Source organism: Providencia sp. PROV175, assembly GCF_032707045.1.
GTDB classification, from domain to species: domain Bacteria; phylum Pseudomonadota; class Gammaproteobacteria; order Enterobacterales; family Enterobacteriaceae; genus Providencia; species Providencia hangzhouensis.
On sequence record NZ_CP120533.1, the window covers coordinates 2,133,363 to 2,191,033 of the forward strand.

At 39.1% G+C, this 57,671-nt stretch carries 49 protein-coding genes and 1 tRNA gene; 32 read left to right on the top strand and 18 right to left on the bottom strand.

What is annotated here, in order from left to right:
- Nucleotides 1-104: 104 nt before the first annotated feature.
- Nucleotides 105-2,444, bottom strand: a complete 2,340-nt coding sequence (locus P3L44_RS09380; protein WP_272661919.1) for a PqiB family protein — start codon at nt 2,442-2,444, stop codon at nt 105-107.
- On the bottom strand, nt 2,419-3,645 hold the full coding sequence (gene yebS / locus P3L44_RS09385; protein WP_272661920.1) for a membrane integrity lipid transport subunit YebS: 1,227 nt from the start codon (nt 3,643-3,645) through the stop codon (nt 2,419-2,421). Before yebS ends, P3L44_RS09380 begins: the two co-directional genes overlap by 26 nt.
- A 132-nt stretch (nt 3,646-3,777) precedes the next feature.
- Between yebS and P3L44_RS09390 the strand changes: the two genes are divergently transcribed.
- From P3L44_RS09390 to P3L44_RS09420, 7 genes are all read left to right on the top strand, one after another.
- Nucleotides 3,778-4,260, top strand: a complete 483-nt coding sequence (locus tag P3L44_RS09390; protein WP_140172227.1) for a GAF domain-containing protein — start codon at nt 3,778-3,780, stop codon at nt 4,258-4,260.
- Nucleotides 4,261-4,370: 110 nt separating this feature from the next.
- Nucleotides 4,371-5,060 (top strand): RNA chaperone ProQ, encoded by a 690-nt coding sequence (gene proQ, locus P3L44_RS09395; RefSeq protein ID WP_036957687.1) that lies wholly within the window; start codon nt 4,371-4,373, stop codon nt 5,058-5,060.
- 19 nt (nt 5,061-5,079) lie between these two features.
- Nucleotides 5,080-7,122, top strand: a complete 2,043-nt coding sequence (gene prc / locus P3L44_RS09400) for a carboxy terminal-processing peptidase (protein ID WP_140172226.1) — start codon at nt 5,080-5,082, stop codon at nt 7,120-7,122.
- A 286-nt stretch (nt 7,123-7,408) separates the two neighbouring features.
- The gene (locus tag P3L44_RS09405; protein ID WP_272661921.1) at nt 7,409-8,107 is read left to right on the top strand and encodes a cell envelope biogenesis protein TolA; all 699 of its coding nucleotides are present in this window, start codon (nt 7,409-7,411) and stop codon (nt 8,105-8,107) included.
- A gap of 417 nt (nt 8,108-8,524) precedes the next feature.
- Nucleotides 8,525-9,406, top strand: a complete 882-nt coding sequence (htpX, locus tag P3L44_RS09410) for a protease HtpX (protein WP_096863800.1) — start codon at nt 8,525-8,527, stop codon at nt 9,404-9,406.
- Nucleotides 9,407-9,751: 345 nt separating this feature from the next.
- Nucleotides 9,752-11,134: an alanine/glycine:cation symporter family protein gene (locus P3L44_RS09415; protein ID WP_272661922.1), complete on the top strand. Its 1,383-nt coding sequence runs from the start codon at nt 9,752-9,754 to the stop codon at nt 11,132-11,134.
- 200 nt (nt 11,135-11,334) lie between these two features.
- The gene (locus tag P3L44_RS09420) at nt 11,335-11,613 is read left to right on the top strand and encodes a hypothetical protein (RefSeq protein ID WP_272661923.1); all 279 of its coding nucleotides are present in this window, start codon (nt 11,335-11,337) and stop codon (nt 11,611-11,613) included.
- Between the two features lie 177 nt (nt 11,614-11,790).
- On the opposite strand, the gene P3L44_RS09425 is transcribed toward P3L44_RS09420, so the two are convergent.
- Nucleotides 11,791-12,012 carry a DUF2594 family protein gene (locus P3L44_RS09425; protein ID WP_004253922.1) on the bottom strand — a complete coding sequence of 74 codons (222 nt, stop codon included), beginning with the start codon at nt 12,010-12,012 and terminating at the stop codon, nt 11,791-11,793.
- Between the two features lie 371 nt (nt 12,013-12,383).
- Here P3L44_RS09425 and P3L44_RS09430 point away from each other — a divergent pair, with 371 nt between their 5' ends.
- The 4 genes from P3L44_RS09430 to P3L44_RS09445 all read left to right on the top strand — a co-directional run bounded on the left by P3L44_RS09430 (nt 12,384) and on the right by P3L44_RS09445 (nt 16,952).
- Nucleotides 12,384-13,583: a sugar transporter gene (locus P3L44_RS09430; RefSeq protein ID WP_140172224.1), complete on the top strand. Its 1,200-nt coding sequence runs from the start codon at nt 12,384-12,386 to the stop codon at nt 13,581-13,583.
- A 126-nt stretch (nt 13,584-13,709) separates the two neighbouring features.
- A complete protein-coding gene (locus tag P3L44_RS09435) occupies nt 13,710-14,042 on the top strand; it encodes a DMT family transporter (RefSeq protein ID WP_004254027.1) in 333 nt (110 codons plus the stop codon).
- A gap of 46 nt (nt 14,043-14,088) precedes the next feature.
- Nucleotides 14,089-14,388, top strand: a complete 300-nt coding sequence (locus tag P3L44_RS09440) for a DUF333 domain-containing protein (RefSeq protein ID WP_004254028.1) — start codon at nt 14,089-14,091, stop codon at nt 14,386-14,388.
- A 281-nt stretch (nt 14,389-14,669) separates the two neighbouring features.
- On the top strand, nt 14,670-16,952 hold the full coding sequence (locus P3L44_RS09445) for an FdhF/YdeP family oxidoreductase (protein ID WP_140172223.1): 2,283 nt from the start codon (nt 14,670-14,672) through the stop codon (nt 16,950-16,952).
- Between the two features lie 58 nt (nt 16,953-17,010).
- On the opposite strand, the gene dsbB is transcribed toward P3L44_RS09445, so the two are convergent.
- On the bottom strand, nt 17,011-17,526 hold the full coding sequence (dsbB, locus tag P3L44_RS09450) for a disulfide bond formation protein DsbB (RefSeq protein ID WP_004254030.1): 516 nt from the start codon (nt 17,524-17,526) through the stop codon (nt 17,011-17,013).
- Nucleotides 17,527-17,677: 151 nt separating this feature from the next.
- Nucleotides 17,678-19,228, bottom strand: a complete 1,551-nt coding sequence (gene nhaB, locus P3L44_RS09455; RefSeq protein ID WP_140172222.1) for a sodium/proton antiporter NhaB — start codon at nt 19,226-19,228, stop codon at nt 17,678-17,680.
- Between the two features lie 221 nt (nt 19,229-19,449).
- Between nhaB and fadR the strand changes: the two genes are divergently transcribed.
- From fadR to P3L44_RS09475, 4 genes are all read left to right on the top strand, one after another.
- Nucleotides 19,450-20,166 carry a fatty acid metabolism transcriptional regulator FadR gene (fadR, locus tag P3L44_RS09460; RefSeq protein WP_125893216.1) on the top strand — a complete coding sequence of 239 codons (717 nt, stop codon included), beginning with the start codon at nt 19,450-19,452 and terminating at the stop codon, nt 20,164-20,166.
- Nucleotides 20,167-20,627: 461 nt separating this feature from the next.
- On the top strand, nt 20,628-21,929 hold the full coding sequence (locus tag P3L44_RS09465; RefSeq protein ID WP_140172221.1) for a D-amino acid dehydrogenase: 1,302 nt from the start codon (nt 20,628-20,630) through the stop codon (nt 21,927-21,929).
- Nucleotides 21,930-21,990: 61 nt separating this feature from the next.
- Nucleotides 21,991-23,070: an alanine racemase gene (alr, locus tag P3L44_RS09470; protein WP_110591773.1), complete on the top strand. Its 1,080-nt coding sequence runs from the start codon at nt 21,991-21,993 to the stop codon at nt 23,068-23,070.
- 133 nt (nt 23,071-23,203) lie between these two features.
- Nucleotides 23,204-23,956 (top strand): MipA/OmpV family protein, encoded by a 753-nt coding sequence (locus P3L44_RS09475; RefSeq protein ID WP_004254041.1) that lies wholly within the window; start codon nt 23,204-23,206, stop codon nt 23,954-23,956.
- A 112-nt stretch (nt 23,957-24,068) separates the two neighbouring features.
- Here P3L44_RS09475 and P3L44_RS09480 read toward each other — a convergent pair whose 3' ends face one another.
- Together P3L44_RS09480 and gapA are read right to left on the bottom strand one after the other, a co-directional pair.
- Nucleotides 24,069-24,950 (bottom strand): D-hexose-6-phosphate mutarotase, encoded by an 882-nt coding sequence (locus tag P3L44_RS09480; protein ID WP_004254046.1) that lies wholly within the window; start codon nt 24,948-24,950, stop codon nt 24,069-24,071.
- A 230-nt stretch (nt 24,951-25,180) separates the two neighbouring features.
- Nucleotides 25,181-26,176, bottom strand: coding sequence for a glyceraldehyde-3-phosphate dehydrogenase (gapA, locus tag P3L44_RS09485; protein ID WP_004254049.1), 996 nt, complete (start codon nt 26,174-26,176; stop codon nt 25,181-25,183).
- Between the two features lie 355 nt (nt 26,177-26,531).
- Here gapA and msrB point away from each other — a divergent pair, with 355 nt between their 5' ends.
- Both msrB and P3L44_RS09495 read left to right on the top strand, forming a co-directional pair.
- On the top strand, nt 26,532-26,945 hold the full coding sequence (gene msrB / locus P3L44_RS09490; protein ID WP_140172219.1) for a peptide-methionine (R)-S-oxide reductase MsrB: 414 nt from the start codon (nt 26,532-26,534) through the stop codon (nt 26,943-26,945).
- A gap of 113 nt (nt 26,946-27,058) precedes the next feature.
- A complete protein-coding gene (locus P3L44_RS09495) occupies nt 27,059-27,364 on the top strand; it encodes a YeaC family protein (protein ID WP_004254056.1) in 306 nt (101 codons plus the stop codon).
- A 127-nt stretch (nt 27,365-27,491) separates the two neighbouring features.
- Here the strand turns inward: P3L44_RS09495 and pncA are convergent, their stop codons facing one another.
- From pncA to sppA, 3 genes are all read right to left on the bottom strand, one after another.
- A complete protein-coding gene (gene pncA / locus P3L44_RS09500) occupies nt 27,492-28,118 on the bottom strand; it encodes a bifunctional nicotinamidase/pyrazinamidase (RefSeq protein WP_272661924.1) in 627 nt (208 codons plus the stop codon).
- A gap of 22 nt (nt 28,119-28,140) precedes the next feature.
- Nucleotides 28,141-29,160 (bottom strand): asparaginase, encoded by a 1,020-nt coding sequence (ansA, locus tag P3L44_RS09505; protein WP_272661925.1) that lies wholly within the window; start codon nt 29,158-29,160, stop codon nt 28,141-28,143.
- Nucleotides 29,161-29,327: 167 nt separating this feature from the next.
- Nucleotides 29,328-31,184 (bottom strand): signal peptide peptidase SppA, encoded by a 1,857-nt coding sequence (gene sppA, locus P3L44_RS09510; protein ID WP_272661926.1) that lies wholly within the window; start codon nt 31,182-31,184, stop codon nt 29,328-29,330.
- A 471-nt stretch (nt 31,185-31,655) separates the two neighbouring features.
- Between sppA and P3L44_RS09515 the strand changes: the two genes are divergently transcribed.
- Genes P3L44_RS09515 through P3L44_RS09525 form a run of 3 tightly spaced genes read left to right on the top strand, consistent with a single transcriptional unit; the run spans nt 31,656 to nt 35,191 of the window.
- A complete protein-coding gene (locus P3L44_RS09515) occupies nt 31,656-32,207 on the top strand; it encodes an NAD(P)H nitroreductase (RefSeq protein ID WP_004254072.1) in 552 nt (183 codons plus the stop codon).
- A gap of 11 nt (nt 32,208-32,218) precedes the next feature.
- A complete protein-coding gene (gene selD, locus P3L44_RS09520) occupies nt 32,219-33,262 on the top strand; it encodes a selenide, water dikinase SelD (protein WP_004254077.1) in 1,044 nt (347 codons plus the stop codon).
- A 3-nt stretch (nt 33,263-33,265) separates the two neighbouring features.
- Nucleotides 33,266-35,191 carry a DNA topoisomerase III gene (locus tag P3L44_RS09525; protein WP_110591770.1) on the top strand — a complete coding sequence of 642 codons (1,926 nt, stop codon included), beginning with the start codon at nt 33,266-33,268 and terminating at the stop codon, nt 35,189-35,191.
- A 66-nt stretch (nt 35,192-35,257) separates the two neighbouring features.
- On the opposite strand, the gene xthA is transcribed toward P3L44_RS09525, so the two are convergent.
- Nucleotides 35,258-36,070, bottom strand: a complete 813-nt coding sequence (xthA, locus tag P3L44_RS09530; RefSeq protein WP_094960518.1) for an exodeoxyribonuclease III — start codon at nt 36,068-36,070, stop codon at nt 35,258-35,260.
- A 565-nt stretch (nt 36,071-36,635) separates the two neighbouring features.
- Here xthA and P3L44_RS09535 point away from each other — a divergent pair.
- The gene (locus P3L44_RS09535; protein WP_094960519.1) at nt 36,636-37,511 is read left to right on the top strand and encodes a LysR family transcriptional regulator; all 876 of its coding nucleotides are present in this window, start codon (nt 36,636-36,638) and stop codon (nt 37,509-37,511) included.
- Nucleotide 37,512: 1 nt separating this feature from the next.
- Here the strand turns inward: P3L44_RS09535 and P3L44_RS09540 are convergent.
- From P3L44_RS09540 to P3L44_RS09550, 3 genes are all read right to left on the bottom strand, one after another.
- Nucleotides 37,513-37,597 (bottom strand) — tRNA-Tyr (locus P3L44_RS09540).
- Nucleotides 37,598-37,759: 162 nt separating this feature from the next.
- Entirely contained in the window at nt 37,760-38,608 is an 849-nt protein-coding gene (purU, locus tag P3L44_RS09545; RefSeq protein WP_004254090.1) for a formyltetrahydrofolate deformylase, read from the bottom strand.
- A gap of 95 nt (nt 38,609-38,703) precedes the next feature.
- The gene (locus P3L44_RS09550; RefSeq protein WP_140172216.1) at nt 38,704-39,183 is read right to left on the bottom strand and encodes a YchJ family protein; all 480 of its coding nucleotides are present in this window, start codon (nt 39,181-39,183) and stop codon (nt 38,704-38,706) included.
- Nucleotides 39,184-39,308: 125 nt separating this feature from the next.
- Between P3L44_RS09550 and rssB the strand changes: the two genes are divergently transcribed.
- Together rssB and galU are read left to right on the top strand one after the other, a co-directional pair.
- Nucleotides 39,309-40,319, top strand: a complete 1,011-nt coding sequence (rssB, locus tag P3L44_RS09555) for a two-component system response regulator RssB (protein WP_140172215.1) — start codon at nt 39,309-39,311, stop codon at nt 40,317-40,319.
- Nucleotides 40,320-40,478: 159 nt separating this feature from the next.
- Entirely contained in the window at nt 40,479-41,399 is a 921-nt protein-coding gene (gene galU, locus P3L44_RS09560) for a UTP--glucose-1-phosphate uridylyltransferase GalU (protein ID WP_036957689.1), read from the top strand.
- Between the two features lie 466 nt (nt 41,400-41,865).
- Here the strand turns inward: galU and hns are convergent, their stop codons facing one another.
- Nucleotides 41,866-42,276, bottom strand: coding sequence for a histone-like nucleoid-structuring protein H-NS (gene hns, locus P3L44_RS09565; RefSeq protein ID WP_004254106.1), 411 nt, complete (start codon nt 42,274-42,276; stop codon nt 41,866-41,868).
- Between the two features lie 542 nt (nt 42,277-42,818).
- Between hns and P3L44_RS09570 the strand changes: the two genes are divergently transcribed.
- Nucleotides 42,819-43,448 carry a thymidine kinase gene (locus P3L44_RS09570; RefSeq protein ID WP_004254108.1) on the top strand — a complete coding sequence of 210 codons (630 nt, stop codon included), beginning with the start codon at nt 42,819-42,821 and terminating at the stop codon, nt 43,446-43,448.
- Nucleotides 43,449-43,644: 196 nt separating this feature from the next.
- Here the strand turns inward: P3L44_RS09570 and adhE are convergent, their stop codons facing one another.
- On the bottom strand, nt 43,645-46,350 hold the full coding sequence (adhE, locus tag P3L44_RS09575) for a bifunctional acetaldehyde-CoA/alcohol dehydrogenase (protein WP_272661927.1): 2,706 nt from the start codon (nt 46,348-46,350) through the stop codon (nt 43,645-43,647).
- 482 nt (nt 46,351-46,832) lie between these two features.
- On the opposite strand from adhE, the gene P3L44_RS09580 reads away from it, so the two are divergent.
- The 7 genes from P3L44_RS09580 to oppF all read left to right on the top strand — a co-directional run bounded on the left by P3L44_RS09580 (nt 46,833) and on the right by oppF (nt 55,269).
- Complete coding sequence (locus tag P3L44_RS09580) at nt 46,833-47,477, top strand: YchE family NAAT transporter (RefSeq protein ID WP_004254112.1); 645 nt, start codon at nt 46,833-46,835, stop codon at nt 47,475-47,477.
- A 531-nt stretch (nt 47,478-48,008) separates the two neighbouring features.
- Nucleotides 48,009-49,622, top strand: a complete 1,614-nt coding sequence (locus P3L44_RS09585; protein ID WP_197932659.1) for an ABC transporter substrate-binding protein — start codon at nt 48,009-48,011, stop codon at nt 49,620-49,622.
- 93 nt (nt 49,623-49,715) lie between these two features.
- On the top strand, nt 49,716-51,356 hold the full coding sequence (oppA, locus tag P3L44_RS09590; protein ID WP_036957693.1) for an oligopeptide ABC transporter substrate-binding protein OppA: 1,641 nt from the start codon (nt 49,716-49,718) through the stop codon (nt 51,354-51,356).
- A gap of 71 nt (nt 51,357-51,427) precedes the next feature.
- On the top strand, nt 51,428-52,348 hold the full coding sequence (gene oppB / locus P3L44_RS09595) for an oligopeptide ABC transporter permease OppB (RefSeq protein ID WP_094960523.1): 921 nt from the start codon (nt 51,428-51,430) through the stop codon (nt 52,346-52,348).
- Nucleotides 52,349-52,362: 14 nt separating this feature from the next.
- Nucleotides 52,363-53,271 carry an oligopeptide ABC transporter permease OppC gene (oppC, locus tag P3L44_RS09600; RefSeq protein ID WP_004254117.1) on the top strand — a complete coding sequence of 303 codons (909 nt, stop codon included), beginning with the start codon at nt 52,363-52,365 and terminating at the stop codon, nt 53,269-53,271.
- A 10-nt stretch (nt 53,272-53,281) separates the two neighbouring features.
- The gene (locus P3L44_RS09605; RefSeq protein WP_036957694.1) at nt 53,282-54,271 is read left to right on the top strand and encodes an ABC transporter ATP-binding protein; all 990 of its coding nucleotides are present in this window, start codon (nt 53,282-53,284) and stop codon (nt 54,269-54,271) included.
- Nucleotides 54,268-55,269, top strand: coding sequence for a murein tripeptide/oligopeptide ABC transporter ATP binding protein OppF (gene oppF, locus P3L44_RS09610; RefSeq protein ID WP_272661928.1), 1,002 nt, complete (start codon nt 54,268-54,270; stop codon nt 55,267-55,269). Before P3L44_RS09605 ends, oppF begins: the two co-directional genes overlap by 4 nt.
- A gap of 90 nt (nt 55,270-55,359) precedes the next feature.
- Here oppF and P3L44_RS09615 read toward each other — a convergent pair whose 3' ends face one another.
- The gene (locus P3L44_RS09615) at nt 55,360-55,692 is read right to left on the bottom strand and encodes an HI1450 family dsDNA-mimic protein (protein ID WP_004254123.1); all 333 of its coding nucleotides are present in this window, start codon (nt 55,690-55,692) and stop codon (nt 55,360-55,362) included.
- Between the two features lie 22 nt (nt 55,693-55,714).
- On the bottom strand, nt 55,715-57,175 hold the full coding sequence (cls, locus tag P3L44_RS09620) for a cardiolipin synthase (RefSeq protein ID WP_094960524.1): 1,461 nt from the start codon (nt 57,173-57,175) through the stop codon (nt 55,715-55,717).
- Nucleotides 57,176-57,462: 287 nt separating this feature from the next.
- On the opposite strand from cls, the gene P3L44_RS09625 reads away from it, so the two are divergent.
- A complete protein-coding gene (locus P3L44_RS09625) occupies nt 57,463-57,636 on the top strand; it encodes a YciY family protein (RefSeq protein ID WP_004254127.1) in 174 nt (57 codons plus the stop codon).
- The last annotated feature ends 35 nt before the right edge of the window (nt 57,637-57,671 follow it).

The following is a 57,671-nucleotide window of genomic DNA, read 5'->3' on the forward strand; positions in this document are numbered from 1 at the left end:
AATGAAATTAAGCATAGTATAAATGGAATTAATTTCCAAAATAATTTTTATGACGTATGAAGGGTGAGGGTGCTATATGTGGTTAATATGCACCCTAATAGTGGTTATTTTTTAGGAATAGAAGTTCCCCAGTCCATGTAATCTTTAGGGGGTTCCAACTTCAGGATGAAATGCTGTTCAGGCTTGGCTTTTGGGGCTAAAGGCACTGATGGCGGGGTTGCGAAGGAAATGCCACCGCGTACAAATTGTTTGAAAGTCCCACTCTTGGCGACACCACCAGTTAAACCAAATGAGAAATTAAAACCGGAAGATTGCCAAAATTCTGTATTATTGCGAATGAGATATTGGTATTCCTTGCCAATGCGTGTGGCAACATATACGCGATCGGAAAGCTCTCCCAAATATAGACCTGTAACAACACCGACTTCTAGGCCTCTGAATAAAATAGGCGTGCCAACTTGAACGGAGCCGACATCACTCGCATCAAGGTAAATAGTTAAACCGTCTAGATAACGCGAGTCTGTAATATTTGCAGCTTGTAATTCAAATTGATAACGGCTTTTATTATTACGTCCTGGCTCAGCACTAATGTAGGGTTGTAATATGCTATCTAAATTATTTAAACCCGCAGGGGATAATTCAGGTGTTACAACTGCGAAACGGCTTCCTAACCGGGTAAAAGCACTGACATATTCAGGGTATAGAATGGCTTTTGCTTGTACTTCACGTTTATCAGATGACAATTTTAATGATTCAATTTGGCCAATATTGATGCCCAAATAACGGATAGGCATGCCTTCTGAGAGTTTTGATGCATCAAATGTTGTTAATGTTATGATGCTTCCTATCGCTTTAGCTGAGGTTTCATTTGGATAAAGTGTGTGTTGGCGAGCGGTATTGGCAACACCTCCATCCAGGTTATCAAAGCTAATAGCACCGCTAATGGCTCGGCTCAGCGGTGCCGCTTGAACGGTTAAACCATTACCATTTAGTTGAACTTTTGCACCGCCTTCAGCCCAAAATACACTGTTTTCAGTGAGTAAATGAAGATATTCATTTGAGATATTTACATTGATCGCAAACCCAGCCTTGGTCGGTTTAATGGCAATTATTTTACCGACTGCAAATTGGCGATAAAGAACAACAGAGCCTGCCTGAATGTCTGGTAATGTTGTGGTATTTAGGGTGATAGTTGTGGGTGGTAAAGCCCCTAAAATACCCGCTTTTGCATTATCATCACTACGATATAAAGGAAAATTTTCGGGGAGTTTTTCTTGGCTTTGTCCTGCTATCAGATGAATACCACCATCTAGCCACTCTTGGGGAGTAGCTCCTTGGAATTGTAATCCATTAAGACCTAATTGGATATCCACTCGGCTATTAGCAACAAACTTGCTGTCTTCTCGAACAAGATGTTGGAACTCATCATATATCAGGATATTAAAATTTACTTTCTCAGTTGCCAAGTGACGCTGTAACACCTCACCAATTTGAATGCCCTTATAAACAATAGGTTGACCTTTATCGACGCCATAAGTGTCATGTGACCAAAGTGTTAGCAATAGGGGCTCTTTACCATCTTGTTCTGCGGTTTGGGCTATTTTTTTACTGTCTTGTAGGACAAATTTTTGCCCTTCTTCTGCTTGAGGACTGCTTTGTGGTGAGTCAAAAGCAATGGCGCCATTTATCACAGCAGAAAGGCTTTCCATTTTTACACTTGCTCCAGATTTAAGGTCGAAGCTACCTTGTAACCCAGATACATTCCAAAACTGGCTCTCTTTACGGACCAAGTGAACATAAGGTTTTTTGACAACGGCAGAAATGGAAACCCCTTGGTTATCAGGCAAAATGGTGTAGTCTGAAATATAACCAACAGGGACTTTCCGGTAATAAATAGGCGAGTTTTCATTCAGTGAGCCTAAATCTGGAGCAGTCAGGTGAATAAGTAATTCACCTTTATCGATGTCTAGTTGCGGTGGTGTGTCTTGTGCAACAAAAGAGAACTGTTCTGTTCCTGTGCTTGGTAACATACCAATGTAATTTCCACCAACTAAAGCATCAAGACCAGAAACACCCGCTAACGATGCTTTGGGGGTCACTAACCAAAATTTAGTCCCTGAATTTAAGGCTGTCCGCATATCTTTATTCACACTAGCAGTGACAATGATGGTTTTCATATTTTTGCTGATAGCAACGGATTGTACTAAACCTACTTCAACCCCTTGATACCGGATAGGCGTTCTATTGGCGACGACTCCAGGTGCGGATGTAAACTCAATAGTGATATCCGTTCCTCGTTCAGCCCAATGTTGAAACAAAAGCCAGCCTGCAATGAAAATAGCGACTAGAGGCAATAGCCAGAAAGGCGAAATTTGCCTGCGTTTGCGTAGTATGGCTTCTGATATTTCTTCAGAGGGTTCATTTTGTAGGTTTTGATTTTCCATAAGAATCCCAAATTAAACGGCTATCTAACCACTCAACAGCCAAAATTGTTAAAATAACGGCTGAACCAAAATACAGTGCGGCTGGCCCCATAGTAAAAGACATGAGTTGATCACGGTTAACGAGTGTCATCATCAAGGCGATGACAAATAAATCTAGCATTGACCAACGACCAATCCACGAAACAAACCTAAGTAATTTCATACGTAAAATAGGGTCAGTATTGCTTTTTAAATGGATAGAAAACAGTAGCAATATCATAATAATAATCTTAATAAATGGAACCAGTATACTGGCGATGAAGACAATAACTGCGATTGGCCAGTTACCTGAATCAATTAAAGAGACAACCCCAGAATAAATGGTGTCTTCTACGCGCTGTCCATTGAGATAAAAAATAGAGATTGGCATTAAATTAGCAGGAAACAATAACACCATGGCAGCAATTAGTGCGGCCCAAGTTTTTTGTAAGCTATAAGGTTCCCGATAATGAAGAGGGCGATGACATCGTTTGCATTTCCCATTCCAATTTGCGGGCCCAGTGTAATGGCAAGCCGTGCAAGTTAGCGAGTTATCTTGTACTTTTTTATTATTGATGGGATAAAATTTTTGCCATAACTCATCTAGGTTTATGTGGATGAGAATTAATAAACTGAGAATAGACATAGTAATAAAAGCCACTAAGCCATGCCCAATGAATACACTTGCGTAATCTTGCATTTTAATGGCGGCAATACCCAATGCTATTAGGTAAACATCTAACATAACCCACTCTTTGATGTGGCTTAACACTAAAAGAAAAGGCCGGAGATTCAAATTGATATGCTGACCAATAGATAACAATAAAATTAAAATTGGTAATAATAAGGGGGCTGCAATAGCACAAAAAGCCACTATACTGGCAGTAAATGGATCCCCTTGTTGATTAATTAAGCGTATACCTTCGATGACATTTGCATTAATTTGGCTTCCTAATAAATGAATAGAAATAAGGGGTTGCCAAAAAGCAATGGGAGCAAGCATCAGTAATGTGATAGCCAGTATTGATAAACGGTTGAGTGACCAAGAACGTCCATCATTAAGTTGACTAAAACAGCGAGGGCAAACAACGACTTGTCGTACGTTGGCTCGAGGGGTTAGTAGCTTCTGATTGCAATGATTACAACGTTGAAAAAGCAAATCAGTGTGGTTAATGTAGTTCATATTGACTCATTTTAGGTGGTTACCTAGATGTAATCTAGTGTAAAAAAATTTACCTCAAAGTGACAAATTGGTAACCTTAGGGCTACGCTTACAAACATTCGATTAATTGCTTGATTATTACAAGAAATAATTATGGATAAAAAGAAGTATTATCTTGAACTTTCGGACAATCTCTCTGCATTACTTGCAGGTGAGTATGATTTAATTGCAACTTTAGCAAATACCAGTGCATTATTATATGAATATTTAGAAGGGGTTAACTGGGCTGGTTTTTATCTCAGTAATGGGCAAGAATTAGTTCTGGGTCCTTTCCAAGGTAAAGTTGCGTGTGTTCGAATTCCTTTTGGTAAAGGCGTTTGTGGTACAGCTTTTAGTAATAACCAAGTTCAGCGTATAGAAGATGTTCATGCCTTCCCAGGTCATATTGCCTGTGATGCAGCAAGTAACGCTGAAATTGTGTTCCCTTTGGTAGTTAATGGGCAAATCATCGGGGTTTTAGATATTGATAGCCCAAATATTAGCCAATTCGACCAAGAAGACGAAAAAGGGCTACAACACCTTGTAAACCAGTTGTGCCAACATCTGGCAATGTGTTCTATGCCTAAATATCACTAAATAATGGTCAGTTAAATTAATAGTAACGTGGCAATTGTCAGCAACACGATTATAATGTCGGCTTGTTCATGCCCGTGAGGTTGGCAAAATCGTTGTTATCAGGAAATTTCATGGAAAATCAACCTAAGTTGAATAGTAGTAAAGAAGTTATCGCATTTCTAGCAGAGCGTTTTCCTCGCTGTTTTATCGCTGAAGGCGAAGCACGTCCGTTAAAAGTCGGAATTTTTCAAGATATCGTAGGATGCTTAAAAGAAGAAGATGGTATTAGCAAAACGCAATTGCGTTCTGCGTTACGCATGTATACTTCTAGCTGGCGTTATCTCTACGGTGTTAAAGAGGGCGCTAAACGCGTTGACTTAAATGGTGAAGATTGTGGTGAATTAGATGCGGAACATATTGCTCATGCGCGCCAACAATTAGCCGAGGCTAAAGCTCGAGTTCAAGCACAACGTGCTGAACAAAAAGCACAAAAACGTCCAGCAGCGAAAAAAGCGAGTGAGAAAACCCCTCGTAATCAAGATGCAGCTAAAGAAAAAACGCCTCGTCGCCGTCCGTCAGATAATAAAGAACGCTCGCAAAATACATCTGCTAAAGCCCCTCGTCGTAATACACCTGCGCCAGAGCAAAATCTGAAATCAGTCACTGATATCAATACCCTTCAAATTGGTCAAACTTTGAAAGTGAAAGTCGGTACCAGTGTGATGGACGCCTCTGTGCTGGAAATTGCGAAAGATGGTGTTAGGGTTCAATTGCCAACAGGGCTGGCAATGATTGTACGCGCGGAACATTTAAAGTTCTGATACGGAGGTCAATCAGGTCATGAACAAACTTCTTAAAATTGCATTGGTGGTAAGTCTAGCGACTTTTGGCAGTGCAATAGCTAATACTCAAGCAGTGGCTCCGGTCACTGCGGCTCAGTTACCTGTCTTAAAACAGAGTGCACAGCACGGTACTGTGAGTGAAAGGGTCACCTCTCGGTTTACTCGCTCACATTATCGCCAATTCGATTTAGACAATGCGTTTTCTGGGAAGATATTTGATCGTTATCTCAATATGTTAGATTTCGGTCATAATGTTTTACTTCAATCCGATATTGACCAATACGCCAAAGATAAAGGCAAAGTGGGTCAGTGGCTTGAGGATGGCAAATTAGATACGTTCTATGACCTGTATAACCTGTCTCAGGAAAGACGTTTCGAGCGCTTTAAATATGCATTGGCTCGTTTAGAGCAACCCATCGATTTAAATGCGACTGATTCTATTGAAGTTGACCGTTCAAAATCACCATGGCCTAAAGATAAGCAAGAGCTTGATCGTCTATGGGACCAAAAAGTGCGTTATGATTGGTTGAATTTAAAACTATCAGGTAAAGATGATAAAGAAATCAAAGAGAAACTGACAAAACGCTATAATTTTGCGTTGCGGCGTTTAACGCAAGCGCAAAGTGAAGACGTTTTTCAATTGATAGTTAATTCTTTCGCTCGTGAAATCGATCCACACACAAGTTATCTGTCGCCTCGTAATACTGAACAATTTAATTCAGAAATGAGCTTATCATTAGAAGGAATTGGTGCGGTATTACAGCAAGATGACGAAAATACGGTTATTAACTCATTAGTTGCTGGGGGGCCAGCTGCTAAAAGTAAAGAGCTAAAAGTCGGCGATAAAATTATCGGTGTTGGCCAAACGGGTAAACCTATTGTTGATGTGGTTGGCTGGCGCCTTGATGATGTGGTTGCTTTAATTAAAGGCCCGAAAGGAAGTAAAGTTCGGTTAGAAGTCGTTTCTGATACTAAAGGGGCGAAACCACATATTGTCACTATAGTTCGGGAGCAGATCCGACTGGAAGACCGAGCGGTCAAACTGACGATTAAACAGCAAGGTAAAGATAAAGTTGCTGTTTTAGATATTCCTGGTTTTTATGTTGGTTTAACCAATGATGTTAAAACTCAATTGCAAAACTTGGCTAAAGATAATGTTTCCGCATTGGTTATTGATTTACGCGGTAATGGTGGTGGAGCATTAACCGAAGCGGTCTCTTTATCAGGTTTGTTTATTCCGAAAGGGCCAATTGTTCAAGTTCGTGATAATAACGGTCAAGTTCGCCAAGATATTGATGATGACGATGTTATTTATTATAAGGGGCCTCTTGTTGTTTTAGTCGACCGCTTTAGTGCATCCGCATCTGAGATTTTTGCTGCAGCAATGCAAGATTATGGCAGAGCGATGATTGTTGGGGAACCGACCTTTGGTAAAGGAACTGTTCAGCAGCACCGTAGTTTGAGCCGTGTTTACGATCAAATGCTAAAACCAGAATGGCCTTCATTAGGTTCTGTCCAATATACCATTCAGAAGTTTTACCGAGTTAATGGTGGTAGCACACAACGTGAAGGTGTAACCCCTGATGTGATAATGCCTACAGGCCAAGACCCAGCTGAAACTGGAGAAAGCTTTGAGGACAATGCATTACCATGGGATAGTATTCCACCGGCAAAATATACACCTGTTGGTAATGTGTCTTCTGATTTATCACCAATAAAAACTCAGCATTTGGCACGTATTAGCAAAGACCCTGAATTCAACTATATTGATGAAGATATTGCTCGCTATAAAGTAAACAAAGAGAGTAAGAATCTTATTTCGCTCAACTATGTAGAGCGCCAAAAAGAAGATTCAGAACTTGAAGCGACAAAATTGAAACGTATAAATGAACGTAATACTCGGGAAGGTAAACCACTATTGAAATCAATTGATGATTTGCCTAAAGATTACGAAGGGCCTGACCCATACCTCGATGAAACGGTGAAAATGGCGATCGACTTAGCTAATCAACATACTAAGCTATTATCAAATAATAAATAATATTCTCTTAGTGTTTAACGGAATTAAGCCAGCGAAAGCTGGCTTAATTTTTTGAGTTTCTTTAACGCTATTTTAATCCGCTTAGAAAATAGAAAATCAAATGTTAATTTATTGTTAATTTTGGTGTTTTTAGTCAGTAGCTATTAAATTAGTGCAGTTTTATTCTTTATTTATTTTATTTTCCAAAACGACTGACTGAAATTGATGATTAATTATAGGTTTCTTTACCTTTACTTAATTTATCCTAAACTTTTGGTATAGCTTTCCTTAACAACGAGACAATACCATGCGTAAATTATTTGTAGGATTAATGGCAGTTAGTGTAATGATGATTGCATCTATAAATACAGCGAATGCAAGAAATTATCCATGTTCTGGAAGTAAAGGGGGAATAGATCGCTGTGAAGATGGTAAATTTATTTGTAATGATGGTTCAACAAGTCGCTCAGAGCAAGTGTGTACCATAGAATTAAAAAATGATATTAACAGCAAAGCGAAAGCGGCTGGTGCTTCGATTGGTGCAGGTGTTGCTAAGCAATCAAGTAAACCATCGGTTTCTGACTCAATAAAGAGCACGAGTGATAAAGCCAGTAAAACAGCCTCTGATAAAGCAAGCAAAGCCAGTGATAAAGCATCAGATACAGCTAAGACAGTAAAAGAAAAAGCTAGCAAAGCGACAGATAAAGAATCAGCAAAAGCAGTAAAAGAAAAAGCCGCTAAAACGACAGATAAAGAATCAGCAAAAGCGGTGAAAGAAAAAGCTAGCAAAGCGACAGATAAAGAGCCAGCAAAAGCAGTGAAAGAGAAAGCTAGCAAAGCGGCAGATAAAGAGCCAGCAAAAGCGGTGAAAGAGAAAGCTAGCAAAGCGGCAGACAAAGAATCAGCAAAAGCGGTAAAAGAAAAAGCGTCTAAAGCCAAAGATAAAGAAACAGCTAAGACAGTAAAAGAGAAATCAACAAAATCGACTAAAGAGAAAACTAATTAGCGTGAGAACAAAACAACAAACAGCGATAGAACAGAATAGTGCCACTTAATGTGGCATTATTTTTTAATAGAGTAGAAGTAAAAGTAAATATTCATTCATTTGGCAAACAATGTGAGTGATAATATAGATAAATACACTAAATTGTTTTTGGTGATTGACTAACTAGCTTTATCGTTTCAATTACAAATAGCTTTGAATTTAAATGGTTATAAAATGAGCCTTTAAAAACAAATGGTTAAATTCTTACTAAAGAAGTTATCATTTATTTAGAGCATAATGATGAGTTTTGAACGTAGCTATGTAAAGTTATGTTATTTTTTAGGGTTTTCGCGTTAATACACTTGAAAAAGTGTGAAAAAACCTTATTTATAAAGTAAATTCTACGTATATTTGTTTTTACCAAGGAATACATAAAAAATGATGAGAATTGCTTTATTCTTACTCACAAACTTAGCGGTTATGTTTGTGTTTGGGATAATCCTAAGCTTAACTGGGATCAGAGGTAGTAGTGTCCAAGGCCTCATGATCATGGCTGGCCTATTTGGTTTTGGTGGTGCTTTCATATCACTACTGATGTCCAAATGGATGGCTCTAAAATCAGTGGGTGGTGAGGTTATTGAAACTCCACGTAACCAAACAGAACAGTGGTTAGTATCAACTGTTGAGCGTCAAGCAAAACAAGTTGGAATTCAGATGCCACAAGTGGCTATTTATCATGCTCCAGATATTAACGCGTTTGCAACAGGGGCTCGCCGTGATGCTTCGCTTGTTGCAGTAAGTACTGGGCTATTAGAAAATATGAGTCGTGATGAGGCGGAAGCTGTTATCGCTCATGAAATTAGCCACATCGCGAATGGTGACATGGTGACGATGACCTTATTACAAGGTGTGGTGAACACGTTCGTCATCTTTATTTCACGTATTATCGCACAGGTTGCGGCAGGCTTTATGTCCAACAATGATAACGAAAGTGAAAGTAGTAATGGTAACCCAATGGTCTATTTTGCGGTTTCCATGGTACTTGAAATCGTCTTCGGTATTTTGGCAAGCATCATTACTATGTGGTTCTCTCGTTATCGTGAGTTCCATGCGGACGCAGGTTCTGCAAAATTAGTCGGCCGTGAAAAGATGATAGCTGCATTGCAACGGTTGAAAACGAGCTATGAGCCACAAGAAGAAGGCCGTTTGATGGCGTTTTGCATCAATGGTCGTGGTAAAGCATTCAGTGAATTATTTTTATCACACCCACCATTAGACAAACGTATTGAAGCATTGCGCTCAGGTGAATATTTAAAATAGCCTAAATAATAGTCTAAAGTTAGCTTTAAATAGACAACGATTTTAGTATCTGCCCAGTAATAATTTAATTACTGGGCATTTTTTATCTATACAATATGATAAATATGCTCCCTCAAAATACCCATTTACAGCTACAAACTCAATTCTAATTCTGACTCGCAATAAATTGTATTAATAACTGTAATCGATAAATCACAAGTGAGCTTACTCACAATCTTCTATTTTAAATGAAGAATTACTGAAAATTTGTTCGCTTTTATTTTACTTTTAATCTTTATTAGATTGATAAGGAATTGTTATGAATTCGATTGTTTTGTTAATTAATATGAATTAATTGGGGGTAGGATGGATTTGATAACTACGTGGTTAAGTGAACTAAATGGAGTGGTTTGGGGAGTACCAATGCTGGTTGGGATCTTAGGCGTTGGTATTTATATGCAAATCCGGCTTGCATTTTTACCGATAAGAAAAATTGGGACAGGTTTTAAGTTATTATTTCAAAAGAATGAATCACGCGGTGAGGGACAAATATCACCTTTTAATGCATTAATGACAGCGTTATCGGCAACGATTGGTACAGGGAATATTGCTGGAGTTGCAACCGCAGTGGTCATGGGAGGGCCGGGAGCGTTATTCTGGATGTGGATGACGGCATTGGTAGGAATGGCAACAAAATACTCTGAGGCGGTGTTAGCTGTCCGTTTTCGTGAAGTCGATAAATATGGCCAATATATTGGTGGCCCAATGTACTACATTAAAAATGGATTAGGCCCTAAATGGATTTGGCTGGGAACACTGTTTGCCTTCTTTGGTGCATGTGCCAGTTTTGGTATCGGCAATACGGTACAAGCGAACTCAGTGGCAGATGTGCTAGAAAGTAACTTTGGTGTGCATAAATGGTTGACCGCAGGGGCTTTAGTTTTATTAGTTGGTGCGGTATTGATTGGTGGTCTGCGACGTATTTCTGATGTTGCAGGAAAACTTGTCCCATTTATGACTGTTGCCTATTTTGGCGCGGGGGTCATTGTGCTTGGTATTTATTTTACTGAGATCCCTGCGGCACTTTCTCTGGTTGTTACCTCGGCTTTTAACCCTGTTGCTGCTCAAAGTGGGTTTGCGGGGGCTGCTGTATGGGCTGCAATACGCTTTGGGGTTGCACGAGGCGTATTTTCCAATGAAGCAGGTTTGGGGAGTGCACCTATCGCCCATGCCGCTGCAAAAACACAAAACCCTATTCGCCAAGGACTCATTGCGATGTTAGGGACATTTATTGACACTATCATTGTGTGCTCTGTCACAGGGTTAACTATCATTATTACTGGTGGTTGGCTGACCAGTGAAACAGGCGCAACATTAACCGCATCATCATTCCAAACGGCAATTCCCGGTGGAAATTATATTGTTGCTATCGCATTAGCCGTGTTTGCATTTACCACTATTCTGGGTTGGAGCTTTTATGGCGAAAAATGTGTGCAATATTTATTTGGGTTGCGAGCAATAAAGCCGTACAGAGTTTTATGGCTGATTGCTTTACCTATCGGCGCAACACAATCACTTGATTTTGTTTGGTTGTTGGCAGATACACTAAATGCCATGATGGCGATCCCTAATTTGATTGCCTTGTTACTTTTAAGCCCTGTTGTTTATCGGTTAACACGTGACCATATAAAAGATGTGAACGCAGACAGCATTGATATGGCAAAACAGTTGTACGACAATAAATCATAATCTATTGATAATAAGCTTCATTTTAATAGTGAAGCTTATTATTTCATCAATATCTCTCCTCTCATTCATCAGGCTTATCGATGGGCAATATATAAATCATCTATTTTTATAGGTAAAATTACGGTATGGCGTTAAATGCGCTATGCTTAGAAGAGAAGTTGTATACCATGCGTATTTTATAAATTAAACAAGGGGATAGAATGGATTTTCTGGAGAAAACGTTATTGTTTGGTAATGATTTTTTGACAACGACAAATCCCGCTAGGTTAGTTCCGTTTAAATTTGAGATCTACCGTTCTGAGCAAGGTTTTTACCATCGGATTTATAAGCAAGTTGGTATGTCTGGCGCTAACTTTGGGCAAACGTTTGAAGTGTGGGCTTTTGAAGAACAGAAAAGTTGGGATAAGCAAACTGACGATACAACAGTTGATGAATATATTCAGCATTGCCAAGATATTTATAAACGGAATAATACATAAGTTGTAGAAAAAAAAAGCCCCCTTCATAGGGTTCTGAAGGGGGAGCTAAATGAATAAAGAATGGTTTAATTCATGAACAAAGATAGATGATTTTCATGATTAAAACTTAGTTATTTGTGCAGTTTAAACCACTTTATAGCATGTATATCCTTAAAATAGCATTTATCGCTAAATAATCTATTGGCGATACGCTGTTTTTATCTGTTCTAACGTATTTTTATAGGTTTCTGCCTGTTTTTCGTCTTCCATTTGTGCAACTTCACGTTGCATCTTGACCAAAATCTTACCTGCATCAGCTTGGCCGATAGCTTTTAGCATATGCGTTAATAAGTTTTTTAGGCAAGTAACTTCATCTGCTAAGGTATTAACGTTAGGTTCAGTAGGAAAATGGTTTTTCATTAAAGCGGTCCTTTAAGCATAAAAAATAATAGTGAGATTGTAGCATAGAAAGTAATGCGATGTATTTTCAGATAACTGAATGTAATAAATATTCAGATAAATGACTTAAATTTGAACGAATAATGAAACAGAATAGTCGAGAGAATAAAAATAAGCAGACATGATATTGTTCTTGCCAATTAGGCAAAGAGGAGCCTTTATGAGTAATGAAAAAATGTGATACAATTCACATAAAAAGAGTTATTAGCAACCTAGCTTGCTTAGTGACAACTCAATCCTGTATGAAATACCAATATCCTTTCGCAGCAATTTTTACGCACAATTAAACCGTTGTGTATGTTATTTGTGGGAAAGTAAAGGCTAAGAGAAATATGACGCAAGTTTCTAGAAAAACAGCTTGGATCCGTGTAATAGCATTAGCGGTCGCTGCATTTGTTTTTAACACAACAGAGTTTGTGCCTGTAGCATTACTCAGTGATATTGCAAAAAGCTTTGATATGACGGTCGCACATACTGGATTGATGATAACAATCTACGCGTGGGTTGTGGCTTTGATGTCGTTACCTTTAATGCTATTAACCAGTAAAATAGAGCGTCGCAAATTATTAGCTTTTTTATTCGTTATTTTTGTTATTAGCCACATTATTTCAGGGTTTGCGTGGAGTTTTGATATTCTAATAGTAGGGCGTGTTGGCGTTGCTTTATCCCATGCGGTATTTTGGTCAATTACTGCATCTTTAGCTATTCGGGTTGCTCCTGCAGGTAAAAAAGCCCAAGCTCTTGGGTTATTAGCAACGGGGACCGCTTTAGCGACAGTATTAGGGCTTCCCCTTGGTCGAGTGGTTGGGCAGTTTTTAGGCTGGCGGGCGACGTTTTTAGGTATTGGTATCATTGCATTGTTTACTATGGTTGTGTTGATCCGCTTTTTACCTCGCTTACCAAGTGAACATTCTGGTTCGTTAAAAAGTGTTCCTATGCTATTCCAACGGCCTGCACTTGTAGGAATGTTTGCATTAACTGTTTTAGCTGTTACCGCACATTTTACAGCTTATAGCTATATTGAACCTTTTGTCCGAGAGGTTGCATTGCAAAGCCAAAATTTTGCTACTTTACTACTACTAATTTTTGGTGGTGCCGGTATTTTCGGAAGCGTAATATTTAGTCGTTACAGCAGCAAGTTTTCATTATCATTTTTACCTGCAGCAATCGCATTTATGACAATTTGTTTATTATTGCTGATGCCATTAGGTAGAGATGTTTGGTCTTTGGTGATGTTATCAGTGTTCTGGGGAATGGCGATGATGTGCATTGGCTTAGGGATGCAAGTTAAGGTGATTGATTTATCTCCTGATGCTACTGACTTGGCAATGTCAATTTTCTCTGGAATTTTTAATATTGGTATTGGCGCTGGTGCGCTGTTAGGTAACCAAGTTATTGTTCATTTGGGGATGACTCAAATTGGTTATATTGGTGGTGCGATCGGTCTGATAGCCTTTGCTTTATGTGTTTATCTATTCAAGCGCTATAGTGAATCTCTTACCGATAGAATAGACATAGCTACAAATCATTAACTCGTCTTAGCACCATGAAGTAGATATAAAAGCTCTGTGTCATTTTCAGGATAGACAGAGCTTTTTTGTTGTATATAGGAAAATAATAAGTTTCATTATTACTAATTCTAATAATAAGGAAAGGCGATGAAGGGTTTGGGTTTTTTGTTGATGTCTATTATTGCAGAAGTCATTGCGACGACAACATTGAAAGCATCTGATGGTTTTAGTCGTTTTTGGCCGTCTTTGATTGTTATTGTTGGCTATGCTGTCTCTTTTTGGGGGCTTTCGCAGGTAGTAAAAACAATGCCATTGGGTATTGCTTATGCAATTTGGTCAGGTTTAGGGATCGTGTTGGTTTCCGTCGCTGCAATTTATATTTACAACCAAAAACTCGATTTACCTGCAATTATTGGTATGCTATTAATTATTATTGGTGTTTTAGTCATCAATTTATTTTCAAAAAGCGGCGGGCACTAAACAGTTGGTGCAAAATGTTCAGGTAGCATGATAGGAGAAGCAGGGAATGAGGCATAGGGTTAATCATTTTTTTCAGCCAATAATAGCAATGTCACTTATTGGCGTTATATCTGTCATGTTATCTGCGTGTGGTAGTTCAAACGTGGATAAATCTGTGGAACATTCTGCGAGTCAGTATGCTCAACAAGTGGTCAATTTAGGCCCCGGTGCACAAGAAGCTTGTATGTCAGCGGGTGGGTTGCCCGCACTCACATTAGAATTAAATGGGTCACAAACTGCAGTATGCCAATTTGCGAATGGTAAACGTTGTGCTGTTGACATTATACAATCTGGCTCTTGTATATAACTCTTCTTTTTATGAAGTTAATTAATTTTCTTTTAATGGAAAGTTAATTAACTTCATGCATTTATTATAATTGAATGTTAAATTAATATTCATCATTTCTTTTTTTAATTATATTCTAATTACTCATTTATAAATCATCTAATTATGAACATCTATTTAAGTTTTTATTTTAATTATTGATATTTAACGGCGAAGTTACTAATATTAAATAATAAAGAAAAATTTAAATAATTATAAAAGCATATATAAAGATATTTCCATTTATTAAAGAGTAATGCCTAATGAAAAAGAAAATTGAAGAGTATGATGGCCCCGCTGCGGGTTGGGGGGCTGTAAAAGCAGTTGCAGAAGCTTTACGCGGCCAAATGAAAGTAGGGCACGATATCATTGCAATGTTCGAAATGAATAAGGTGGATGGCTTTGATTGCCCTGGCTGTGCGTGGCCTGACCCTGTACATACAGCATCATTTGATATTTGTGAAAATGGTGCAAAAGCAATTGCTTGGGAAGCAACATCTAAAAAAACAACCCCAGAATTTTTTTCTAAATATACTGTAACAGAATTACTCGAATGGGATGACTTTCATTTAGAAGATGAAGGGCGTTTAACTCACCCCATGAAATATAATTCACAAACAGACAAATATGAACCTATCGAATGGGAAGAGGCCTTTCAGCAAATAGGTACGCGTTTACAAAGTTATTCAGACCCAAATACCGTTGAATTTTATACCTCCGGTCGTACTTCAAATGAAGCCGCATTCTTATATCAATTACTGGCTCGTGAATATGGAACAAATAATTTTCCAGACTGTTCAAATATGTGCCATGAGCCAACGAGTGTTGGTCTTGCTAACTCTATTGGTGTCGGTAAGGCGACGGTATTATTAGACGATTTTGATAAAGCGGATTTAGTTATTTGTATAGGTCATAACCCGGGGACTAACCACCCGAGGATGTTGAGCTCATTGCGTGAAGTTTCTAAACGCGGCGCAAAGATCATTGCAATAAACCCTTTAAGAGAGCGTGGTCTTGAGCGTTTTACCTATCCGCAAGACGTGTTAGAAATGCTGACGCTAGAATCTACACCTTTAGCGGGGCACTATTATAAAGTTCGTGTTGGTGGAGACACTGCGTTACTTAAAGGGGTTATGAAGTTATTGATTGAAAAGCACCAAGCCGCAGTAGATGCAGGAAAAGAGCCTATTCTCGATACTGAATTCATATCAACTCATACACAGGGTTATGAAACTTTAAAAAACGACTTACTGACAACAAGCTGGAAGGATATTTTAAGGGTTTCTGGTTTGCCACGCGAGTCTATCGAAGAGATTGCAGACCTTTATATTGAAGCAAAAAGCACCATTATTTGTTATGGCATGGGGATCACTCAGCACGAACATGGTACGCAGAATGTTCAGCAATTAGTCAATTTGCTGCTACTTAAGGGTAATATTGGTCGGGAAGGTGCGGGTATCTGCCCATTGCGTGGCCACTCAAATGTGCAAGGTGATAGAACCGTTGGCATTACAGAAAAACCATCAAAAAGCTTTTTAGACAAAATTGAACAACGATTTGGTTTTAAACCACCAAGCGAATTCGGTCATGCTGCAGTCGCGAGCATGCAAGCCATTTCTGAAGGAAAAGCGAATGCTTTAATTTGCATGGGAGGAAATTTAGCGGTTGCAATGCCTGATAAAGACGCTTGTTTTGCTGGTATGAAAAAGCTTGATTTAGCGGTTCATACTGCGACTAAACTAAATCGCTCCCATTTATTAACAGCTAAGCAAACATTCTTATTACCCGTATTGGGTCGCAGTGAAATAGACAGACAAAGCAGTGGTGTGCAATGTGTTACTGTAGAAGACTCAATGTCGATGGTTCACGCATCAAAAGGTTTACTTAAACCATGTAGCCCTTACCTTAAATCTGAGTGTGCGATAATCGCAGGAATAGCTAAAGCGGCAATACCTCAGAGTAAAGTCGAATGGGATGATTTTATCGGTAACTATGACTTGATCCGTGACGCAATGGAGGCGGTATTACCTGGCTTTGATGATTACAATGCACGTATTAAAATACCGGGAGGATTTCACCTGACAAACGCTGCTTCTGAGCGTCGTTGGTTAACTCAATCAGGTAAAGCTAATTTTGTACCGACAGAAGGCGTTATTGAAGACCCGAATTCAGCAGTAAACAGTGAATTGATTTTGGCAACATTACGCAGCCATGACCAGTATAATACTACAATTTATGGGCTAAATGACCGATACCGTGGTGTGTTTGGGCAACGAGATGTTGTTTTCATCAGTGGTGCAGAAGCCCAAAAACAGAAGTTACAGGCGGGAGATAAAGTGAATCTCATCGCATTAGACCGTGAACAAAAACCGACAAAACGCCGTTTAGATAACCTCACTGTGGTGATCTATGATATGGCAGACCGAAGTGTTGCCACTTATTTCCCTGAAGCCAATAATTTAATTTCATTAGATAATTTCGACCCGCAATGTGGTATTCCTGCGTATAAAAATATCCCTGTGAAATTAGAGAGAGTCATTCAATAGATAGATGTTATTGTTTAGGAACCCCAAATGTTGAATTTAACATTTGGGGTTTTAAAGATTATTTTTTGGCTGGGAAGAATTGGCTGATGATAACAATGATTGCAACTAAGAGATAAGCCGCGAAGATACCAATTAACCATTGTGGCATATCAAGGCCTAAGAATGCCCATTGCCTAACGGCACAGTCACCTGTTGCTTCAAACACTGCAGGGACCCACTCTTGTAATGGTAACCAATCAGGGAAATTAACGAAAAAATCGCAAGAAGCAAATGGAGAAGGATAAAGTTGTAGCATGGTATGTTCCCATGCAAGGTCTAAGCCACGCCAAGCAGAGTAAACCCAAATAAGAATTGCTACCCAGCGTATTACCATATTCCGTGGTGCTATTGCCCCAATTAAGCCAGCAACCATAATGCCAAGTAATGCAACACGTTCATAGACACACATAACACAGGGTTGTAGCTTCATCACATGTTGAAAATATAAGGCCGCACACTCGAGCATAAAGGCAATAAAGGCCATGAGTAGCCAAGCGCCTCTCCCTTGCGAGCAGTAGTTAAAAAATCTGAACATACTTAGTATCCTAATTGAGTAATGCGCACATTTTGCCTCTATCAGCTCGATAAAAAAAGCAATTAAAGTGAAATAATGCAATTTCAGATAAGGCTTTACCTAACATTACAATTAGCCATATTGGTATATGGCTAATTGTTTTAAAGTATAGTTACTGGGCGAATGTAATCAAACCGATACTTTCCATCCAATGAGTGATTGGTACTAGCCAGAGCTCTACCCCTAATAACCCGACAATAGTCATTACGATGGTATATGGAAGAGCCATCCAAACCATACGACCGTAGGATAAACGGATTAGTGGAGATAACGCTGAAGTTAATAAGAATAAGAAAGCAGCTTGCCCATTAGGTGTTGCAACAGAAGGCAGGTTAGTACCTGCATTAATTGCTACGGCTAAGAATTGGTATTGTTCCATTGATACCAAACCTTCATTCGCTGCTTTTAAGGCTTCAGTAATGTAAACAGTCCCTACGAATACGTTATCTGATACGGCAGAGAGTAGGCCATTAAATAGATAGAATAATGATAATTGTGACGACTCAGAGGATTGCAGTACAAACTGAATAAATGGGGTGAATAGTTGTTGGTCAATGATTACGGCTACAATACTAAAGAAGACTGTTAATAATGCGGTAAAGGGTAACGCTTCCTCGAAGGCTTTCCCCAACGCATGTTCTTCTGTGATACCACAAAATGCGGTCGTTAGCACGATAACAGAAAGACCAATAAGGCCAACTTCCGCTAAATGGAAAGCAAGAGCAACGATTAGCCACACGCCAATTAAGCCCTGAACGACTAACTGTGCAAGATCTCTTTTGGTACGTTTAGCCGTCAGTTTTTTATCGTGTTCAGTCAAAATTTGACGTACAGAGTCAGGAAGCTCAGCACCGTAACCAAATAGCTTGAACTTTTCAACAACAAAACAGACAACCAAGCCACAAATAAAAACAGGTATGGTCACAGGAGCCATACGAATATAAAAAGTAATGAAGTCCCAATTAACATGCTTTGCAATGATAAGGTTTTGTGGTTCACCAACCATGGTCATGACACCACCAAGCGCGGTACCAATACCGGCATGCATCATTAAGCTACGTAAAAATGCCCTAAATTGCTCAAGGGTTTGCTTTTGTTCCGCACTATTAATGAAACCATCATTTTGTAGGTCAGTGTTGCTGGGCTGGTTAGAGGCATATTGGTGATAGATAGAATAAAAGCCAATTGAGACGCTAATGACGACGGCAATAACGGTTAATGCGTCTAAAAATGCGGATAAAAATGCACTTGCCATACAAAAAGCAAGGGAAAGAATGCGTTTAGAGCGTACGTTTATCAACAGTTTGGTGAAAACAAATAACAGTAATTGCTTCATGAAGTAGATACCAGCTACCATAAAAATCAGTAACAGGATGACTTCAAGGTTATTGCTAATTTCATGTGAAATTTGGGCAGGGGTGGTCATACCAATAATAACGGCTTCTATGGCTAAAAGACCACCTGGCTGCAATGGGTAACATTTAAGGGCCATTGCTAATGTGAATATGAATTCAACAACTAATAGCCAGCCTGCAACGAAGGGGCTGATGAAGTAAAAGATAATAGGGTTAATTATTAAAAATACAATAATTGCTAATTTGTACCAATCAGGTGAATTTCCCAGGAAATTTTTCAAAAAAGCAGTTTTTAAACTAAAATCCATTATGATTCGTTATCCTCTTTTATGCGGATGTCGTGTATTGTGCTATACATACTACTCTTATCTTTTGCGGATTTTAAGCTTATTTGCTAATTGAGAGCTTATGAATTATATGGAAATTCTATGATTTGCCTCACTCTTTATTTTTAGTCTAACTATATCAGACGATGACAATCTGGTATGATTTGCCCAATATCCGTCTAAATGTTTGGAATAATAAAAATATGGTTATTAAAGCTCAAAGTCCGGCTGGTTTCGCGGAAGAGTATATTATTGAGAGCATATGGAACAACCGCTTTCCACCAGGTTCAATTTTACCCGCAGAGCGTGAGCTTTCGGAATTAATTGGTGTGACACGAACAACCTTACGTGAAGTGTTACAACGTTTGGCTCGTGACGGCTGGCTAACCATTCAGCATGGTAAACCAACTAAAGTGAATAACTATTGGGAAACGTCTGGCCTAAATATATTGGAGACATTGGCTAGGTTAGATCACGATAGAGTGCCACAGTTAATTGATAATTTATTGGCAGTACGTACTAATATCGCTGCCATTTTTATCCGTACGGCCTTTCGAAATAACCCTGAGAAATCAATAGAGGTGTTAGCTGGGCGGGAAAAAGTGGAAGATAATTCAGATGCATTCAGTGATTTGGATTATAACATTTTCCGTGGGCTTGCATTTGCATCCGGCAACCCAATTTATGGCTTGATTATTAACGGTTTAAGAGGTTTGTATACCCGTGTAGGCCGCTATTATTTTTCGAACCCTGAAGCAAGACGCTTAGCGTTAAACTTCTATCAGCAATTAAGCCATCTTTGTCGTGAGCAAGCCTATGACCGTATTATGGATTGTGTGCGTAATTACGGAAAAGAAAGTGGGATAATCTGGCATAGTATGCAAAGCAATATGCCTTCAGATTTAGCTCAAAGCCGCTAGTTAACAGACAATTAAATACTCAAGACCAGCATGCTGTGTTATATCGGTATGCTGGTTTTTTATCGTTAATGATTGACAGTTTTTAGTCACATAGCCACCGAATACGAAAATGAAGCGGAAAAACCAATTTTTATTGGTTTTTTGAAATTTAATACTGACAAAACCCCTCGAATTGGTTTAATAAAATAAACATATTTTATTGGGCGCATCACTTGAATCGATAGAAAACTCTGAATTAACAAAATAGATAAATTGCCATTATTTTATCCAATTGAATTATAATAATTTAAATTCATGCTGAAATTTTAGTCTAGTATTTAATATCGCCATGTAAAGTAAATGTGATGAAATTTAAATTTTTTAACTTTATTGTTAAAAGTGTTAATCCACCACATTGGCAAATAATTTCTAGAATATTATCCTAAAATAAATGATGCATATTTTTATTTTGCGGGGAAGCTATGAAAATTCTAGTGTTAGGTGCGGGAGTGATCGGTGTAACAACAGCATGGTATTTAGCACAAGAAGGGCACGAAGTGCTGGTGGTGGATAGACAACATGATGTAGCAGAGGAAACAAGCGCAGCAAATGCAGGGCAAGTATCCCCTGGCTATGCAACCCCATGGGGGGCTCCTGGTATCCCCCTTAAAGCCGTGAAATGGATGTTTGAAAAACATGCGCCCTTGGCAATACGTCCAGATGGTACGTTATTTCAACTGCGTTGGATGTGGCAGATGCTAAAAAACTGCGATATCCAACATTATGCGATGAATAAAAGCCGTATGGTGCGCATTGCAGAATACAGCCGTGATTGTATTCGCCAATTAAGAGCGGATACAGGTATCGAATATGAAGCTCGCCAAGGTGGTACTTTACAGCTTTTTCGTACTACTGAGCAGTTTGATAATGCAGCGAATGATATTGCGGTCTTACGGCAAGAAGGTGTTCCATACGAATTATTGACGTCTAATGAATTAGTTAAAGCGGAACCTGCGTTAGAGTTTGTCAAGCACAAGCTTACAGGGGGGTTGCGATTACCCAATGATGAAACAGGGGATTGCCAGCAGTTCACCAAAAAGCTGGCTAAAATGGCGCAAAATGCGGGAGTCCAATTCAAATTTGGTAGCCGGATTGAACGGATTTTAACCGAAGGTAACAAAGTTAGCGGCGTTAAAATAGATGGTGAAATTTTGCAAGCGGACCGATATGTAGTAGCGATGGGCTCTTATTCCACCTCAATGCTACAACGTCTGGTTCAAATTCCGGTTTACCCACTCAAAGGCTATTCATTGACGATGCCAATTATTGATGAACAGCGTGCCCCAATGTCTACTATCTTGGATGAAACATACAAAATTGCAGTAACGCGGTTTGATCAGCGCATTCGAGTTGGTGGAATGGCTGAAGTTGTTGGTTTTAATTTGAATATACTGAAAAAACGCTGCGAAACATTGAAAATGGTGGTACAAGATTTGTATCAAGGCGGTGGTGATATTGCACAAGCACAATTTTGGACGGGCCTGCGTCCAATGACACCGGATGGTACCCCAATAGTTGGGCCGACAGCATACGGTAATTTATATTTAAATACAGGGCATGGGACGCTGGGCTGGACAATGGCTTGTGGTGCAGGAAAACTGCTAGCAGATTTAATCTCAGGGAACACACCAGAGATAGCGTCTGATGATTTATCGGTATTTAGGTACCTTGATGGCTTTAATACCAAACTGGTTACTCATGGTGATTTAACTCCAGCACGTTAAGCGTTTGATGTTTTGGCATCATTGTAATTTTAGAATTAATTAAATGTACTAAGGAATTAAAATGCCGCGCCCTATAAGTGCTGTTATTCATCTACAAAATTTACAACATAATTTGGCTATTGTACGGCAACATGTTGGAAAATCGAAAATTTGGTCAGTCATGAAAGCAGACGGTTATGGTCACGGTATCAAGCAGATTTGGCCGGCATTAAAAGAAACGGATGGTTTTGGGGTATTGGATTTTGATGAAGCCATTTTATTGCGAAAAGAAGGGTGGAAAGGGCCAATTCTATTGTTAGAAGGTTTCTTCCAGCCACAAGACTTACAATTGATTGACCAGTATAATTTAACAACCAGCGTTCATAGTGAGTGGCAATTGTTTGCTATTGAAAATGCACAATTATCATCACCTATTTCAGTCTATATAAAACTAAATAGCGGCATGAATCGATTAGGTTTTTCACCGAGCGAATACGAAAGTGTGGTACAACGGTTATCTAAAATGCCGAATGTACGCAGTTTAACGTTAATGAGTCACTTTGCTAATTCAGATACCAAAACGGGCGTTACTGAACCTTTTCAACAGATCCAGCAATTTGAACACTTATCTTTAGAAACCTGTATCGCAAATTCAGGGGCAACACTGTGGCATAAACACACACAATATGATTGGATTCGTACAGGTATTTTGTTGTATGGCGCTTCTCCAAGTGGAAAATCTACTGATATATCTGGGTTGAACTTGAAGGCGGCGATGACCTTACAGTCAGAAGTGATCGCTATCCATGAAATTCCAGCAGGTCAATCAATTGGTTATGGTAGCCGGTTTACATCGACTAAACCTATGCGTATTGCGACAGTAGCGTGTGGTTATGCAGATGGCTACCCTAGACATGCTGCCAATGGAACGCCTGTATGGTGCAAAGAAAAGCGTTGTGCGCTACTGGGGGCTGTTTCAATGGATATGCTGACAATTGATATCAGTGACTGTGGCGATGTTAAGCTTGGTGAGCGAGTGGAGTTATGGGGGCAAAACTTACCGGTTGATGAGGTTGCACAAGCTGCGGGGACAATTGGTTATGAGCTACTTTGTGCGCTAGCAAAAAGAGTTCCTGTTTCTTATGAAAATAAAGTAGAATAAATATTAATCAGTCACGCTAAAAACAGTTAAAATTTAGCTTTAAATGTGATTTCGATTAAGCATATTGGGATTATAGCTATATTGTTATAACATATAGCTGTGATCTATTTCTCATTATTTTTAGGTTGAATATATGTCAAAAGCAATTAAATTAACGACACTTGCGGTGGCTTTGAGTGTGTTATCTGGGGCCGCCTTTGCAGGAACTTGGTCAGTTGGTGGTTCAGTATTAGCTCAGTCAACACCTTATAAAGGGATTAAGAGCCGTGACTATGTCACGCCAGTGCCTATTGTTAATTATGATAGTGAGAATTTCTATTTTCATACATTAGCAGCTGGTTATTATTTATGGAATGATACACAAGACCAGTTATCATTGGATGCTTATTATTACCCACAATTTTTTAAACCTAAAGACAATGATGATAAAGCAATGCGTGAATTAGACCGTCGCCGTGATACGGTGATGACTGGTCTGACTTATCGTCATAAAGCTGATTGGGGTACACTAAGAACGAATATTTCTGGTGATATCTTAGGTATCAGTAATGGTATTCGTGGTGAGTTTGCCTACCTGTATGGTTTTGAAGGTGATAAATGGTCAATCACTCCAGGCCTTGGTATTAAATGGGATAGTAAGAACCAAAACCGTTATGAATATGGCGTGTCTTCAAAAGAATCACGTAATAGCGGTTTAAAACGTTATAACCCAGGTTCAAGTTGGACACCATACATTGAAGTGACAGGAAATTACCGCTTTGATGAAAATTGGACTGTATTCGCAATGGGCCGTGTTGACCGCCTACCAAGTGAAGTGAAAGATAGCCCAATGGTAAATAAAGATGTTTCCGCCATTATGTGGACAGGTGTCACTTACACATTCTAAGTTTGTGATAGAAAATTAAATTAATTAGCCCCTGATATTCTTACAATTATCAGGGGCTAATTTTATCTATCTAGTTATCTACCTAGAAAATTTATATTCTTAGAATGAATAATTAATCTTGCGGCTTATTATCGCGACTGACCATCACTAAAGAAAGACGAGCAGGGTGTTGTGCTTCACTTTTCATCGGGACGTTGATCCTTGCAGTTTCTACACAAACCATTTGTTTGTACCCATTATTTGGCATGTCATCCATGCTACATGATAATTCTGCCCAAGGGTTCCAACAGACAACATCACTATTATGGTAATGGTGAATTTCTATTGTACGTGCCCAGCCATCATCACGTAATAAGCTGTATTCTTCCGGTTCTGAATAAATACGATCGGTGTGCTTATTAAATTTGAGTGGTTCATTCACATAAGCTTCTTTATCTGCGACTTTATCGAAGTAGTGGCCGCCTAACCCATAGACGGTGGCTTTTTGAATATCACTGATATTGAAATAACTATGCAGCGCGGCAGTAGTTTCGAAATCCCCATAACTTTCTAGTTCAAGTTCACATGTTTCCCCAAGTTTCATACGTAAGATCAGGGTGAACTCATGGGGCCATAATTTACGGGTATAGTCGGTATCCGTTAACGTGAAGGTTAAAATAACACCATCTTCATGTTCATTATGTGCGGTGAATTGCCAAGGTAAAATTCGTGCAAAACCATGACTAGGACTGGCAACAGGACCGAACCAAGGCCAACAAATAGGAATACCACCGCGAATAGCAACGCCTTCTTTAAAGGCACTTTCTGAACTTAGCCATAAGCAAGGTTTTTGCCCCGCGGGTTGCCAATCAATAAGTTGAGCGCCTTGTAAACTGACAGCACCACGTACTTTGGGATGTGAAATAACAATAAGTGGGAGCTCATCGAGTTGGCGTTGAGTAATGTAAGCAGAGACTTGTTTAATGACTGGTAGTGCAAAAAGTTTGTCGTGCATGGTATTAGGCCTGTGTTCATTCACTTAAATTATTTAGAAGTTCCTGTGTGGCATACTTAAAGCCGCAGTGAATCGTATTCGTTCTAAAATAAGTCATGTTTATAGCGTATCCAATAGATGATCAACCATAAGCGATATTGCAGAAAATATGAAGTGTTAATTTGTTATTGGATACGATACAAAAGAGCCGCCAAATTGGCGGCTCAGTTAGACAGATTACATTACAGCTCTTATTTAGAGATGTGAGCGATCAGGTCTAAAACTTTGTTAGAGTAACCCGTTTCGTTGTCATACCAAGAAACTAATTTAACAAAGTTGTCGTTCAGTGCGATACCTGCTTTAGCATCAAATACTGAAGTCAGTTTTTCACCGTTGAAGTCAGTTGATACAACGTCATCTTCAGTGTAACCCAGAACGCCTTTCAGTTCGCCTGCAGCTGCTTCTTTGATAGCATCACAGATTTGAGCATAAGTTGCTGGTTTTTCTAAACGAACAGTTAAATCAACAACTGATACGTTAGGAGTAGGTACACGGAAAGACATACCAGTCAGTTTACCGTTCAGCTCAGGGATAACTTTACCTACAGCTTTAGCAGCACCGGTTGATGAAGGGATGATGTTTTGAGCAGCACCACGACCACCACGCCAGTCTTTGTGTGAAGGACCATCAACAGTTTTTTGTGTTGCAGTTGTTGCGTGAACTGTTGTCATCAGACCTTCAACGATACCGAACTTGTCATTGATAACTTTAGCCAGTGGAGCTAAGCAGTTAGTTGTACAAGATGCGTTAGAAACGATTTCTTGACCTGCGTAAGCTTTGTGGTTAACGCCCATAACGAACATAGGAGTATCATCTTTAGAAGGGCCAGTCAGAACAACTTTCTTAGCGCCAGCTTGGATGTGTTTACGTGCAGTTTCATCAGTTAAGAAGATACCTGTTGCTTCAGCAACGACGTCAACACCGACTTCGTTCCATTTCAGGTTTGCAGGATCTTTTTCTGCTGTTACACGGATTTTTTTGCCGTTTACAACTAGGTGACCATCTTTAACTTCAACAGTACCGTTGAAACGACCATGAGTTGAGTCGTATTTCAGCATGTATGCCATGTATTCTGCATCGAGCAGGTCGTTGATAGCAACGATTTCGATGTCAGAACGCTCTTGTGCAGCACGGAAAACGATACGGCCAATACGACCAAAACCATTAATACCTACTTTGATAGTCATAGTATTTCCACCAGCTATTTATTCGTGAATTAAGTTGTAGTTAAAGTTACCAAAACCTTGCCAGCCGTCAAGCGGAATCGTGTCAATTATTGAAAAAAATCAATTCTGATACTACCAACTGCTTATTTGTCAGCCACTTCAGCGGCAAATACAGCCGCACGTATTATCGGGATTGTACGGCATAATGAAACCATCTATCAGTGATATATGTGATACGGTTCACAAATCAAAACGGAAAGTAAGATGCTTCTTAGTTTAGAATAGTTTTACAGAAAATGTTGTTAATTTTTTGTTGATTGAAATTGATGTATGATAACCATCAACCACTTTAGTTATTTAAATATTTAGGTATGACATGTCAAGTAAAGATAAACAACCTATTGATATTTCAGAATTAAATGAGATGCAGCGTTACGTTACACAGCAAGCAGGTACCGAGCCGCCATTTAGTGGCCAATTATTGCATAACCGTAAAGACGGTGTGTACGAGTGCTTATGCTGTGGTTCACCTTTATTTATGTCTGAGACCAAATTTGATGCAGGTTGTGGGTGGCCAAGTTTTTACCAACCCGTCAATGAAGAGGCAATCAAATACATTGAGGATTTCTCTCATGGGATGCACCGTATTGAAGTTCGCTGTCAACACTGTAATGCGCATTTAGGGCATGTGTTTCCAGATGGTCCTCAGCCTACTGGTCAACGTTACTGCATTAATTCAGCATCATTAAGCTTTATTGATGACGATAGCGGTGAAAAGACGCGTGGATAAAGAGCTGAAGTATGCTGAAGCCATTTTTTTAGAATGACAAAAACGATTCAGCTATTGGCTGAAATCAAGAACAATAAATAATGAGTGAATTGCGTATTTGAAGGAGCCTTATCGTGAGCGTTGAAGTCAGTCCTGAGCAACTTGAACAATTATTAGCAGTGATGACCCCTGAAATTTATGAACGCCTTGTGACCGCTGTTGAGCTCGGTAAATGGCCAGATGGTGTGATGTTAACGCCAGAACAAAAAGAACATAGCTTACAAATGGTATTATTGTGGCAGTCACGGCATAACCATGACCCTGAGCATATGACGGTAGGGACTAATGGTGAAATTACGATGAAGAGCAAGCAAGAGCTAAAAACGTTGTTTCAAGGTGAGATGTTAGCAACATTAAAACCGCAAAATAATGATGAATAACGGTTGCTCTAGAGAATAGCTTGTTGATTCAATATGATGCTGCATAGTGACAGTGTCACTAAAACAAGTTTTCTCAATTACTAGATTTTCAATTATTACATGAGAAAACTTGTCCATAAAACATGTCCTAATGCAGGTCGGTTAATGTAATTAACCTTGCACCTTGATTTTGCATTTCGACTAAAGATTCTTGGCTGTCATTGGCCCCGAGATTGACGCCTCTACACCCATCGACTAAAACATCTACGGTATAACCTAATTTTAACGCATCTAACACGGTAAATTTGACACAGTAATCCGTCGCAATTCCCATAATAATTAAATGCGAAATATGGTGTTCTTGTAGCCACGTATGTAGGCGCGTTTGGCTAATTTTATCATTATCAAAAAAGGCACTATAGCTATCAACCTGGGGGTTTTCCCCTTTGGTAAAAATTGCACTAATAAGCGATTGATTTAAATTTTTGTGTAATTCAGCGCCATGTTCACCTTGTACGCAATGAATAGGCCACCAAACTTGTGTAATACCATTTAGCTCACCGACTTCTCCAATTTGAGTATTTGAATTGGCCGCGAAACTAAGGTGTGTCGCAGGGTGCCAATCTTGGCTTGCAATGATGTCTATCTGTTTTTGTTGGCAAATATCCATCGCTTTATTAGCAACATCAATAACATGTTCGCTTTCATTTACTGCTAATGTGCCGCCCGTGCAGAAATCGTTTTGTAAATCGACTAACAGTAATGCTGCTTTCATTATGTCCTCAGTATGTTATCTGTTATTCATCAGCATAGCTCAACTCGCCGCGTAAATTATTCTGCATTAACTCACGGATTAACGCAGGGGTATAATTTTGACTCAGTAAGTAGTGCAATTTACTTAAGGCGGCTTCAAAAGTCATGTCATATCCACTTATCACACCCGCTTCTGCAAGTGCGTGTCCTGTGGCGTAGCCTTCCATATTAACACGGCCAGAAATACATTGTGTCAGGTTCACCACAATAATCCCTCGGTTCGTTGCTTCACGGAGTATGCGCAGTAATTCAGGCTGCTGAGGGGCATTACCGACACCGTAAGAGCGCAATATCAGCGCTTTAACGGGTTGTTGGAGAATGTTGCGTACAATTTCAATTGATAGCCCTGGATAAAGAGTCACAACGCCGATAGGTTGAGGTGTAATTCGGTGACTTTTAAATTCACCTATACCAATAGGCGCAGGGCACGTATTAAATGAGCGAATATGAATGCCAGCTTCCATTAATGGAGAACAGTTAGGTGAACTGAAAGCATCAAAGCCATCTGCATGGGCCTTAACAGTGCGGTTACCGCGATATAATTTATTATTGAAAAATAATCCCACTTCATTAATGGGGTAGTTTGCTGCTAAATATAATGCATTTAGTAGATTAGTTTGCCCATCAGAACGTAATGCTTCTAAAGGGATTTGTGACCCTGTCACTGTTACGGGTTTTTTCAAGTTTTCAAACATGAAAGATAACGCTGAGGCGGTGAAAGCCATCGTGTCAGTGCCATGTAATATGACAAACCCATCATAAAGTGGATAGTTCTCACGTATATCATCAGCGATAAGTTGCCAGTCTTCAGGAGTGATATCAGATGAATCAATTAAAGGCTGATGTTCACGGATCGTAAACTCAGGCATTTCAGGGCGGTGAAACTCGGGCATCTGAGCTAACTGAGCTTGCAAATGGCCGGAAACAGGAATATATCCCTGTGGTGAATGGCGCATGCCAATTGTTCCACCAGTGTAAACAACATAAATTGATTTCTTCTGCATCTTATTACCTAATTTATCCAACTTATCGAAGGAGAGTGATTATCAGGATTTTGACGTATTTGTTAGCGTATTACTATCGTTAACTTGCGAATAGCTAGATTGATATGAGGTTATTGATGGGTTTGTGAGAGAAATCCCCTTCATTGAATCTGAAGGGGATTCAGCGATTAGTTAATTTCCGCGCAATTTAAACAAAAAGCATAGCGGTTTTGTGGGTCATTCATTTTTAAGAAAAATTGTGCTTGTTGGCGGATATCCGTCGCGACTGCAGGTGGTAAAAACACGTGTAGCACATCCGGCATGGCGGCTTGAACGTTTGTCGTTAATTCAAGTAACAATTGATCCATAAAGGTCAACTCAGGCTTCATCCAATCTAACTTAACGTCAGTGAGTTTAGCGAGCTCAGCAGCTTTATCTACGGCATTATCAAAATCACCTAGTTGGTCTACAAGACCATTTTTAAGCGCGTCTTGCCCAATCCATACACGGCCTTGAGCGATTTGGTCTATCTCTGCCGGTGTTTTATGGCGAGATTTAGCCACTAAGCCAACAAATGTCTCATAGCCATTCTCAATGGTAATTTGCATCATGTCAGCAAATTGTGGGCTGATCCCTTTAGTCAAAGAAATATCGGCTAATGGCGACGTTGATACGCCATCAGTATATACCCCTATAGAATCTAAAGATTTTTCAAAGGTATTAATTACGCCAAATATACCAATCGAACCAGTCAGCGTGTTTGGACTGGCAATGATATAGTCCGCTGGAGTTGAGACCCAATACCCCCCAGATGCAGCCATTCCCCCCATAGATACAACAACAGGTTTACCTGCAGCATGAGCAGAAGCCAGTTCACTGCGGATCAAATCAGAAGCGCTTACGCTACCACCTGGACTGTTAACGCGCAAAACTATCGCTTTAATATTATCATCAAGGCGAGCGTCACGAATTTGTGCTGCGATGGTATCGCCTCCTGCAATCCCAGCCGTTTGTGGGCCATCCATGATAGCACCTTGAACGACAATCACGGCAATATTGCCACTTTGATTAGCATTGGTATCTGCTATTTTAGTGGAATAATCATAGATACTAATATTATTGAATTGTTTATCTTCTTTATTCCAGCCAAAGTGTTTACTGAGTAAATCTTCAACTTGTTCGTTAGTATAAAGTTTATCAACCAATTTTTGTTTTAACGCGTATTGTGCGCTATCGCCTTTGACTGAACGTAATTTCTCTAAAATAGCATCAGCCCCAGGAAAAATTTGTGTGCTGGTCGTATTGCGGTTTTTGGCGATTTCTGTGAGGTAATTGTTCCAAAGGGCATCCAGCCACTGTTTATTGGCTAAACGTGCTTCAGGGGACATCTCATCACGCATTAATGGTTCAACCGCTGATTTATAGGTACCAACACGGAAAATATGGCTACTAACTTTAAGTTTTTCTAACAGTGACTTGTAGTAGAGCCCATTTGTTGCAAAGCCATATACCCCAACAGCACCTTGCGGTGTGAGGTAAATATCATCAGCGTAACTGGCGAGGTAGTATTGCGACTGATTATAACTGTTACCAATGGCGTAAACCTGTTTCCCTGAACTTTTAAATTCATTGATTGCTTTACCGATATAAGCTAGAGAGGGCTGATCGGCTCCAGCTAAATCATCTAGGCGTAATACCATCCCTGTAATGCGATCATCATTTGCAGCGGTGCGAATGGTATCAACGATGTCGAATAGTGAATTTTCTTGCATTCGGCTGTTTGAGGTACCAAGTAATTCACGGCTCATACGACCAAATGGGTCTGGAGTAGAGACTTGGTCTACGATAACCCCCTGTAAATCCACATACAAAGCACCAAAATAATTTTTTTCGGGTTGAGTCTCTGTCTGATAAAGAGCAATCGACCCAATAACAACAAAAAATAATACTAAGAAAATGGCGTTGAAAACGAATTCCCTAATAAAGTTCAGTGCTCGCCAGCTAATTCTAAAAATGGTAGCGATGATGTCCCATAGTTGACGCATGTTTTCTCCTATCCTGCATATTCTGCACCACAAGGGTGTTGGCTTCATTTGTTTGCCGTTGACTTATGGCACAAACTATTTTTGGATATTACATAAATAGTTCTTTCTACAGTTGGGTTACTTCTGCCTGTAGCACGAATTAACAACAATATACTCAAAAGCAAATCTGTTACCCGATCACCACATCGAACACTTGATATCTTAGTTGTATCAATACAATTAGTTGCAATAGCGGGCTATTTTTATGCATAACAAAATTATGATACGCAAGGTACAATGCTTCAATGATATTTTTCACATGTGACAAATGATACAATTCAATGAATTTATAACGTAATTTTACCTAACGAATAACTGTTATTGTTGTATTAGTGTAAGCGATTTTCCTTTAAGCTTAAACAATAGATAGCGTGGGTATAATTATCTAATTGAATGATTATCATATCAGTTTACTCTTAAACGGAGACAAATATGGATGCTTTGACCCTTTTGTTGAACCGCCGTTCAGCTTCAAGACTTACAACACCAGCACCGCAAGGCGAAGAACTCGACAATATACTTGCTGCGGGGATGAGAGCACCTGATCACGGTGCTTTGAAGCCGTGGCATTTTGTTGTTATGCAAAATGAGGGGATTAAACGCTTCAGTGAGCTATTGGAAAAAGCAGCAATTGAAGGGCAATTAGGCGCAGAGGTACAAGAAAAAGCTCGTAATGCCCCTTTTCGTGCCCCATTAATTATTACTGTGATCGCTAAATTAAAAGATCATCCGAAAATACCACAATGGGAACAATTAGTTGCTGCGAGCTGTACGGTTCAAGCAATGCAGATGGCAGCAGTAGCTCAAGGTTTTGGCGGTATATGGCGCTCAGGTTCATGGACAGAAGATGCTGTGGTTCGTGCCGGATTAGGTTGTGGAGATAACGACCGCATTGTTGGGTTCCTTTATTTAGGAACTCCAGAGCTTAAAGCGCCAGTAAAAGTACAAGCTCCTGATATGACAGGCTATGTATCTCACTTCTAAAGAGAATAATAATGACTGAAAAAATTAGATTAACTCAATATAGTCATGGTGCTGGTTGCGGTTGTAAAATTGCACCGAAAGTATTAGAGCAAATTCTACACACAGAGCAAGCAAAATTTCATGATCCACATTTGTTAGTTGGTAATGAAACTAAAGATGATGCGGCCGTTTATGATTTAGGTAATGGAATAGGCATCATCAGCACAACAGACTTTTTCATGCCGATCGTTGACTCCCCATTTGAATTTGGTCGGATTGCAGCAACCAACGCGATTAGCGATATTTTTGCAATGGGTGGTAAGCCAATTATGGCCATTGCTATTTTAGGCTGGCCAATTGCGAAGTTACCACCGGAAGTGGCTCGTGAGGTGATTGAAGGTGGACGTGCAGCTTGTGCTGATGCGGGTATCTCGTTAGCTGGTGGCCATTCTATTGATGCACCTGAGCCTATTTTTGGTTTGGCAGTTACGGGTGTTGTGAATACGGAGTATGTGAAGAAAAATAGTGCCGCAACAGCGGGGTGCGAATTGTTTTTGACGAAACCGCTTGGAATTGGTGTTTTGACAACAGCAGAGAAAAAAGGGGTACTTGCGCCGGAACATCAACACTTAGCGGCAGAAACCATGTGTCAAATGAATAAGCTAGGTGCGGTGGTTGCGCCTTTAGATGGTGTGACGGCAATGACTGATGTGACTGGTTTCGGTTTATTAGGTCATTTAAGTGAGATTTGCGAAGGGTCTAAAGTTCGTGCTGAAATCTCCTTTAGTAAAGTTCCTAAATTAGCCAATGTCGAAAAATATATTGAAGCAGGTTGTGTTCCTGGGGGAACCACTCGTAACTTTGACAGTTATGGGCACCTTATTGGCCCTATGAGTGATATGCAGCGTCAACTACTGTGTGATCCTCAAACTTCTGGCGGCTTACTTATTGCAGTAAAACCTTCCGAAGTCTCTAAAATTAAAGAGATTGCACAGCAGCAAGGTGTTTTGTTACAGTCTATCGGTAAATTATTACCCCATCAGGATAATGTTCCTTTAGTTGAAGTGATAGATTAATTTATGCGTTTGTTTATTGCGGAAAAACCGAGCCTTGCAAGGGCCATTGCAGATGTATTACCAAAGCCCCACAAACGAGGTGATGGTTTTATTCAATGTGGTGATGGCCAAACTGTAACATGGTGTATTGGCCATCTTTTAGAGCAGGCGGAACCCGATGCTTATGAACCTCGGTATGCACGATGGAATCTTCAGGATTTGCCAATTATCCCTGATAAGTGGCAATTGAAGCCCCGTCCCGCAGTAACTAAACAATTAAAAACTATTGAAACATTGCTGAAACAAGCCTCAATAGTTGTCCATGCAGGGGACCCCGATAGAGAAGGTCAATTGCTGGTGGACGAAGTGCTTGACTTTTTGAAGCTCGACCCTGAAAAACGCAAAGAAGTAAAACGTTGTTTAATCAATGACCTTAACCCACAAGCCGTTGAGCGGGCAATTGAGCGTTTGAGAGAAAATCGTGAGTTTATTCCTCTTTGTGTCTCTGCTTTAGCAAGAGCACGGGCAGATTGGTTGTATGGCATCAATATGACCCGTGCTTATACGTTATTAGGGCAACGAGGAGGCTATCAAGGCGTTCTTTCTGTAGGGCGGGTTCAAACTCCGGTATTGGGGTTAGTTGTTAGGCGCGACGAAGAAATAGAAAACTTTGTACCTAAAGACTATTTTGAGGTTAAAGCTCATATTGTTACGCCAAAGGATGAGCGCTTTGTAGCGATATGGCAGCCAAGCGACTCCTGTATTGACTATCAGGATGAAGAAGGGCGTTTATTCCATCGGCCGCTTGCAGAGCATGTGGTATCGCGTATTGAGGGCAAACCTGCCATAGTGACGCAATATCAGGACAAGCGCGAATCAGAAATTGCACCGTTGCCTTTCTCTTTATCTTCTTTGCAGATTGAAGCTGCCAAAAAATATGCGTTGAGCGCTCAAGAAGTATTGGACATTTGCCAACGTTTATATGAAACACATAAGTTGATTACTTATCCACGTTCAGATAGCCGTTATTTACCGGATGAACATTTTGCAGGGAGACACAGTGTCTTGAATGCAATTGCGGTGCATCAACCAGACCTCACTGAATTTGAATTGCCTGAGCTGGATAAAAAGAACCGGTGCTGGGATGATAAAAAAGTCGATGCTCACCATGCCATTATCCCAACAGCAAAAACGGCAGCAGTAAAGTTAACTGAAAATGAAAGTAAAATTTACCAATTGATTGCGCGTCAATATATTATTCAGTTTATGCCCGATGCGGTTTACCGCAAGTGTACAATTGATCTAGAAATTGAAAAGGGTAAATTTATCGCAAAAGCTCGATTTCTTGCTGAAGCAGGTTGGCGAGTCGTATTGGGTAATAAAGAGCGCGATGCTGAAAACGATGGTATGCCACTGCCAGTTGTGAGTAAGAATGATGAGTTGTTATGTGAAAAAGGGGAAGTGGTTGAACGGCAAACGCAGCCTCCACGTCCTTTTACGGATGCAACGTTATTATCAGCAATGACTGGGATCGCTCGTTTTGTACAAGATAAAGCATTAAAAAAAGTATTGCGAGAAACGGATGGGCTTGGTACAGAAGCGACTAGAGCCGGTATCATTGACTTACTATTCAAACGCCAATTTCTCTACAAAAAAGGGCGTTATATTCATTCCTCGCCTGCGGGAAGGGCTCTAATTCATGTTTTACCCGATATGGCAACATTACCAGATATGACAGCCCATTGGGAGTCAGTATTAACCCAAATTAGTGAAAAACAATCACGTTATGATGATTTTATGCATCCACTAAGCCAAACGCTAATGCAATTAATTCACCATGCACGTCAGTTTACAAATTTGAGGGCATTTCGAGAACTACCCGCTCCATCAGTAAAAACGGGAAAAAAACCAGTAAAAGCGGGGAAGAAAACAAAAAAGAAACAGGATTAGTGGAGTCTGGTAAACCAATAAAAGGCGCTTAAGGCGCCTTTTTTGCATTATGACAAGTAAGAAAGTTTACTTTGAGAGGTCAAATTCAGACCATACAGGTGCGTGGTCTGATGGCTTTTCCATCCCGCGGATTTCGTAATCAATACCCGTTGCAATACAACGCTCAGCGAGTTTATTGGAGGCCAGTAATAAATCGATACGTAGGCCACGGTTATCGTCAAAGCCTTTCGAACGGTAGTCAAACCATGAGTAGCAATCAGAAACATCAGGATTTTTTGCACGATATGTATCGACTAAACCCCAGCCTAATAATTTAGCTAACCACTCACGCTCTTCGGGTAAAAAAGAGCATTTTCCGGTTTTTAGCCAACGTTTACGGTTTGCATCACCGATACCAATATCAAGATCGGTTGGGCTGATATTCATGTCACCCATAATGAGCAACTGTGACTCGGCCGTTTGTGTTGATGTGATGTAATTTTGTAAATCTTGATAAAATTTTTCTTTTGCCGGAAATTTTGTTGGGTGGTCACGGCTTTCTCCTTGAGGAAAATAACCATTTACAACCGTCAATGGGCCGCGATCTGTTTGGATATCAGCCATGATAATGCGACGCTGTGCATCGTCATCGTCAGTTGGAAAACCTTTACGGACAGCAAGTGGCTCATTTTTAGTTAATAGAGCTACGCCATAATGCGCTTTTTGACCGTGATAAAAAACATGATAGCCGAGCTGACTAACTTCTTCATAAGGAAACATATCATCATGGACTTTGGTTTCTTGTAAGCCAATAACCTCAGGTTGATGTTTTTCGATGATTGCAGCGAGTTGGTGAGGGCGAGCTCGAAGGCCATTAATATTGAACGATATGAATTTCATGGTTTTTTATCACCTAGTTTTATGATTATTATGCTTATTCTACCAGATGGTAGCAATACTGTAACCCCGCGGAGTATGTTTCAACGGTTAGATTGTTTTAAAGACGATAATGACTATGATAAAAATGCTCATGGCTTAACTTATTCTTGGTATAGTATCAAAATTCAGTGGTTAATATAAAAATAATAATAAATTTAATTAATCAAAAAATATTATGGCCAATTAAATTTATTATGGGTGCTAGAGTTTAGTTTTCTATTAAAGCTAAATTAATAATATCATTATTAACTAGTTTTAATTTCATTTAAAGTCAATTGGTTATTTATATTTTAATGTGATTTAATAGTGGGGGAATAAAAAATAATCAATCGAAACAATATAATATATTGCTTTGTAATGATGGAAATTATAAAAATACTTTTATGAAATATTGTTAATCATTCAATAAAAAATCAAGTTTGATTTTTTATTTTGTGAATTAATTTCTGGGTTAATCAATATAATTATTAATGAGAAAGTTAAGTATGTTGATTAATATTTTAATAAACTGAATGGGGTCATAGATATGTTCTTTTCAAGAAAATTAGAGGCGTTTATGGCGGTTGTTGAGAATGGCTCGTTAAGCAAGGCTGCAAGAGTGATGAACCGTACGACACCTCCCATCGCGAAGTCAATCAAAGACTTTGAGACAAGCCTAGGAAAACGGCTTTTTAAACGAGAAAAATTTGGAATGACATTAACTAAGGATGGCCAAGAACTTTATAACGATCTAAGAGATCTTTATTTACAGGAGAAAGAAATAACAAAAAAACATTTTTCTGGTTATATAATAAATGAGGCTAATATTTATTATGATTGGGGTAAGGAAAGCCATTTAATTAATTTATATCAATCAGCACATCAAAATAATGTGCAAGTAAATATATTAAGGTTTAATTATGATGAAGTAGATGAAATTGTCGATTATGATGGTAATACACTTATTCTTAGCTCTGAACAAGTTGTCAGTGAGCGATTTTCATTACAAAAAATAATAGAAAACTCACCATTAGGTATCTATTGTAGGAAAGAACTTTATGAAAAATTCCATTATGACCTTGTTACACTATTACAAAAAAGTACATGGCTATGTGATCCCGCATTTTATAAAAGTTCATTAATGAGTGATTTATTAGCAAAAATTGAAACGGTTGATAATAAAACGAGTGTGAGACAAATGGATAATATTGGTTGTTGCCAAAGTTTCATTCAAGATGGTGATTTTATAGGCATAATAGACCATTATCCAGAAGAAGAATTGATTGATAAATCATTAATTTATATACCATTGAATAAAATTTTGGGGAAAAGTGTGTGTTATATCTATAAATCAAAGTCACACTCAAGTGTATTAAATCGTTTTATGGGAGTTGTTGATAAACTAGGAGGTGAAATCAATTAAATGGTGGTGGGAGAAGGATTCGAACCTTCGAAGTCTGTGACGGCAGATTTACAGTCTGCTCCCTTTGGCCGCTTGGGTATCCCACCAGATTTTGAGTTGCTGTAATCATTGACAGCGGGCAGCATCATATCAAATGACGCGCCGCTGTAAAGCATTAATTTTCAATAAAATGGTTGTTTGCTGTTTTTTTATTCTTAATGCGTGTTAAATCAACAAAGTGTTGTTAAATAAGCCGCTATATTATTGGCTTATAAAATAATGGTGCGATTACCATATACAAATACACGTTGAGCTAAGACCCAATAGAGAGCATGGCTTAGTACATTTTTTTCAACATCACGCCCTGCACGCATCATATCATCGGCTGTGAATGTATGGTCTACATTAATCACATTCTGTGTAATGATTGGTCCTTCATCAAGGTTATCATTAACAAAGTGCGCAGTAGCCCCAATAATTTTTACGCCACGCTCATAAGCTTGGTGATAAGGGCGGGCACCAATAAATGCAGGTAAAAACGAGTGGTGAATATTGATAATTTGGTTTGGATAATGCTGCACAAATGCAGGCGTTAATACACGCATATATTTAGCTAAGACAACATAATCAGGCTGATATTGGTCAATCTGCGCTGTCATTTTTTCGTCATGTTGTTCGCGTGTTAGGCCTTCATGGCTAATATGGTGGAATGGAATGCCAAATTGTTCGACTAAGTTTTTTAGCGTGTCGTGGTTTCCAATAACCGCTGCAATTTCAACATCTAAGCCATCATAAGCACTCTTCATGAGCAGGTCGCCCAAACAATGTGCTTCTTTTGTAACCATAACGACAATACGACGACGACCCGCTGTGTTTAATTCACGTTGAGACCCAACTGGTAATGCATCATCGAGGTCAGCTAATAATGTTTCATCGTTGAAAATACCTTCTAACTCAGTTCTCATAAAGAAACGGCCAGTGTGGTGATCAACAAACTCATTATTTTGTACAATGTTGAGTTGGTGCTTATAGCAAATATTGGTGATTTTCGCGATTAATCCTTTCGCGTCAGGGCAAATTGTCCTGAGAATTTTCTTCTGTACAATTTTGTGTTGCATGAAACAGCCTAATCCTTAACTAACAAAGCGATATGAAAAAATGACGGGTTGAGTATTAAATGTGTCTCATTAGACAGGCATTAAATAAAGGGTAATTAGTCTGGATGACCACACTTTTTATATTTTTGACCAGAGCCACAAGGGCATAAATCATTACGACCGACTTTGGGGGTAATGCCGTCTATATAATACCAACACGAATCCATCTTAATAAAACGCGAACGTTCATGAATAAGCTGCTTATGATCATCTTTTTCATCAATAAAGCAAGCCGAAAATTCGACATAAGCTTCATTGGGATTTTTAGCATAAGAAGAACTAATAACACGAAGACCAAACCAGTATGTTTTCGGAAAACTATTGACTATTTCTTGATGCCATTCTTGAGCATGGCAATCTGGGTGCCATGTTTTAATAAGATAATCGACGTCTTGGTGTACATAAGCACTATACCTTGAGCGCATAAGTTGCTCTGGTGTCTGTGGAATAGCTTTCCCTTGTAAAAAAGGAGCGCAGCATTGCTCAAATTGTGCTTCGTTGCCACAGCAACACCTATCTTCTACTTGTGATTTCATAACACTCTCTATAAAAATAAGTATAAGATTGAAAAGTCACTATACTTAAATGATGGCGAATAAATGATTTTATCGTATGAATAATTGTATTGTTAATTAAACCAGGCTTTTGCAGTAGGTATTTTATGAAAAATAGAAAAATACTCATAATAGAAGACGAAATCACCTTCTGTACAATTTTAAAAAACTACCTAGAAACGCTGGGTATTGAGATCTATACCGCAGATAATGGTCAATTAGCAATAGAGATGTTAACAATAGACCATATCAAACCTGATATCATTCTATGTGACTTAAATATGCCTGTCATGAATGGTGAAGCGTTTATGAAAGCGTTAGTTGCGCGTAATATTGATATTCCTGTCATTGTGATTACAGCAACAACAGATTTCACTCAGTTAGATAGAATGTTTCGCTTAGGTGCAAAGGATGCTTTGTTAAAGCCAATAAAAAATTTAGATGAAGTTAAAGTGACAATCCTTTCTGCGTTGTATCCTGAGCAAAATAGCCTAACAGAGCTGCTAGGAGAGGAAATCCCTCAGATTTCGACACTAATGCAAAACGATACTCAAGAACTGTTAGCGGTATTAAAACAGTTACAAGCACCAGTACATCAAATTATAAATAATTACCGAATTAACTATCGCCAACTTAATGAGGCTAACCGTTTTGGATTATTATTAGACCTAGCGCCCATTTCAGACAGCCAAATAGGTTTTTACTGTATTGATACTGAGCGCTCTCCTCAAGAAGGCATTATGGCTGCTTTTTTGATTAGAGTCGTGTTCAATGATCTCCTGAAAAGTGCGGTAAGCCACCCAGAAAAAAAATTACCCAATATTGATAGGATTATTAACCAAATAAATTATTTACTGGAAGATTCGGGGTTTAGTGGCCAGTTTCCGCTATTATTGGGGTATTTTAATACACGGAATAAAGCGATTATTATGGCGAGTGCAGGTTTAGAAGCGGATATAACGACAGAAAATACGCATGTTAAGTTATCTAGAAGCCTTCCTTTAGGAGCGTTGAAATTTTACCAATCTAATCATTTAGAGGTAAAAGGAAATGCTTGGCAGTGTTTAATTCGCAATAATAGCCAGAAAATAAAACTAATGTTTAACCCCGAAACATAGTTAACACCTAAAATGTATACTCTTTTAATCTGAATAACTCTATTCGGACTCGTCGCTATTTATTCATGAACATTTCCTGATATACTTCTGCGCACTTAAAATGCCTCTTGTTACTTTAGTAAAATTCGAGAGGCTAAGATGATATCTGGAGTGATAAAAATGACACAGCGCAAGGTGCGTAAAGCGGTAATCCCAGTTGCGGGCTTAGGGACTCGTATGCTTCCTGCAACAAAGGCAATCCCAAAAGAAATGTTACCAATAGTTGATAAGCCACTTATTCAATATGTTGTTAATGAGTGTATCGCTGCTGGGATCAATGAAATTGTTTTAGTGACACATTCATCAAAAAATTCCATTGAAAACCACTTTGACACAAGCTTTGAGTTAGAGGCTATCTTGGAAGCGCGTGTTAAGCGCCAGTTATTGGATGAGGTTCAATCTATTTGCCCAAGCCACGTAACGATTATGCAAACACGACAAGGAATAGCAAAAGGATTAGGTCATGCAATTTTGTGTGCTAAACCTTTAGTCGGTGAAGAGCCTTTTGCGGTTATTCTACCCGATGTCATTTTAGACCGTTACAGTACAGATTTAACCAAATTTAACTTGCGTGAAATGCTAGAACAATATGAGTCAACAGGCGCAAGTCAAATTTTAGTTGAACCAGTCCCTGAAGAAGATGTATCTAACTATGGTATTGTGGATTGTAATGGAGAAATGTTAGAACCTGGAGATAGTAAAAGAATTATTCGTATGGTTGAAAAACCAAAACGTGAAGAAGCTCCATCTAATTTATCTATTGTTGGCCGTTATGTTTTATCTGAAAAGATTTGGGATGCATTAGCCAAAACAGCGCCAGGTGCTGGGGATGAAATACAATTAACCGATGCTATTGCATTAATGATGGAAAATAATGAGCCAGTAGAGGCCTACCACTTATGTGGTAAAAGTCATGACTGTGGAAATAAATTAGGTTATATGAAAGCGTTCGTTGAATATGGAATGCAGCATGATGCACTGGGAGATGAGTTTACCCAGTGGCTGAAGAAATTATCAGTATCATTGAATTCAGCAAAATAAAATTCCGCAATAAATTTTATTAAAGGCTAACTTAATTTGTTAGCCTTTTTTTATACGTAGATAAATAAATTATTAACAAAAATACCAAGTATAAAGAGGAACATTCTGACTTGAGCTGTTCAGTCTGTACACGTTATAAGTGGTGAGAGTACAAAAATTAGCATACAACTTCATTACATAAATAGAATCACTGAAAAATATTTAAGTTTATCTAATTAAGCTTACATATCTTTACTGCTATGCTTTTATTTATCATGATTATTTGGTAGATGGCGTAATACGTCGTAACAGCTTAAAACAGAACAGTTAATTGAAGTAGGGAGCGGCAGTTATGCGGTTTTAGTGCTAAAGACTGTAGCTATAATAGATAAGGGCTTTTTCTTAGTGCAGGTTAATATAAATAATATATAAAGGATTAAATAAAAACACCCTTATAAAAGGGTGTTTAAAATACATGTTGAGGCTATTAGATTAAGAAATCATCCAAAGATTTGCCTTGTTCTTCAATGGCAACCTTGATTACTGCTGGAGTACGGCCTTGGCCTGTCCAAGTTTTGGTTTCGCCATTTTCATCAACATATTTATATTTAGCTGGACGTGCAGCGCGTTTAGCACGAGTGCTAGTGCTTTTACCTGAATCCATTGTTTGCAGAAGGTCATTTAAATCTACGCCTTGCTCAAGGATCATTTCACGAACTTTTTCCAATTTACGGTTACGTTCTTCTAATTCCGCGCGAGCTTGGCTTTCTTCATCACGACGTTCTTCAACAACGACGGTTAATTTTTCCAGCATTTCTTCTAAAGATTCTAAAGTTACTTCGCGAGCTTGAGCACGAAGAGTACGGATGTTATTTAACGCTTTTAATGATTCGCTCATTTTCCTGGTCTCAAATTATTTGTTGGCATGTGTACAGTAATAATAGAATGCTATTTTAAATTCTGCAATAGCTAAATTACATCCTTAGTTTAAAAGTAATCTTTAACGAATGCAATTTTTTTACAAAAGAAAAATAAACTTTTCGTAGATATATATATAGCTATTATCAATAACTGAACTAAACGAAAAATAGGAATAAGCTAAAATCTTAGTGATTAAATAATTCAAAAAAGAAGAGGAGGGTCTCATTTTACTTTTACTCGGAATGAATTGAAGGGATAGACTCGCTTAAATTTTCTTTTTTTGATGATGTTTTTTAGCGGAATGTGCTTTAGTTGAAACTGTTTATAGTTAATATCAAATTGGTTTTTTTGCCCGCAAGCTAAGCAATATTTGCAATAAGGTATAAGCAATAAGGTATAAACTGAACTGGGAAAAGTTCAATTTTCAATAAGTAAACAGCATCTACACCATTATTGTTAATCCTAAAGCTAGTTTTATGGTAAAATTATTACGTATATTAATTTTGAGGGAACAGCTAAATGGCTCAGCTTTACTTTTATTATTCAGCTATGAATGCGGGAAAATCAACGTCATTATTGCAATCATCGTATAACTATAATGAAAGAGGGATGCGTACGGTTATTTTTACAGCAGAGATAGATAACCGTTTTGAACAAGGAAAAGTCTCATCGCGCATAGGCTTATCAGCGGAAGCGTTATTATACTCAACAACAACAAATATGGCTGAACTGATAAAAAAAGAAAATAGTGAACAAAAAGTCCATTGTGTTCTTATTGATGAATGCCAATTCCTAACAAAAAAACAAGTTGAAGAATTATGTGACATAGTTGATAACGAGGATATTCCAGTTTTATGCTATGGGTTGCGTACCGATTTTGCAGGGCAATTATTTGAGGGCAGTCAATACTTGCTTGCTTGGGCTGATAAATTAGTTGAGCTAAAAACAGTTTGTTATTGCGGACGTAAGGCGAGTAAGGTATTGCGTATAGGAAGTGATGGGGTGCCTGTATATGAAGGCCTACAAGTCGATATAGGCGGTAATGAAAAGTATATCTCTGTTTGTCGTAAACACTATTCAGAAGCAATAAAACAGGCTCAGTTGATGAATGAAGGCGTTATACCTAAGAAACCACTCCATTTTAGGTAAACAGAAATAATCTAGTGTAGAGAATAAAACAGGATTCAGTTATCGGATATTATGGCTATTAATGATATAACTCAGTGAGTTAAATCATTTTATATGATATTGATTTCTACATTTTTATAGCAATTGATTTTAAATAACGAAACAAAAGGCACTGCAATTATTGCAGTGCCTTTATTTTTAAATTATGTGCTTAACATTATTTCTTAGTGCTTTTCTTTTCTGCTTCTTTTTTTACGGTTGATTTTTTCTGAGGGGCTTTTTTTTCCTCTTTTTCAATCACAAGTGCGTCTTGGTGCTCAACAAACTCGCGACCATAATAAGAATCCAGTAATAGCTGTTTAATTTCAGAAATTAAAGGATAACGAGGGTTAGCTCCTGTACATTGGTCATCAAACGCATCTTCAGAAAGTTTATTTACGCGAGCTAAGAAGTCAGCTTCAGTAACACCAGTCTCACGAATAGATTTAGGAATACCTAAATCGGCTTTCATTTCCTCCAACCATGTGAGTAATTTTTCAATTTTCGCAGCAGTACGATCTCCGACGTTAGTGAGTCCCAAATGATCCGCAATTTCTGCATATTGGCGGCGCGCATGAGGGCGGTCGTACTGGCTAAATGCAGTTTGTTTTGTTGGGTTATCATTAGCATTGAAACGGATAACGTTACAAATTAATAGAGCATTAGCGAGACCATGAGGAATATGGAATTCTGAGCCAAGTTTGTGTGCCATTGAATGACATACACCTAGGAATGCGTTTGCAAATGCAATACCGGCAAGTGTCGCACCGTTGTGTACGCGTTCTCTGGCTACAGGATTTTTAGCACCTTCATGGTAACTTGCTGGTAAATAATCTTTTAATAAGCTTAGTGCTTTAAGTGCTTGACCATCAGTAAACTCGTTAGCTAAAACAGAAACATAAGCTTCTAACGCATGGGTGACAGCATCTAAACCACCGAAAGCAGTTAAAGATTTAGGCATATTCATGACTAAGTTGGCATCAACAATGGCCATATTTGGCGTTAATGCATAATCTGCTAATGGATATTTTTGGCCCGTTTTATCATCAGTCACTACAGCAAATGGGGTGACCTCAGAACCTGTACCTGAAGTTGTTGTGATAGCAACTAATTTAGCCTTAACGCCCATTTTAGGAAAGCGGTGGATACGTTTACGTATATCCATGAAACGTAATGCTAATTCCTCAAAATGAGTCTCTGGGTGTTCATACATGACCCACATGATTTTAGCCGCATCCATTGGTGAACCACCACCTAATGCAATGATCACATCAGGTTGGAATGCTTGCATTTGTGCTGCACCTTTACGGACAACAGTTAATGTTGGGTCTGCCTCAACTTCAAAGAAAACGTCAGTTTCAATGTGATGTTTTTTGAGAACGTTAACCACTTCATCAACATAACCATTATTGAACAGATAGCCATCGGTTACGATAAAGGCGCGTTTTGCACCATCAGTTGCAATCTCTTCAAGGGCGATAGGTAGACAACCACGGCGGAAGTAGATTGAGTTCGGAAGTTTATGCCACAACATATTTTCAGCTCTCTTCGCCACAGTTTTGGTATTGATTAGGTGTTTTGGACCCACGTTTTCAGAGATGGAGTTACCACCCCAAGAACCACAACCTAGAGTAAGAGAAGGGGCTAATTTAAAGTTATAAAGGTCTCCGATACCACCTTGAGATGCTGGCGTATTGATTAAAATACGCGCTGTTTTCATCTTTTGGCCAAAATAGTTAACGCGTTCGTGTTGGTTATCTTGGTCAGTGTATAAACAAGAGGTATGACCGATCCCGCCCATTTCGACAAGTTGTTCTGCTTTGGCAACCGCGTCTTCAAAGTTTTTACCACGGTACATTGCTAATAATGGTGAAAGTTTTTCATGTGCGAACGGTTCTGACTCATCGATGCTTTTTACTTCACCAATTAATATTTTAGTGGTCTTTGGCACGGTAATACCGGCCATTTCAGCAATTTTATAAGCAGGTTGGCCAACAATAGCGGCATTTAAGTTACCATTTTTTAAAATGATATCTTGAACCGCTTTAAGCTCTTTTCCTTGTAGCAGGTAACCACCATGACTTGAAAAACGCTCGCGAACTTGATTGTAGATTTCATCAACGACTACAACGGATTGTTCAGATGCACAAATAACTCCGTTATCGAATGTTTTTGACATCAAGATAGACGCGACAGCACGCTTAATATCTGCGGTTTCATCAATAACGACAGGGGTGTTACCAGCACCAACACCAATTGCAGGTTTTCCAGAACTATAAGCAGCTTTGACCATGCCTGGTCCACCGGTCGCTAAAATCAGGTTAATATCAGGGTGGTGCATTAAAGCGTTGGATAGCTCAACAGAAGGGGAATCAATCCAACCAATAATATCTTTCGGTGCACCAGCTGCAATTGCAGCATCAAGCACAATTTGTGCCGCGCGGTTGGTAGCAATTTTAGCGCGAGGATGAGGGGAGAATATAATAGCATTGCGCGTTTTTAAGCTAATAAGTGATTTAAAAATCGCGGTTGAAGTTGGGTTAGTTGTTGGCACAATACCACAGATAATACCAATCGGCTCAGCAATGGTGATTGTCCCAAATGTTGGGTCTTCAGATAGCGTGCCGCAGGTTTTTTCATCTTTATAAGCATTGTAGATATACTCTGAAGCGAAGTGGTTTTTAATCACTTTATCTTCAACAATACCCATTCCAGATTCTTCGACAGCAAGTTTTGCTAGAGGGATACGTGCATCAGCAGCAGCGAGAGCCGCGGCTCTAAAGATTTCATCAACTTTTTCTTGGGAAAAAGTAGCGAATTCACGTTGAGCTTTTTTGACACGAGCAACGAGTTCATTGAGTTCGGTAACGTTAGTTACGGACATATAGATTACTCCTGATAAATGTTAAACTTTTTAAGCCAATGAGCAATGCATCGATAGAACAAGGAAATGCTTAAAGATAAAAGTATAGATGTTATCTATAATAACGCTGCTCATGATCGCCTATTGGCTTAAAAACCTTATTCCGTACTGAGTTAATATCCTAATTAGCTCTGTCTATCAGTTAAGAGTAGATTAACAAAACGGTAATTAAATAAAGTGATCTAGGTCACGAAAATGTCAAGCTGACTCCTTTCAGCACGTGTATTTATGCACAAGTTGAATAAATGTTGTTCATCTATTACTTAATTTAATATTATCAAAACAACTTGTGCAGATAATTTATGTATATCTAACTAAATACTAAGCAAATTTAGCAAGTTAAAGAAAATATTGTTTTGCTCAAGGAAATTAATGACATCGGTGGTAAAATTATAAAAGATATCAATAAATCTCTAAAGAGAACTGCTTAAGGAAATGAATGGGTGAGTAGCGCATTACTTGATTTATCGGGATATATTAAATTTTTTATTGGTTTGTTTGCACTCGTAAACCCAGTTGGCATATTGCCTGTGTTTATTAGTATGACAAACTATCAAAGTAATGCGGGGAGAAATAAAACCAATACTATTGCAAATACATCAGTTGCTATCATTTTATGTACATCATTATTAATTGGTGACTCAATATTGCAATTGTTTGGTATCTCAATTGATTCTTTCCGTATTGCTGGTGGGATCTTGATCGTCACAATAGCGATGTCAATGATCAGCGGTAAAATTGGGGAAGACAAACAAAATAAACAAGAAAAAACAGAAACTGCGGTTAGAGATAGCATTGGTGTTGTGCCTTTGGCTTTACCCCTAATGGCAGGGCCTGGTGCAATAAGTTCTTGTATTGTTTGGTCATCTCGCTGGCATGGGTGGCAAAACTTTTTAGGCTTAGCGTTGACGAGTATCGCATTTGCCTTTTGTTGTTGGTTATTATTCCGCTCAGCGTCTTTATTGGTTCGTTACTTAGGTCAAACAGGGATCAACGTAGTAACGCGTATCATGGGTCTATTACTGATGTCATTGGGTATAGAGTTTATTGTGACAGGTGTTAAGGCCATATTCCCGGGCTTATTGTAATCTAATCTCTTTTCTTTTAATGGCTGCAAACTATATCTATTTGCAGCCATACCTGCCGCTAATTACCTCATATTACACACATCAATTTTGCTATACAGATAGCACATTTCTCTTTCTTAAATGGCTTAATAAAACTTTAGCTATTAATAATCACACATAAAAAAAATGATACCTGTAATTATATGTGGCATTTTTTGCTAAAACAGGGATAAAAAGTAAGGAATTGTGAGCTACGTAAATTTATTCACTATTCTAATTGGTGTTTGTTAATGATATGTTTGGAAAAGAGCTTGGGGATTATTTTATGGTGGATAGCCAAATTGATTTTAGTGTATTGAAATATAAGAGAAATTAAAATTTCACGTCTATTTTTTTAAAATTTACTTAAAATTTTTAACTGATCAATGTTAATTAATTGTTTTAATTGTTTGAGTTCATGAAGTGGATTGCCCATAAGGAAATAGCGGTACCAGGGCTTAAATATCAGCGTAAAGATGGCTGCAAATGAGGTTATAGCGCTATTGATGAATCATGAGGGATAGAATGTTCAAATCAACACTTGGTTTTGGTGTACTTTCTTTATTAGTTGTTACATTACAGGCTAGTGCCACGGAAAAAGTAAAACAGGTTATTACAATTAACAATGGCTCAGAAGTGACATCACTAGACCCCCACAAAGTGGAAGGGGTTCCAGAAGGCAATGTGATATTAAATTTATTAGAAGGTTTAGTGTATACCGATGTAGACGGTAAAGCAGTTCCTGGGGTTGCTAAAAGTTGGAGTAATGAAAATTTCACTACGTGGACTTTTACTTTGCGGGAAGATGCAAAGTGGAGTGATGGGACACCTGTAACCGCTGAAGATTTTGTGTATAGCTGGCAACGTTTATCTGACCCAAATACTGGCTCCCCATACTCCAGTTATTTACAAAATGCGTATATTTTAAATGCAGATGCGATTTTAGCGGGAAAAATGCCGGCAACAGCGCTGGGTGTGAAAGCGCTTGACCCGCAACATTTACAAGTTACGTTGAGCCACCCAGTGCCTTATTTCGTTGATATGCTTTCTCATACGTCTATGAAGCCCGTGAATAAGTCAGCAATTCAACGACATGGTGATAAATGGACCCAACCCAAGAATTTTATTGGAAATGGGGCATACGTATTGGATAACTGGGTAGTAAATGAACGTATTGTTATCAAACGAAATCCATTTTATTGGGATAACCCAAATAGCCGTATTGAGCAAGCGACCTTTTTAGCGATTAGCTCCGAAGTGAGTGATATTAACCGTTACCGTAGCGGTGAAATTGATATTTCTAACTCTGCAATCCCACCTGTTTTATATAAAAAAATGCAGCAAGAGAGGCCGAATGAATTGTATGTTCGGCCTTATTTGTGCACGTTCTATTATGAGATAAATAATCAAAAAGCCCCGTTTAATGACCCAAGAGTGCGTGAAGCAATAAAGTTAGGATTAGATAGAGAAACAATAACCAATAAAATTATCGCTCAAGGGCAAAAAGTCGCTTATGGCTTTACGCCAAGTTTTATTAATAATGGTAATTTTACCTTACCGGAATGGGCAAATTTATCAGCAGAACAACGTTATCAACGTGCTAAAGATTTGCTTGCTGAGGCCGGATATACTAAAGAAAACCCATTGAAATTTGCTTTACTGTACAACACATCAGATCAAAATAAGCAGCAAGCTATTGTTGCGGCGTCCATGTGGCAGAAAAATATTGGTGCGCAAGTGACGCTGCAAAACCAAGAATGGAAAACATCATTACAAAGCCGCCATGAAGGAAATTATGATGTTGCCAGAGCAACGTGGTGTGCCGATTACAACGAGCCAACCGCATTTTTGAACATGATGCTGTCTCAAAATAGTAATAATACCACTTTTTATAATAATCCAGCGTTTGATGCCTTGCTTGAGCAAGCGCTAACAGCACCGGACTCTTCATCTCGCCATACAATTTACCAGCAAGCGGAAGCCTTGCTAGACAATGATTCGGCTATTGTTCCTGTTTATTATCGCGTCAGTGCTCGAATGATAAAACCGAGTGTTCGTGGATTTAAAGGTAATGACCCTCTTGATTATACGGATATTAAACGGTTATATATAAGTGAACCTAATTAATAATATCTAAATAATTATAAAAAGTGTTCATCTACTGGGTGAACATGTATCAACACACAATCATAATAATTATGTATGGGAGTAACCGATAAGATGAGTAAGTTAATCAATAAATCGATTATTGCGCTTAGCGTAACGGCTGGGCTGGCAATGGGCTCTATAGCAACAAGTTTTGCAGCAACGGTTCCTGCGGGCGTTGAACTGGCTGAAAAGCAAGTGATGGTTCGCAACAACGGTTCTGAGCCGCAATCGTTAGACCCTCATAAAATAGAAGGGGTGCCGGAATCTGCTTTAGCAAGAGACCTTTTCGAAGGGATCACAATAGTGGGGCCTGATGGCGAAATTTTACCTGGCTCGGCAACAAGCTGGGAAAATAAAGATTTTACAGAGTGGACATTTAAAATTCGCGATGGCGCGAAATGGTCTAATGGTGACCCTGTCACGGCAGAAGATTTTGTGTATAGTTGGCGACGATTGGCTGACCCTGATACTGCATCGCCTTATGCAAGCTATTTACAATATGCCCATATTAGTAATATTGACGATGTTATCGCTGGGAAGAAAAAACCTGAAGAACTTGGTATTAAAGCTCTTGATGACAAAACTTTAGTTATTACACTGAGTGAAGCCGTTCCTTATATTCCTAAATTATTAGCTCACTCATCCATGTCGCCAGTCAATAAAAAAGTCATTGAGCAACATGGTGCTAAGTGGACGCAACCACAAAACTTTGTAGGTAATGGAGCATATAAATTAAAGGATTGGACGGTAAACGAACGTATTGTATTAGAGCGTAGCCCAAGTTATTGGGATAATGCGAATACCATTATTGACCAAGTGACTTTTTTACCTATTTCTTCAGAAGTCACTGATGTAAACCGCTACCGCAGTGGCGAAATTGATATGACATACAGTAACTTACCTATTGAGCAGTTCAAAAGTTTACAACAAAACATGCCGAATGAGTTACGTGTGAACCCATATCTATGTATTTATTATTATGAAATTAATAATGAAAAACCGCCATTTAATGACCCTCGTGTTCGTGAAGCATTAAAACTATCTATGGATAGAGATACGATTACGTATAAAGTCAAAGCCCAAGGGGATATTCCTGCGTATGGGTTCACTCCACCATTTACCAGTGGAATGAAAACAGAAAAACCGGATTGGTATGCGAATATGACCCAAGAGCAGCGTAATGAAAAAGCGAAACAGCTGCTAGAAGAGGCGGGATATAACAAAGCCAACCCTCTAAAATTCAATTTATTGTATAATACTTCAGACTTACATAAGCGTATTGCCATCGCCGCTTCTTCTATGTGGAAGAAAAATATTGGCGCAGAAGTGAAACTAGAAAATCAGGAATGGAAAACATTCTTAGATAGCCGACATCAAGGTAACTATGATGTGGCACGCGCAGGCTGGTGTGCGGATTATAACGAACCTTCATCTTTCCTCAATATGTTACTTTCCTACAGCAGTAATAATACTGTTCATTATAAAAATACAGATTTTGATGCAGTGATGAAAAAAACATTGCAAGTCAAAACGGATGATGAACGTGCTGAACTCTATCAGCAAGCCGAAAAATTACTCGATAAAGACTCAGGTATTGTTCCTCTTTACTACTATGTTAATACGCGTTTAGTGAAACCTTATGTGGGGGGGTATAGTGGCAAAGATCCATTAGATAACCTGCATACTAAAGATCTGTACATTATTAAACACTAATATAGTTGTTCTGGCTCCATTTATTGGAGCCAGATGTTCGCCTATTTAGGCAATAGAAGTAGGAAAGAGCGATGTTGAAATTTATTATTCGTCGGTTGTTAGAAGCCATTCCGACTCTTTTGGTTCTGATTACCATTTCATTTTTTATGATGCGATTAGCCCCAGGGAGCCCGTTTACGGGTGAACGGAAATTGCCACCGGAAGTGATGGCAAATATTGAAGCTAAATATCATTTAAATGATCCCATGTATAAGCAGTATTTTAATTATTTAATTCAGCTTTCCAAAGGTGACTTTGGCCCATCATTTAAATACAAGGACTACAGTGTTAATGATTTAGTGGCTAAAGCATTTCCTGTTTCTGCAAAATTAGGGGCAACGGCATTCATTGTTGCTGTTCTATTTGGGGTCTCTGCTGGGGTGATAGCCGCACTCAACCAAAATACCAAATGGGACTTTACAGTCATGGGGTTTGCCATGACGGGGGTTGTTATCCCAAGCTTTGTTGTGGCACCTTTATTGGTGCTGATTTTTGCCATTCATTTGAAATGGTTCCCTGGTGGTGGGTGGGATGGTGGAAACCTAAAACACATGGTGCTACCAATGGTTGCACTTTCACTTGCTTATATTGCAAGTATTTCCCGTATTACACGCGGTTCGATGATCGAAATTATGCATTCTAATTTTATTCGTACTGCACGTGCTAAAGGGTTACCACTAAGAACTATCATTTTACGCCATGCGCTTAAACCAGCGTTGCTTCCTGTGCTTTCCTATATGGGTCCCGCTTTTGTGGGGATTATTACTGGCTCGATGGTAATTGAAACTATTTTTGGGTTACCGGGGATCGGTCAGCTCTTTGTTAACGGCGCACTTAATCGTGATTACTCACTGGTATTGAGTTTAACAATTTTAGTTGGGGTACTGACAATTACGTTTAATGCGATTGTCGATGTTTTGTACGCAGTTATTGACCCTAAAATTCGTTATTAAGTCGGAGAAACACGATGCTATCGAACCAAAAAAATAGTGAAGCTCTGGCAAACTTTTCAGAGCAGCTAGATATTGAAGGGCGCAGTTTATGGCAAGATGCAAGGCGCCGTTTTATGCACAACCGTGCGGCAATATTTAGCTTATGCGTATTGTTGTTAATTACTCTATTTGTGATTTTTGCTCCTATGATGTCGCCTTTTTTGTACGACGACACCGATTGGGAAATGATGTCAATGCCACCGGATATGGCAACCGGGCATTATTTTGGTACGGATGCTTCAGGCCGAGACCTATTAGTGCGTGTCGCGATAGGTGGGCGAATTTCCTTAATGGTGGGGGTTGCTGCTGCTTTAGTCGCAGTCGTGGTAGGCACTTTATACGGTTCATTAGCGGGTTATGTGGGTGGAAAAGTGGATTCCATCATGATGCGTATATTAGAAATTTTAAATTCCTTCCCATTTATGTTTTTTGTGATCCTCCTTGTCACGTTGTTTGGGACCAATATTTTACTGATATTTGTGGCGATAGGAATGGTGTCTTGGTTGGATATGGCGCGTATTGTTCGCGGACAAACACTCGGATTAAAGCGTAAGGAATTTATTGAGGCAGCGCTTGTTTGTGGTGTTAGTACGCGGCAGATTATTCTACGTCATATTGTACCTAACGTTTTAGGTGTCGTCGTGGTGTATGCCTCATTATTAGTTCCAAGTATGATTTTGTTTGAATCATTCTTAAGCTTTTTAGGTTTAGGCACACAAGAGCCGTTAAGTAGTTGGGGGGCGTTATTAAGTGATGGGGCGAACTCAATGGAAGTGACGCCGTGGTTGCTACTGATACCAGCCGGTTTCTTAGTCATTACGTTATTTTGTTTTAACTTCATCGGTGACGGGCTGCGTGATGCGCTCGACCCGAAAGATCGCTAGAGGGAATAATATGTTAAATAACTCAATGAAAAGCCCTCTGTTATCCGTGAAAGATCTCAGTGTGACATTTGCAACTCAAGATGGTGAGGTTACCGCCGTAAACAAATTGAACTTTGAATTAAGTGCGGGGGAAACGCTTGGCATAGTTGGTGAATCAGGCTCAGGAAAATCACAAACTGCTTTCGCACTCATGGGCTTACTCGCCAAAAATGGCAGAATTAATGGCTCTGCCATGTTTAATGGCCGTGAGATTTTGAATTTAAGAGAAAAAGAATTAAACCGTATGCGAGCGGAAGAGATTTCAATGATTTTTCAAGACCCAATGACATCATTGAACCCTTATTTGAAAATTGGTACACAGCTGTCGGAAGTTCTCATGTTACATAAAGGCATGAGTAAAAGAGAAGCTTTCGAAGAATCAGTTCGTATGTTAGATGCCGTTAAAATGCCTGAAGCACGTAAGCGTATGAATATGTATCCACATGAGTTTTCAGGAGGAATGAGACAACGCGTCATGATTGCAATGGCCCTGTTATGCCAACCAAAGCTGTTAATTGCTGACGAACCCACGACAGCACTTGATGTGACTGTACAAGCGCAAATCATGACGTTGCTCAATGAGTTAAAACAAGAGTTTGATACTGCAATCATTTTGATCACCCACGACCTTGGGGTCGTCGCAGGGGTATGTGATAAAGTCCTAGTGATGTATGCAGGACGCACGATGGAGTACGGTACTGCGAAGGATATCTTTTATCATCCATCTCATCCATATTCACTTGGCTTGTTAGCTGCTGTTCCGCGCCTCGATGGTGATGACGAAAGTTTAGCTACCATTCCCGGCAATCCGCCTAATTTATTACGTTTACCCAAAGGCTGCCCATTTTCACCTCGTTGCCAATATGCAGTTCAGCAATGTGTTGACCAAGAACCTGCATTAACCACATTTGGTCAAACGCGGTTACGTGCCTGCTTTAAGCCACTGGAGGAATTGGTATGAGTACCCATGAAAATAGACCAGTTTTACTCGAAGTGAATGACCTTAAAGTCCATTTTGAGATTCGAGATAAAAAAAAGTGGTTTTGGCAACCAAACAAAAGTCTTAAAGCGGTAGATGGCGTAACACTTCGTTTATATGAAGGTGAAACATTAGGTGTAGTCGGGGAATCAGGGTGCGGTAAATCCACTTTTGCTCGAGCACTTATTGGGTTAGTTAAAGCAACGGATGGTACGGTAAGTTGGTTGGGGCAGAATTTATTAGGTAAAACTGATAAAGAGTGGCGCAGTGTTCGCAGTGATATTCAAATGATTTTCCAAGATCCACTGGCTTCGCTTAATCCGCGAATGACCATCGGTGACATTATCGCTGAGCCATTAAAAACTTATCATCCTAAAATGCCACCATCACAAATCACAGAAAAAGTGAAAAAAATGATGATGCGGGTTGGCTTATTACCAAATTTGATTAACCGCTACCCCCATGAGTTTTCGGGAGGGCAATGCCAGCGTATTGGTATCGCAAGAGCATTGATTTTAGAACCTAAACTCGTGATTTGCGATGAGCCAGTTTCTGCATTAGACGTGTCAATTCAAGCACAAGTTGTTAATTTATTGCAAGAATTACAACGTGAAATGAAATTATCGCTAATCTTTATCGCGCACGATTTGGCGGTTGTTAAGCATATTTCTGACCGTGTCTTAGTGATGTACTTGGGGCATGCCGTAGAGCTTGGTACCTATGATGAGGTATACAATAATCCCTTACATCCTTATACACGCGCATTGATGTCAGCAGTGCCCGTTCCTGATCCCGATAAAGAAAAAAATAAGGTAATAGAACTTTTAGAGGGTGAATTGCCATCACCCATTAACCCACCTTCAGGTTGCGTATTTAGAACCCGTTGCCCATTAGCGGATGAAGAGTGTGCAAAAACAAGGCCATTATTAGAAGGGAGTTTCAAACATGCGGTGTCTTGTTTGAAAATTGACCCATTGTGATTGTTTTCTCGTGATGGGCGAAAGGGAATGGCGTTTAGGGGGTTTCTACTTTAATTAATCCAAAAGGGACGAAATGTCCCTTTTAATCAACTATTTCTTCCAAAAAATATGGTGAAACGGTTTAGAAGGGTGGCGGCTAATTAATACGCGAGCAAAAATATCGTCTAATTCGGCGTCAGGGCTTTGAGCTAATCCAATAACCACTTCACTTAATTGGTTTAAATTAAGCTCTTCAGTAATCATCTCTTGCCAATTAAGGGTAACAGGAACAATTTCTGCGGCACCTAACTCTTCAAACTGCAAAGCAAAAATTAATTGGTCAGCGGGCTCTAAATTATCCATTGCCCCTTCAAGAAAAAGGTCATAAGCCATTTCAATGATGTCATCTTCATCGATTAAAGGTGTATTTTGTATTTCAGTCATGACCTTTCCTAATTAACTTAATTTATAACAATGGGCTAAAGAAGTAGCAAATGCGTTCAACGACACGGTTCCAGAACGGACGTTGTTCCCATTCTTCAATTTCTAAACGAGTTGAACGCGCAATATAATCATACTGAACTAGCGTGAGATCGCTACCAAAACTTTTATCATCAATGACCACTGTTATTTCAAAATTGAGCCATAAACTGCGCATATCAAGATTTACTGAACCAACAAGGCTAAGCTCGCCATCAACCAAAACACTCTTCGTGTGTAATAAACCATCTTCAAATTGATAAATCTTAACACCAGCAGCTAATAATTCACTGTAAAATGAGCGGCTTGCCCAGCGAACAAGGAATGAGTCATTCTGCCTTGGCATAATAATACTGACGTCGACACCTCGCATTGCTGCTGTACAAATTGCATGCAAAAGGTCATCACTAGGCACAAAATAAGGGGTGGTCATGATCAGTTGTTTGCGCGCAGAGAACATCGCGGTCATCAGTGACTGTTGAATCAACTCATCAGGGAAGCCCGGTCCTGAGGCGATAATTTGTGTTGTATGCCCATTCGCTTGTTCAAAAGGCATAATATTACTGTCAGGCGGTGGTGGGAGTACGCGTTGGCCGGTTTCCATTTCCCAGTCAAAAGCATACACGATACCTAATGTGGTACTCACAGGGCCTTCCATACGTACTAAAATGTCAACCCATTCACCAACCCCTGAATCTTGTTTAAAATAACGAGGGTCAACCATATTCATACTGCCTGTATATGAAATATAGTTATCGATAACCACTATTTTACGATGTTGACGTAAATCCATTCGACGCAAGAAGAAACGCATCAAATTAACTTTTAATGATTCTACAAACTCAATACCTGCAGCACGCATTTTTTCGGGGTAATCGCTACGGAAAAAATGCCAACTTCCCGCGGAGTCCACCATAATCCGGCACTTAACACCGCGTTTAGCGGCATTAAGTAAGGCTTCGGTAACACCGTCGACTAAACCACCCGGTTGCCAAATATAGAAGACCATTTCAATCGAGTGCTGGGCATTGTTGATGTCGTTGACAATCGCTTTTAATGAGTCTTCACAGGTAGTTAAAAGTTGAATTCTATTGCCTTTAACACCAGCAATACCTTGGCGCTTTTCAACTAACTGAAATAATGGTTCAGCGACGGGGCTATTATCAGTGGCGAAGATATGTTTTGAAGTTCGTAAGTTTTCTAACCATGTCGCGACGGAAGGCCACATATCATGAGCTTTATCGACTCGACGTTTACCGAGGTGAAGTTCACCGAAGGCGACATAGGCAATAATCCCGACTAATGGCAGAATATAAATGATCAGGAGCCATGTCATGGCTGAGGTGACCGGCCTTCTTTTGACTAAAATGCGGACTGTAATTGCTGCAATAATTAGCCAATATAGGAAGAACAGAAGCCAACTCATAAGTGTATAGACGGTTGCCATAACGGGTCAGATGCCTCACTGATAAGAAAAAGGTTCAAAAAAAGATAGATTAGCTAAAAAAACTGTTAGTAAAATATCAACTTAATAGAATTTAGCAAAATTCTGCAGTAAAAGCTTCGTGAAATAGAGTAATTTGTTAGGAAAAATAGTTTCGTTAATTGATTTTATCATCATGAAATTAAAAGCAGTGCACCGAAATGACATAAAAAGTTCCTCTTGGTTCTTTTTTTCAAAGGAATATAATATTTTTTTCTAATAACTTTTAGACGATAAAAGGACACAATTAAATGAGACGTAGTAGGCATGAAGTAGGGCGTTGGCGTATGTTAAGACAATCCCTACGTCGCCGTAGACGCTGGCTAGAAGGGCATTCAAGGCGAAACATGCGCATCTATGCAATGCGTAAAATTGACATTTACCATCGTCGGCATTCCCTGCTTTTTACCCAATGGATTGAGTAAGGTTATTACAGCGTACACTCACATTTTTCACTTTG

Coding starts and splice junctions, on each gene's coding strand:
- proQ (WP_036957687.1), top strand. CDS start 4,371: ATGGAAAATCAACCTAAGTTGAATAGTAGTAAAGAAGTTATCGCATTT.
- oppF (WP_272661928.1), top strand. CDS start 54,268: ATGAGTACCCATGAAAATAGACCAGTTTTACTCGAAGTGAATGACCTT.
- P3L44_RS09430 (WP_140172224.1), top strand. CDS start 12,384: ATGACGCAAGTTTCTAGAAAAACAGCTTGGATCCGTGTAATAGCATTA.
- P3L44_RS09605 (WP_036957694.1), top strand. CDS start 53,282: ATGTTAAATAACTCAATGAAAAGCCCTCTGTTATCCGTGAAAGATCTC.
- yebS (WP_272661920.1), bottom strand. CDS start 3,645: ATGAACTACATTAACCACACTGATTTGCTTTTTCAACGTTGTAATCAT.
- P3L44_RS09415 (WP_272661922.1), top strand. CDS start 9,752: ATGGATTTGATAACTACGTGGTTAAGTGAACTAAATGGAGTGGTTTGG.
- msrB (WP_140172219.1), top strand. CDS start 26,532: ATGTCAAGTAAAGATAAACAACCTATTGATATTTCAGAATTAAATGAG.
- oppC (WP_004254117.1), top strand. CDS start 52,363: ATGCTATCGAACCAAAAAAATAGTGAAGCTCTGGCAAACTTTTCAGAG.
- oppB (WP_094960523.1), top strand. CDS start 51,428: ATGTTGAAATTTATTATTCGTCGGTTGTTAGAAGCCATTCCGACTCTT.
- oppA (WP_036957693.1), top strand. CDS start 49,716: ATGAGTAAGTTAATCAATAAATCGATTATTGCGCTTAGCGTAACGGCT.
- gapA (WP_004254049.1), bottom strand. CDS start 26,176: ATGACTATCAAAGTAGGTATTAATGGTTTTGGTCGTATTGGCCGTATC.
- P3L44_RS09570 (WP_004254108.1), top strand. CDS start 42,819: ATGGCTCAGCTTTACTTTTATTATTCAGCTATGAATGCGGGAAAATCA.
- alr (WP_110591773.1), top strand. CDS start 21,991: ATGCCGCGCCCTATAAGTGCTGTTATTCATCTACAAAATTTACAACAT.
- fadR (WP_125893216.1), top strand. CDS start 19,450: ATGGTTATTAAAGCTCAAAGTCCGGCTGGTTTCGCGGAAGAGTATATT.
- ansA (WP_272661925.1), bottom strand. CDS start 29,160: ATGCAGAAGAAATCAATTTATGTTGTTTACACTGGTGGAACAATTGGC.
- dsbB (WP_004254030.1), bottom strand. CDS start 17,526: ATGTTCAGATTTTTTAACTACTGCTCGCAAGGGAGAGGCGCTTGGCTA.
- P3L44_RS09550 (WP_140172216.1), bottom strand. CDS start 39,183: ATGAAATCACAAGTAGAAGATAGGTGTTGCTGTGGCAACGAAGCACAA.
- nhaB (WP_140172222.1), bottom strand. CDS start 19,228: ATGGATTTTAGTTTAAAAACTGCTTTTTTGAAAAATTTCCTGGGAAAT.
- P3L44_RS09440 (WP_004254028.1), top strand. CDS start 14,089: ATGAGGCATAGGGTTAATCATTTTTTTCAGCCAATAATAGCAATGTCA.
- selD (WP_004254077.1), top strand. CDS start 32,219: ATGACTGAAAAAATTAGATTAACTCAATATAGTCATGGTGCTGGTTGC.
- purU (WP_004254090.1), bottom strand. CDS start 38,608: ATGCAACACAAAATTGTACAGAAGAAAATTCTCAGGACAATTTGCCCT.
- P3L44_RS09380 (WP_272661919.1), bottom strand. CDS start 2,444: ATGGAAAATCAAAACCTACAAAATGAACCCTCTGAAGAAATATCAGAA.
- P3L44_RS09625 (WP_004254127.1), top strand. CDS start 57,463: ATGAGACGTAGTAGGCATGAAGTAGGGCGTTGGCGTATGTTAAGACAA.
- cls (WP_094960524.1), bottom strand. CDS start 57,175: ATGGCAACCGTCTATACACTTATGAGTTGGCTTCTGTTCTTCCTATAT.
- adhE (WP_272661927.1), bottom strand. CDS start 46,350: ATGTCCGTAACTAACGTTACCGAACTCAATGAACTCGTTGCTCGTGTC.
- P3L44_RS09435 (WP_004254027.1), top strand. CDS start 13,710: ATGAAGGGTTTGGGTTTTTTGTTGATGTCTATTATTGCAGAAGTCATT.
- P3L44_RS09535 (WP_094960519.1), top strand. CDS start 36,636: ATGTTCTTTTCAAGAAAATTAGAGGCGTTTATGGCGGTTGTTGAGAAT.
- P3L44_RS09615 (WP_004254123.1), bottom strand. CDS start 55,692: ATGACTGAAATACAAAATACACCTTTAATCGATGAAGATGACATCATT.
- galU (WP_036957689.1), top strand. CDS start 40,479: ATGACACAGCGCAAGGTGCGTAAAGCGGTAATCCCAGTTGCGGGCTTA.
- P3L44_RS09425 (WP_004253922.1), bottom strand. CDS start 12,012: ATGAAAAACCATTTTCCTACTGAACCTAACGTTAATACCTTAGCAGAT.
- hns (WP_004254106.1), bottom strand. CDS start 42,276: ATGAGCGAATCATTAAAAGCGTTAAATAACATCCGTACTCTTCGTGCT.
- P3L44_RS09480 (WP_004254046.1), bottom strand. CDS start 24,950: ATGCACGACAAACTTTTTGCACTACCAGTCATTAAACAAGTCTCTGCT.
- P3L44_RS09420 (WP_272661923.1), top strand. CDS start 11,335: ATGGATTTTCTGGAGAAAACGTTATTGTTTGGTAATGATTTTTTGACA.
- rssB (WP_140172215.1), top strand. CDS start 39,309: ATGAAAAATAGAAAAATACTCATAATAGAAGACGAAATCACCTTCTGT.
- P3L44_RS09465 (WP_140172221.1), top strand. CDS start 20,628: ATGAAAATTCTAGTGTTAGGTGCGGGAGTGATCGGTGTAACAACAGCA.
- P3L44_RS09445 (WP_140172223.1), top strand. CDS start 14,670: ATGAAAAAGAAAATTGAAGAGTATGATGGCCCCGCTGCGGGTTGGGGG.
- xthA (WP_094960518.1), bottom strand. CDS start 36,070: ATGAAATTCATATCGTTCAATATTAATGGCCTTCGAGCTCGCCCTCAC.
- prc (WP_140172226.1), top strand. CDS start 5,080: ATGAACAAACTTCTTAAAATTGCATTGGTGGTAAGTCTAGCGACTTTT.
- pncA (WP_272661924.1), bottom strand. CDS start 28,118: ATGAAAGCAGCATTACTGTTAGTCGATTTACAAAACGATTTCTGCACG.
- P3L44_RS09405 (WP_272661921.1), top strand. CDS start 7,409: ATGCGTAAATTATTTGTAGGATTAATGGCAGTTAGTGTAATGATGATT.
- P3L44_RS09515 (WP_004254072.1), top strand. CDS start 31,656: ATGGATGCTTTGACCCTTTTGTTGAACCGCCGTTCAGCTTCAAGACTT.
- htpX (WP_096863800.1), top strand. CDS start 8,525: ATGATGAGAATTGCTTTATTCTTACTCACAAACTTAGCGGTTATGTTT.
- P3L44_RS09525 (WP_110591770.1), top strand. CDS start 33,266: ATGCGTTTGTTTATTGCGGAAAAACCGAGCCTTGCAAGGGCCATTGCA.
- P3L44_RS09475 (WP_004254041.1), top strand. CDS start 23,204: ATGTCAAAAGCAATTAAATTAACGACACTTGCGGTGGCTTTGAGTGTG.
- sppA (WP_272661926.1), bottom strand. CDS start 31,184: ATGCGTCAACTATGGGACATCATCGCTACCATTTTTAGAATTAGCTGG.
- P3L44_RS09585 (WP_197932659.1), top strand. CDS start 48,009: ATGAGGGATAGAATGTTCAAATCAACACTTGGTTTTGGTGTACTTTCT.
- P3L44_RS09390 (WP_140172227.1), top strand. CDS start 3,778: ATGGATAAAAAGAAGTATTATCTTGAACTTTCGGACAATCTCTCTGCA.